This is a genomic window from Rothia sp. HMSC065D02, assembly GCF_001815285.1.
GTDB lineage: Bacteria > Actinomycetota > Actinomycetes > Actinomycetales > Micrococcaceae > Rothia > Rothia dentocariosa.
The window spans coordinates 417,264-474,934 of sequence record NZ_KV820092.1 but is presented as its reverse complement, the minus strand read 5'-3'; the positions used below and the strand labels follow the sequence as shown (position 1 = coordinate 474,934).

50 protein-coding genes and 1 pseudogene (1 of these 51 only partly in view) are annotated in these 57,671 nt (G+C 52.6%); 4 read left to right on the top strand and 47 right to left on the bottom strand.

The features are described 5' to 3' along the window. The 13 genes from HMPREF3016_RS09520 to pyrR form a co-directional block, all read right to left on the bottom strand. On the bottom strand, positions 1-720 hold the beginning of the coding sequence (locus HMPREF3016_RS09520) for a primosomal protein N' (RefSeq protein WP_239661855.1). The gene continues 1,731 nt to the left of window position 1, outside the view; 720 of the gene's 2,451 nt are visible here — the first part of the coding sequence; it begins with the start codon at positions 718-720; its stop codon lies beyond the left edge, outside the window. A 17-nt stretch (positions 721-737) separates the two neighbouring features. Beyond that, on the bottom strand, positions 738-1,943 hold the full coding sequence (gene metK, locus HMPREF3016_RS09515; protein WP_070741860.1) for a methionine adenosyltransferase: 1,206 nt from the start codon (positions 1,941-1,943) through the stop codon (positions 738-740). Between the two features lie 148 nt (positions 1,944-2,091). Then, positions 2,092-3,420 (bottom strand): bifunctional phosphopantothenoylcysteine decarboxylase/phosphopantothenate synthase, encoded by a 1,329-nt coding sequence (locus HMPREF3016_RS09510; protein WP_070741857.1) that lies wholly within the window; start codon positions 3,418-3,420, stop codon positions 2,092-2,094. 18 nt (positions 3,421-3,438) lie between these two features. Beyond that, a complete protein-coding gene (gene rpoZ, locus HMPREF3016_RS09505) occupies positions 3,439-3,891 on the bottom strand; it encodes a DNA-directed RNA polymerase subunit omega (protein ID WP_004004717.1) in 453 nt (150 codons plus the stop codon). Between the two features lie 154 nt (positions 3,892-4,045). Beyond that, the gene (gene gmk, locus HMPREF3016_RS09500) at positions 4,046-4,618 is read right to left on the bottom strand and encodes a guanylate kinase (protein ID WP_070535047.1); all 573 of its coding nucleotides are present in this window, start codon (positions 4,616-4,618) and stop codon (positions 4,046-4,048) included. A gap of 53 nt (positions 4,619-4,671) precedes the next feature. Beyond that, positions 4,672-5,019 carry an integration host factor, actinobacterial type gene (mihF, locus tag HMPREF3016_RS09495; protein WP_037230933.1) on the bottom strand — a complete coding sequence of 116 codons (348 nt, stop codon included), beginning with the start codon at positions 5,017-5,019 and terminating at the stop codon, positions 4,672-4,674. A 178-nt stretch (positions 5,020-5,197) separates the two neighbouring features. Continuing rightward, positions 5,198-6,055: an orotidine-5'-phosphate decarboxylase gene (gene pyrF, locus HMPREF3016_RS09490; RefSeq protein ID WP_070741855.1), complete on the bottom strand. Its 858-nt coding sequence runs from the start codon at positions 6,053-6,055 to the stop codon at positions 5,198-5,200. Next, positions 6,052-9,396 carry a carbamoyl-phosphate synthase large subunit gene (gene carB, locus HMPREF3016_RS09485; RefSeq protein ID WP_070741852.1) on the bottom strand — a complete coding sequence of 1,115 codons (3,345 nt, stop codon included), beginning with the start codon at positions 9,394-9,396 and terminating at the stop codon, positions 6,052-6,054. Before carB ends, pyrF begins: the two co-directional genes overlap by 4 nt. Then, entirely contained in the window at positions 9,397-10,587 is a 1,191-nt protein-coding gene (gene carA / locus HMPREF3016_RS09480) for a glutamine-hydrolyzing carbamoyl-phosphate synthase small subunit (RefSeq protein ID WP_070523968.1), read from the bottom strand. It abuts the gene before it with no gap. Positions 10,588-10,717: 130 nt separating this feature from the next. Then, the gene (locus HMPREF3016_RS09475; RefSeq protein WP_070741849.1) at positions 10,718-11,263 is read right to left on the bottom strand and encodes a PH-like domain-containing protein; all 546 of its coding nucleotides are present in this window, start codon (positions 11,261-11,263) and stop codon (positions 10,718-10,720) included. Between the two features lie 55 nt (positions 11,264-11,318). Then, positions 11,319-12,626, bottom strand: coding sequence for a dihydroorotase (locus tag HMPREF3016_RS09470; RefSeq protein ID WP_070741846.1), 1,308 nt, complete (start codon positions 12,624-12,626; stop codon positions 11,319-11,321). 24 nt (positions 12,627-12,650) lie between these two features. Further along, entirely contained in the window at positions 12,651-13,652 is a 1,002-nt protein-coding gene (locus HMPREF3016_RS09465) for an aspartate carbamoyltransferase catalytic subunit (protein WP_070741843.1), read from the bottom strand. Then, positions 13,649-14,281 (bottom strand): bifunctional pyr operon transcriptional regulator/uracil phosphoribosyltransferase PyrR, encoded by a 633-nt coding sequence (pyrR, locus tag HMPREF3016_RS09460; protein WP_070741840.1) that lies wholly within the window; start codon positions 14,279-14,281, stop codon positions 13,649-13,651. The genes HMPREF3016_RS09465 and pyrR overlap by 4 nt, the downstream gene beginning before the upstream one ends. 244 nt (positions 14,282-14,525) lie before the next feature. Between pyrR and HMPREF3016_RS09455 the strand changes: the two genes are divergently transcribed. Further along, on the top strand, positions 14,526-15,296 hold the full coding sequence (locus HMPREF3016_RS09455; RefSeq protein WP_048752107.1) for a hypothetical protein: 771 nt from the start codon (positions 14,526-14,528) through the stop codon (positions 15,294-15,296). 87 nt (positions 15,297-15,383) lie between these two features. On the opposite strand, the gene nusB is transcribed toward HMPREF3016_RS09455, so the two are convergent. The 17 genes from nusB to hisS all read right to left on the bottom strand — a co-directional run bounded on the left by nusB (position 15,384) and on the right by hisS (position 34,275). Beyond that, positions 15,384-15,794, bottom strand: coding sequence for a transcription antitermination factor NusB (nusB, locus tag HMPREF3016_RS09450; protein ID WP_004004728.1), 411 nt, complete (start codon positions 15,792-15,794; stop codon positions 15,384-15,386). Further along, on the bottom strand, positions 15,794-16,357 hold the full coding sequence (gene efp / locus HMPREF3016_RS09445; RefSeq protein WP_004004729.1) for an elongation factor P: 564 nt from the start codon (positions 16,355-16,357) through the stop codon (positions 15,794-15,796). The genes nusB and efp overlap by 1 nt, the downstream gene beginning before the upstream one ends. Positions 16,358-16,569: 212 nt before the next feature. After that, the gene (aroB, locus tag HMPREF3016_RS09440) at positions 16,570-17,727 is read right to left on the bottom strand and encodes a 3-dehydroquinate synthase (protein ID WP_070741837.1); all 1,158 of its coding nucleotides are present in this window, start codon (positions 17,725-17,727) and stop codon (positions 16,570-16,572) included. Beyond that, complete coding sequence (locus HMPREF3016_RS10850) at positions 17,720-18,988, bottom strand: shikimate kinase (RefSeq protein ID WP_246822651.1); 1,269 nt, start codon at positions 18,986-18,988, stop codon at positions 17,720-17,722. Before HMPREF3016_RS10850 ends, aroB begins: the two co-directional genes overlap by 8 nt. Before the next feature lie 3 nt (positions 18,989-18,991). Further along, a complete protein-coding gene (gene aroC / locus HMPREF3016_RS09430; RefSeq protein ID WP_070450359.1) occupies positions 18,992-20,209 on the bottom strand; it encodes a chorismate synthase in 1,218 nt (405 codons plus the stop codon). 83 nt (positions 20,210-20,292) lie between these two features. Next, positions 20,293-21,207 carry a shikimate dehydrogenase family protein gene (locus HMPREF3016_RS09425; protein WP_070742063.1) on the bottom strand — a complete coding sequence of 305 codons (915 nt, stop codon included), beginning with the start codon at positions 21,205-21,207 and terminating at the stop codon, positions 20,293-20,295. Positions 21,208-21,371: 164 nt separating this feature from the next. Further along, positions 21,372-22,583 carry an endolytic transglycosylase MltG gene (gene mltG, locus HMPREF3016_RS09420; RefSeq protein WP_004004734.1) on the bottom strand — a complete coding sequence of 404 codons (1,212 nt, stop codon included), beginning with the start codon at positions 22,581-22,583 and terminating at the stop codon, positions 21,372-21,374. Further along, positions 22,580-23,107: a Holliday junction resolvase RuvX gene (ruvX, locus tag HMPREF3016_RS09415; protein WP_219619744.1), complete on the bottom strand. Its 528-nt coding sequence runs from the start codon at positions 23,105-23,107 to the stop codon at positions 22,580-22,582. The genes mltG and ruvX overlap by 4 nt, the downstream gene beginning before the upstream one ends. Before the next feature lie 28 nt (positions 23,108-23,135). Next, positions 23,136-25,817, bottom strand: a complete 2,682-nt coding sequence (alaS, locus tag HMPREF3016_RS09410; protein ID WP_070741835.1) for an alanine--tRNA ligase — start codon at positions 25,815-25,817, stop codon at positions 23,136-23,138. Positions 25,818-25,902: 85 nt separating this feature from the next. Beyond that, positions 25,903-26,382 carry a hypothetical protein gene (locus HMPREF3016_RS09405; protein WP_048752096.1) on the bottom strand — a complete coding sequence of 160 codons (480 nt, stop codon included), beginning with the start codon at positions 26,380-26,382 and terminating at the stop codon, positions 25,903-25,905. Then, positions 26,383-26,778, bottom strand: coding sequence for a DUF948 domain-containing protein (locus HMPREF3016_RS09400; RefSeq protein WP_048754018.1), 396 nt, complete (start codon positions 26,776-26,778; stop codon positions 26,383-26,385). Between the two features lie 464 nt (positions 26,779-27,242). Next, the gene (gene rpsD, locus HMPREF3016_RS09395; protein ID WP_004004741.1) at positions 27,243-27,875 is read right to left on the bottom strand and encodes a 30S ribosomal protein S4; all 633 of its coding nucleotides are present in this window, start codon (positions 27,873-27,875) and stop codon (positions 27,243-27,245) included. Between the two features lie 483 nt (positions 27,876-28,358). Next, positions 28,359-29,804 (bottom strand): replication-associated recombination protein A, encoded by a 1,446-nt coding sequence (locus HMPREF3016_RS09390; RefSeq protein ID WP_070535038.1) that lies wholly within the window; start codon positions 29,802-29,804, stop codon positions 28,359-28,361. 31 nt (positions 29,805-29,835) lie between these two features. Continuing rightward, positions 29,836-30,270 carry a D-aminoacyl-tRNA deacylase gene (gene dtd / locus HMPREF3016_RS09385; RefSeq protein WP_070535036.1) on the bottom strand — a complete coding sequence of 145 codons (435 nt, stop codon included), beginning with the start codon at positions 30,268-30,270 and terminating at the stop codon, positions 29,836-29,838. 34 nt (positions 30,271-30,304) lie between these two features. After that, on the bottom strand, positions 30,305-30,832 hold the full coding sequence (locus HMPREF3016_RS09380) for a P-loop NTPase family protein (protein ID WP_070741832.1): 528 nt from the start codon (positions 30,830-30,832) through the stop codon (positions 30,305-30,307). Positions 30,833-30,986: 154 nt separating this feature from the next. Beyond that, complete coding sequence (gene aspS / locus HMPREF3016_RS09375; RefSeq protein ID WP_070450368.1) at positions 30,987-32,765, bottom strand: aspartate--tRNA ligase; 1,779 nt, start codon at positions 32,763-32,765, stop codon at positions 30,987-30,989. A 142-nt stretch (positions 32,766-32,907) separates the two neighbouring features. Further along, positions 32,908-34,275, bottom strand: coding sequence for a histidine--tRNA ligase (gene hisS, locus HMPREF3016_RS09370; protein ID WP_070741829.1), 1,368 nt, complete (start codon positions 34,273-34,275; stop codon positions 32,908-32,910). Positions 34,276-34,557: 282 nt separating this feature from the next. Between hisS and HMPREF3016_RS09365 the strand changes: the two genes are divergently transcribed. After that, positions 34,558-35,829: a DUF349 domain-containing protein gene (locus HMPREF3016_RS09365; RefSeq protein WP_238382381.1), complete on the top strand. Its 1,272-nt coding sequence runs from the start codon at positions 34,558-34,560 to the stop codon at positions 35,827-35,829. A 147-nt stretch (positions 35,830-35,976) separates the two neighbouring features. Here the strand turns inward: HMPREF3016_RS09365 and HMPREF3016_RS09360 are convergent, their stop codons facing one another. From HMPREF3016_RS09360 to HMPREF3016_RS09295, 14 genes are all read right to left on the bottom strand, one after another. Next, positions 35,977-38,382 carry a RelA/SpoT family protein gene (locus tag HMPREF3016_RS09360; protein ID WP_048752082.1) on the bottom strand — a complete coding sequence of 802 codons (2,406 nt, stop codon included), beginning with the start codon at positions 38,380-38,382 and terminating at the stop codon, positions 35,977-35,979. A 252-nt stretch (positions 38,383-38,634) separates the two neighbouring features. After that, positions 38,635-39,732 carry a protein translocase subunit SecF gene (gene secF, locus HMPREF3016_RS09355; protein WP_004004751.1) on the bottom strand — a complete coding sequence of 366 codons (1,098 nt, stop codon included), beginning with the start codon at positions 39,730-39,732 and terminating at the stop codon, positions 38,635-38,637. Positions 39,733-39,734: 2 nt separating this feature from the next. Continuing rightward, entirely contained in the window at positions 39,735-41,429 is a 1,695-nt protein-coding gene (secD, locus tag HMPREF3016_RS09350) for a protein translocase subunit SecD (RefSeq protein WP_070535028.1), read from the bottom strand. Between the two features lie 89 nt (positions 41,430-41,518). Further along, a complete protein-coding gene (yajC, locus tag HMPREF3016_RS09345) occupies positions 41,519-41,857 on the bottom strand; it encodes a preprotein translocase subunit YajC (protein WP_013399137.1) in 339 nt (112 codons plus the stop codon). 296 nt (positions 41,858-42,153) lie between these two features. Next, positions 42,154-43,140, bottom strand: coding sequence for a Holliday junction branch migration DNA helicase RuvB (gene ruvB / locus HMPREF3016_RS09340; RefSeq protein WP_210399798.1), 987 nt, complete (start codon positions 43,138-43,140; stop codon positions 42,154-42,156). Between the two features lie 138 nt (positions 43,141-43,278). Beyond that, positions 43,279-43,899: a Holliday junction branch migration protein RuvA gene (gene ruvA / locus HMPREF3016_RS09335; RefSeq protein WP_004004756.1), complete on the bottom strand. Its 621-nt coding sequence runs from the start codon at positions 43,897-43,899 to the stop codon at positions 43,279-43,281. Between the two features lie 123 nt (positions 43,900-44,022). Next, positions 44,023-44,688, bottom strand: a complete 666-nt coding sequence (gene ruvC / locus HMPREF3016_RS09330; protein WP_013399139.1) for a crossover junction endodeoxyribonuclease RuvC — start codon at positions 44,686-44,688, stop codon at positions 44,023-44,025. A 117-nt stretch (positions 44,689-44,805) separates the two neighbouring features. Continuing rightward, positions 44,806-45,564: a YebC/PmpR family DNA-binding transcriptional regulator gene (locus HMPREF3016_RS09325; RefSeq protein WP_041321796.1), complete on the bottom strand. Its 759-nt coding sequence runs from the start codon at positions 45,562-45,564 to the stop codon at positions 44,806-44,808. A gap of 190 nt (positions 45,565-45,754) precedes the next feature. Next, positions 45,755-46,516, bottom strand: a complete 762-nt coding sequence (locus tag HMPREF3016_RS09320; protein ID WP_013399141.1) for a type 1 glutamine amidotransferase — start codon at positions 46,514-46,516, stop codon at positions 45,755-45,757. After that, the gene (locus HMPREF3016_RS09315) at positions 46,516-47,802 is read right to left on the bottom strand and encodes a Mur ligase family protein (RefSeq protein WP_004004766.1); all 1,287 of its coding nucleotides are present in this window, start codon (positions 47,800-47,802) and stop codon (positions 46,516-46,518) included. The genes HMPREF3016_RS09320 and HMPREF3016_RS09315 overlap by 1 nt, the downstream gene beginning before the upstream one ends. A gap of 157 nt (positions 47,803-47,959) precedes the next feature. Then, complete coding sequence (locus HMPREF3016_RS09310) at positions 47,960-49,000, bottom strand: DUF2797 domain-containing protein (RefSeq protein ID WP_070741823.1); 1,041 nt, start codon at positions 48,998-49,000, stop codon at positions 47,960-47,962. A 57-nt stretch (positions 49,001-49,057) separates the two neighbouring features. Then, complete coding sequence (locus HMPREF3016_RS09305; RefSeq protein ID WP_070741820.1) at positions 49,058-49,936, bottom strand: DUF6318 family protein; 879 nt, start codon at positions 49,934-49,936, stop codon at positions 49,058-49,060. Between the two features lie 306 nt (positions 49,937-50,242). Next, a complete protein-coding gene (locus HMPREF3016_RS09300; RefSeq protein ID WP_070535017.1) occupies positions 50,243-50,812 on the bottom strand; it encodes an HIT family protein in 570 nt (189 codons plus the stop codon). 50 nt (positions 50,813-50,862) lie between these two features. Continuing rightward, positions 50,863-51,882: a potassium channel family protein gene (locus HMPREF3016_RS09295; protein ID WP_070741817.1), complete on the bottom strand. Its 1,020-nt coding sequence runs from the start codon at positions 51,880-51,882 to the stop codon at positions 50,863-50,865. 221 nt (positions 51,883-52,103) lie between these two features. Between HMPREF3016_RS09295 and HMPREF3016_RS11370 the strand changes: the two genes are divergently transcribed. After that, positions 52,104-53,033: a DNA alkylation repair protein gene (locus tag HMPREF3016_RS11370; RefSeq protein WP_246828534.1), complete on the top strand. Its 930-nt coding sequence runs from the start codon at positions 52,104-52,106 to the stop codon at positions 53,031-53,033. Then, on the top strand, positions 52,993-53,697 hold the full coding sequence (locus HMPREF3016_RS10840) for a heterodisulfide reductase-related iron-sulfur binding cluster (protein WP_246828533.1): 705 nt from the start codon (positions 52,993-52,995) through the stop codon (positions 53,695-53,697). The genes HMPREF3016_RS11370 and HMPREF3016_RS10840 overlap by 41 nt, the downstream gene beginning before the upstream one ends. A 103-nt stretch (positions 53,698-53,800) precedes the next feature. On the opposite strand, the gene HMPREF3016_RS09285 is transcribed toward HMPREF3016_RS10840, so the two are convergent. The 3 genes and pseudogenes from HMPREF3016_RS09285 to HMPREF3016_RS09275 all read right to left on the bottom strand — a co-directional run. Beyond that, positions 53,801-55,036 carry a hypothetical protein gene (locus tag HMPREF3016_RS09285; RefSeq protein ID WP_070741814.1) on the bottom strand — a complete coding sequence of 412 codons (1,236 nt, stop codon included), beginning with the start codon at positions 55,034-55,036 and terminating at the stop codon, positions 53,801-53,803. Positions 55,037-55,167: 131 nt separating this feature from the next. After that, a complete protein-coding gene (locus HMPREF3016_RS09280; RefSeq protein WP_070741811.1) occupies positions 55,168-56,553 on the bottom strand; it encodes a hypothetical protein in 1,386 nt (461 codons plus the stop codon). 271 nt (positions 56,554-56,824) lie between these two features. Further along, positions 56,825-57,064 (bottom strand): annotated as a pseudogene (locus HMPREF3016_RS09275) (His/Gly/Thr/Pro-type tRNA ligase C-terminal domain-containing protein); the annotation flags it as partial. Between the last annotated feature and the right edge of the window lie 607 nt (positions 57,065-57,671).

Here is a 57,671-nt window from a genome sequence, read left to right as displayed (position 1 = left end):
GGTCAAAGAGGGCGAATCGCCCGCCGGTAATTCTTCAGGAGCTTCTTCCTGCGGCTCGTGGTCGGTATCTGAGTCATCTTCGGCGACCGATTCAGAAACACGATCTTCCGCCTTATCGGCGGTTTCATCAGATCCTTGCGGCAGACCCATGAGCTCGGAGAACGTGGGCAAAAACTGCGCGTACTGTTTATCAAGAGATGCCACGCGCGGCGTCACCGCAAGCCGCAAAACATTCGCCACGGTTGAGGCGTAACGATCGGCAAGTGCCTCTGCAAGGTCAAAGATCTCGGCAGAAACCGCAGGAATCCTCGACAGAACCGACAAAAGCGGCTGCAGGCCCTTAGCAACATCGGTTGTTTCGGCGCGCTCCGCAATAAAACCCGTAACCCGCTGCGAGCCGAACCGCACACGCACACGGGCGCCGGGAACCGCGTCTTCGCTCAGCTCAGCGGGAACCTGATAGTCAAAGGTACGGTCAAGATGCGGCAGGGTGTTATCTAACCGAACCCGCGCCACCGGGTACGGAACCCCGCTCTGAGCAAGCTGCCGGTGCACATCAACAGGCTCAGGCTCGGGAGGAATCAAGGCATCGCGGAGAGCAGGAAATCCCTGCAACAGATCAGGCTGTTGCAGGGATTCCTGCTGAGCGGGCTCAGAAGCCGAAACGTTCATCGACGAAGTATCGGTAGGGTTCTGAGCATCCGCGTCATTGGGCTGCATACTCGCAGGTTCACGCATTAGGATGCTGAAACCGCCGAACGCAGAGCCTCAACACGGTCCAAACGCTCCCACGTGAACTCGGGTTCATTGCGGCCAAAATGACCGTGAGCCGCGGTCTTTTTATAGATGGGTCGGCGCAAATCAAGGTCATTGATAATAGCCAACGGGCGCAGGTCAAAGACCTCACGCACGGCCTTCTCAATCTTGAGGGGATCAACCTTTTCGGTTCCAAAAGTCTCGACGTACAGGCCCACAGGTGCCGCCTGCCCAATAGCGTAAGCGACCTGAACCTCGGCACGGTCAGCAAGACCAGCGCCCACAATATTCTTGGCGACCCAACGCATGGCGTATGCCGCAGAACGATCAACCTTCGAGGGATCTTTGCCCGAGAACGCGCCGCCGCCGTGACGGGCTGAACCGCCATAGGTATCAACAATAATCTTGCGACCGGTCAAACCGGCATCGCCCACGGGACCGCCCTGCACAAAACGACCGGCAGGGTTCACAATAAACTTCGTGTTCGAGCTATCAAACTCGGCGGCATCCAGCACCGGAGTAATCACGTGCTTGATAATATCCGCACGCAAATCCGCTAAATCGTAATCGGCGGTGTGCTGGCTAGAAACCACCACGGTATCAACCGAAACAGGCTTATTATCGGCATCATACCCCAAAGTAACCTGAGTTTTGCCGTCCGGGCGCAAGTTCACCAGCGTACCGTTTTTACGAACATTCGTCAGACGCTCTGAGAGACGATGCGCCAGCCAAATCGGTGCGGGCATCAATACGTTCGTCTCGTTCGAAGCGTACCCAAACATAATGCCCTGGTCGCCCGCGCCCTGGCGGTCATAATCATCAACCGCGATACCGCTGCGAGCCTCTAAAGACTCATACACACCAGCATTAATATCGGGTGACTGCTCGCCAATTGATACCGATACACCGCAGAATTCACCATCGAAACCGCGGGTCGATGAATCGTAGCCAATACCTAGAATAGTTTCACGAACAATCGATGGAATCTCAACATAGCTTGAGGTTGTCACCTCGCCAGCAACATGAACCTGGCCGGTTGTCACCATTGTTTCTACAGCAACGTTCGCGGTGGAATCCTGCGCGATAATGCCGTCAAGAATCGCATCAGAAATCTGGTCACAAATTTTATCGGGATGCCCTTCAGTCACCGACTCGCTGGTGAAAAGGCGTAGATGGTTATTACTCACGGTTTCTACTCTACTAGGTTTGGGGCACGCGGGATACAGTACCCAAGGATGTGAACTCGTGTATCAATTATGACAGAACGTTACACGGGTTCGGAGGGAGGCAGTCATAAACTTAATCGGCTGCACCTTAGGCGTATTTATGTTTTCTTCAGGGCTTTACATACTGTGCAAGAGTGCGCAATATCTGATCGGAAACGACTTGTTTAGAGCCTGAAAAAACAGGTTCCCGATCTGTGAACGAAGAGAGCAACGTAATCGTATTCTCATCGGTTCCGAAACCCTGATTTACGCCCACCGTGTTGAGAGCCAGAAAATCGCAGCCCTTACGCGCCAGCTTCTCGCGCCCAAGCTCAAGCGGGGTTCGCTCAGCTGACCCAGTCTCTGCGGCAAAACCTACAATCAAGTGCGCACCGGCACCTGTCTTCTGTCGAAGATCCACAACTTCACGCAGAATATCCGGGTTGCGTACCAGCTGAATCGTGGGAGCGTCCGAAGAATCTGCGGTCTTCTTAATCTTGAACTCGGCGTATTCGGCAGGCCGAAAATCTGCAACCGCTGCTGACATAATAAGCATATCGGCGTTGTTCTGAGCTTCCAGCACGGCATCGTGTAGTTCACGGGCGCTCACCACTCGGGTTACCTGTACTCCCTCAGTCGCGGGGACTTCAAGATTAGCGCCGATTAGATGTACCGATGCCCCCAGATTACGCGCAGCTTGTGCCAAAGCTACACCCTGTTTACCTGTTGAGCGGTTACCCAAAAAACGCACCGGATCCAAGGCCTCACGGGTGCCTCCAGCTGTAATCACGATGCGTTTCCCCGCCAAAATTCCAGACCCGGGCTCAACACCTAATGCAAATGAGCTGCTAGGCTCTTCCGCCGAGCCAGTGTGAACCGGACGTGTGGGCGTATATCCCGGAATCTGCGAAGGATGCTGCTCCCCCTCCGGGAACTCGGCAATTACGCGCTGCGCCGCCTCAAAAATATCTTCCGGCTCCGGCATACGGCCCACACCCGAATCGGGACCCGTTAGACGCCCAACCGCCGGTTCAATCACGTGATACCCAAGTTCGCGTAAAGTCTGCACATTTGTTTGCGTTGCCGGATGCTCCCACATCTGAGTATGCATAGCGGGAGCCATAATCACCGGAGCGTGAGTAGTCAGTACCGTAGCAGAGAGCAAATCATCGCAGCGCCCCGCTGCCAACCGAGACATCAAATCGGCGGTCGCCGGTGCTATAACAATCGCATCCGCTAGCTCGGCCTGGCGAACATGGTTAACCTCAGGAACACGCTCAAAAACGCTCGTGGAAACCGGGTTGCCGCTCAGGGCCTCGAAGGTAGCTTTACCCACAAACTCCAGGGCAGCTTCGGTGGGCATGGCAATAACTTCATGCCCATCTTTTGCGAAAAGACGAAGGAGCATTACCGCTTTATACGCGGCAATGCCCCCTCCAATACCAACGATAATGCGCATGGTATTTACAAACGTTCCTTACTCAGCGGAGTCGTCAATAACAACCTCTTCAAGAGCAATAACCTCTTCGGTACCGGCAGGAATGTACTCCTCCTCAATAGCGCCGAAATCGGCGTCGCCCAGACCCAAGGATGCGAATTCCTCAGGAACCAGGTAACCATCTTCGTTGAAGTGCCCATCCGGCACGTGATCGGCAACAATTTGATCTGCCATAATTTCACGCATTGCAACCGAAAGAGCCTTGTCATTAGCCTCAGACTCAACCAGAGGACCAACGTGGTCGCCCGCACTCTCCTGCAGATTCGCGTAATAAGCGTTAATCTGGCGAGCACGACGAGCACCGAAAATCACCAGCCCGTACTTAGACTCAGCCTTCTGAATCAGCGCATCCGCGCTGGGGTTCACAATCCCCTCGGGAGCTACGCCATCAACGAAGTTGTAGTCTTCGTGCTCTTTGATTTCGTTTACCACAGAAACTCCAATATGTTGTCTTTGTACACTGCTGACATTCATGTACACGAACTCAGCCAAAACTAAAGCAATATTCTACCGCTAAACTCGGTAAAAATCACGTACCCTAACGAGAAAGCACAGTAATACCCGGCACGCCGTCAAAATACGTACCCTATGCTTCAGCAGATTCAGCACCCACGATGTGCGCAATCTCCTGCGCCGCGCGCTCTACCGAATCATTGATCACGGTTACGTCGAACTCGCTTTCAGCCTCAAGCTCGATTTTGGCGGTCTCAAGACGCCGCTGCTGTTCCTGCTCTGATTCAGTACCGCGCCCCACCAGTCGAGACACAAGCTCATCCCAGCTGGGCGGTGCCAAGAAAATCAGCTGTGCCTCCGGCATAGACTCCCGAATCTGCCGAGCCCCTTGAAGATCAATCTCAAGGATTACTGGGCGACCAGCATTTAGAGCTTCCTGAACCTTAGCACGCGGAGTACCGTATTTATTCTTACCGTGCACTACCGCATACTCAAGCATCTGTCCGTCAGCGATCATCTGATCGAATTCCTCATGCGAGACAAAATAGTAGTGCACCCCCTCTTCTTCGCCGGGACGAGGGTCACGAGTAGTTGCCGAAACGGAAAACCAGACGTTCGGATAGTGCTCACGAATATACTGGCAGACGGTTCCCTTACCCACGGCAGTGGGACCAGCCAGAACGGTAAGTCTAGGTTGAGCAGTCATCGGGTTCTTCCTACGGTGTGATGTAATAATGCTATTTTATTCGGCGGCAAGAACTATCGACCACTACGGCGGCGTGTATGCCGAACATTGCGGTTAAAATACTCCACCATTTTACGGCGTTGATGCACACCAAGACCGCCCAAACGGCGGGTCGGCGCGATTTGCAACTCTTCCATAATTTTCTCGGCACGCACAGCACCAATTCCCGGAAGGGCACGGAGCATTTGATCAACAGGCATCTTTGCAAGAGCTTGGTCATCATCGACCAGATCGAGTACCTGACGTACCGACAGCTCACGGGTAGAAAGTGCCTGCTTAACTTCCTGGCGGCGAGTACGGGCAAGCAACGCCTTTTCACGTGCTGATGCACGCACCTCATCGGTTAGCGGCGTAATCGGCATGGGGTCTCCCATCAAGCGATATATGTATATAAATCAGCGTTCTTACGTTTTCTAACTTAGCATGTTGCACTGTAAAACGATGAACTGAGGTTCGTAACGTAAAGCCTTTCAAGCTCAACACAGCGCAATGGCGCACAGAGCAGATAAACTCTGTACGCCACCACGCGATCACAACGAATTACGATGTACCACGCGCACGCACTAAATCGTCACGTGCACTCTGCGCCGCCCGCGCCAGGTCAGTCGGCTGCGGACCTGCAGAGAGCACGCTACGGCTGGAATTCACCAAAACCTGAGATTCAACACCTGCAAAAATCCGGTATAGGTCCTCAGCACTAGCCCCCTGGGCACCATATCCCGGTGAAAGAATGGGACCGTTGAAAGTGCTCAGGTCTATCGCCAATTCCTTGAGGGCCTCCCCTACAGTGGCACCCACAACTAGACCGCATGAACCCATGCGTTCCCAAGTTTGCGCAGTGTTCTCTGCGGCAGCTGCGGCAATAACCTGCTTCGCTACCGCGCCGGTATCTTCTGCTTTGCCCACATGTTGCACACTCTTACCCTCAGGGTTTGAGGTCAGCGCCAGCACGAAAGTTCCACGCTGGTTCGCAGTTGCCGCATCCAGCGCTGGGCGAAGCGATTCGAACCCCAAGTACGGGCTTAACGTGACCGAATCTGTACCGAGTGGTGAAGAGGTACTGAGCCAGGCATCCGCATAGGCTTTCATAGTCGAGCCAATATCACCACGTTTTGCATCCGCCACGATCAGAACCCGGTCTTCGGCGGCGCGAGCAAAGAGCTCTTCCAACACGGCAAGACCTGCGGAACCGTTGCGCTCAAACAGGGCAACCTGGGGTTTGAGCGCTGCGGCGTAGGGGGCGCATCCTTCGTAGACATTCATAGCGAAAGTACGCAGAGATTCGGCAGAATCTTCCAAACTCCAGGCCTGCAGCAGGTTCGGATGCGGGTCAATACCCACACACAACGGACCGTATTCGTCCATCGCAGCCGCAAGACGATCACCGAAGGGGATCACGAAAGTTCCCCCTCACGCACCTGTTCGCCCTTGTCCTGCCCCTGCTCTCCGGTACTGGCGGTCCGCAAGAACTCACCATGCTCTTGCAGATTTATAATCTCCCAGCTACGCTCGCGCAGCGCAGTGATAGCCTGAACAGCAGCCGCGAACTCCGAAATCGTGGTCATCACAGGGCACCCGACACTGACCGCCGCCGCACGGATCTCGTAACCATCGCTACGAGCAGCACCACCGGCAGGCGTATTCAAAATCAGATCAATTTCGCCATTGCGCACCATATCAACGATCGAATGCTGACCGTTTGCTTCCGCAAACTTGGATGCAACCGTGGAATTCACACCATTGCGACGAAGCACATCTGCAGTGCCGCCGGTGGAGACAATCTCGAAGCCCAGCTGTTCAAGCATCTTGGCATAGATAATCACATTGCGCTTATCATGGTTAGCCACCGAAACGAAAACCTTACCCTCGGTTGGCAGCGGTGATCCCGCGCCCGCCTGGGCTTTAGCAAAGGCAGTGTCGTAGAGGGTATCAAGACCCATGACTTCGCCGGTCGAGCGCATTTCGGGGCTAAGTAGGGAATCAACCACTACACCCTCAGGAGTGCGGAAGCGGCTAAACGGGAGAACCGCTGCTTTAACTGCAATTGCAGTATTCTGCGGCAGGGATGCACCATCCATGTTCTTAGGCAAGTATCCCTCTGCCTTCAATTCAGCAATGGTTTTCCCTAAACCAATCATCACGGCAGCCTTTGCCAGCTGCACGCCGGTTGCCTTTGAGACAAACGGTACGGTGCGAGACGCACGTGGGTTTGCCTCAATCACGAACAGATTCTCGGAGACGTAAGCAAATTGAATATTAATCAGGCCCCGCACTCCGGTACCACGCGCAATAGCCTCGGTTGCTTCTTTAACCTTGGCGATCACATCGGGGCCCAAGGTAATTGGCGGCAAGGTGCAGGAGGAATCACCTGAGTGAATGCCGGCTTCCTCAATATGTTCCATGACACCGCCCAGGTAGAGCTCGGTGCCGTCAAAGAGCGCATCCACATCAATCTCAATAGCATCTTCCAGGAACTTATCGATGAGCGCTGGCTGAGAGGGAGAAACCTCGGTCGCATTTTCAAGGTAGCGTGCAAGATTTGCTTCGTCATAGACGATCTCCATACCGCGCCCGCCCAGCACATAGGAGGGACGAACCAACACCGGGTACCCAATCTCATCGGCAACGCGTTTGGCGCCCTCGAAGGTATATGCGGTACCATTCTTCGGCGAGATCAGGCCACCTTCCTCCAGCACGCGCGCAAACTCGCCGCGATCCTCAGCAAGGTCAATAGCTTCGGGAGTAGTGCCCAAAATCGGGACCCCAGCATCTTTGAGGGCTTTCGCGAGCTTTAGCGGAGTCTGTCCGCCCAACTGCACGAAAACGCCCAACAAGCCGCCCGTGCGGCGCTCTGATTCAACAATTTCGAGCACGTCTTCCAACGTCAGCGGCTCAAAATACAGACGAGTCGAAATATCGTAATCGGTTGAAACAGTCTCCGGGTTACAGTTCACCATAACCGTCTCGTACCCCAGAGAACGCAGCACCAGAGAAGCGTGCACGCAAGAATAATCAAACTCGATACCCTGGCCAATGCGGTTCGGCCCCGACCCCAAAATCATGATGGAGGGAGTCTCATGGTGAGCGACCTCATCCTCAGAATCATAACTAGAGTAGTGATAGGGGGTAAACGCCTCGAACTCAGCGGCACAAGTATCAACAGTCTTGAATACGGGGCGAATACCTAGGGCATGGCGCACACCGCGCACAACGTCCTCAGAAGATCCGATAATCTCTGCGATTTGCGGGTCAGAAAAGCCGTGGCGTTTTGCCAGCTGCAGGATTTCAGGGGTCAAGTTATCGCGATTTTCCCGCACAATCCCGGCGACTTCATTCAGCAGCACCAGCTGATCTAAGAACCATGGATCAATCTTGGTGGCTTCAAAAACCTGCGCAATAGATGCGCCCGCCAAAAGTGCCTGCTGCACCTGATAGATACGCTGCGTGGTGGGTATCTTGGTCTTCTCGATAAGCGCGTCAAGTTCTTCGGCATTCAGTTGCTGCTTCGTGAACGAGAAAGAAGCACCTTTCTGCTCTAGAGAGCGCATAGCCTTCTGGAGTGCTTCGGTGAAGTTACGGCCCAGCGCCATTGCTTCACCCACCGATTTCATGGTGGTTGTGAGAGTCGGATCAGCGGCCGGGAACTTCTCAAATGCAAAACGTGGTACCTTGACGACCACATAGTCGAGGGTCGGTTCAAAGGATGCGGGCGTCTTCTGAGTAATGTCGTTCGGAATCTCATCCAGGGTGTACCCCAGCGAAAGTTTGGTCGCAATTTTAGCGATCGGGAACCCGGTTGCTTTAGACGCAAGCGCTGAAGAGCGTGAAACGCGTGGGTTCATTTCGATAACGATGATGCGCCCGGTCTTGGGGTCTACGGCAAACTGAATATTGCATCCGCCGGTATCAACCCCAACTTCGCGGATCACGTTGATAGCGATATCGCGAAGTTTTTGGTACTCACGGTCGGTGAGGGTGAGGGCAGGCGCTACCGTGATGGAGTCGCCGGTGTGCACGCCGACCGGGTCGAAGTTTTCAATCGAGCAGACGACTACGACGTTGTCATTTTTGTCGCGCATCATTTCGAGTTCGTATTCTTTCCAACCAAGAATAGATTCTTCGAGCAGAACCTCGGAGGTAGGCGAATACTGGATACCTGCGCCGGCAATGCGGTAAAGATCTTCTTCGTTGTAGGCCATGCCGGAGCCAAGTCCGCCCATGGTGAAGGAAGGACGCACGACCATGGGGTAACCGAGCTCTTTGGCCGCTTCAAGAGCTTCCGGCATGGAGTGCACAATGATCGAACGTGCCGATTCGCCGCCCGCGCGCTCTACCACGCCTTTGAACGCTTCACGATCTTCGCCCAGGTTTATGGCTTCGATATTTGCGCCGATGAGTTCAACATCGTATTCGCGCAGAGTGCCCTGCTTATCGAGAGCGATAGCGGCGTTGAGCGCAGTCTGCCCGCCTAAGGTAGGAAGAATGGCATCTGGGCGTTCTTTTTCGATAATCTTAGCGATGACTTCGGGGGTAATCGGCTCAATATAGGTGGCATCTGCAAACTCAGGGTCGGTCATAATGGTCGCCGGATTGGAGTTTACGAGGACAACACGCACACCTTCTTCTTTGAGCACGCGTAGAGCCTGAGTGCCGGAGTAATCGAATTCGGCTGCCTGACCGATGACGATCGGACCTGAGCCGATGACAAGGACGCTGTTAAGGTCGGTACGACGTGGCATTTAGGCTTCCTTTGCAGTCTTCTTGGTGGAGGTCATGAGGTCAATAAAACGGTCGAAAAGGTATGCGGAGTCGTGCGGACCTGCGGCTGCCTCCGGGTGGTATTGAACCGAGAACGCGGGAATATCTTTGCAGGTTAGCCCCTCGACCACGTTATCATTCAGTCCCACATGGGAAACCATGACCTCGCCGAATTCGGAGTTGGGGGCGGTTACGTATTCACCGATAGGCGCATCGACGGCAAACCCGTGATTTTGGGCGGTTATTTCGACTTTGCCGGTGGTTTTATCCATGACGGGCTGGTTGATACCGCGGTGTCCAAAGGGCAGCTTGTAGGTACCGAACCCGAGCGCACGCCCGAGAAGCTGATTGCCAAAGCAGATACCGAAGAACGGGGTGCCCTGGCGCAGTACACCCTGCAGGAGTTCGACCTGTTCGTCAGCAGTCGCCGGGTCGCCGGGACCATTGGAGAAAAATACGCCGTCTGGGCGAAGCGCATTTACGGTCTCAAGGGTTGTGTTTGCGGGCAGTACATGTACGCGCACGCCGCGTTCCGCAAAACGCTGCGGGGTCATAGATTTGATGCCAAGGTCGAGCGCGGCAATGGTGGCAACCGGCGGAGCGAACCAGCCGTATTGGTGAGGTTCAACTGTGTAGGCTTCCGTCACGGAAACGGTATCGGCAAGTTTACGGCCCGCCATCGGCTCGGAAGCGCGCACCGCTTCCAAAAGTTCGGCTTCGGGGCGATTGGCGTGACGTCCCGAAAAAATGCCTGCACGCATTGAACCGCTAGAGCGTAGGCGGCGAGTCAGCGCACGAGTATCAATGCCCTGAATACCCACGATACTTTGGGTCCTGAGTTCGTCATCCAGGGTACGTTCTGCACGCCAGTTGGAGGCAACACGTGCGGCATCTCGTACCACGTACCCGGCAACCCAAATTTTGCGGGATTCTGCATCTACCTTGTTCACACCGGTGTTACCGATATGAGGCGCGGTCTGCACCACGATTTGCCCAGCGTAGGATGGGTCAGTCAGCGTTTCTTGGTAGCCGGTCATGCCGGTGGAAAATACTGCTTCGCCTAAGGATGCGCCAATTGCTCCATACCCGTAGCCTCGGTAGATGGTGCCGTCCTCAAGAACAAGTAACGCGCGGTCCGTGCCCAAAGCACCGGAACGTGTCATCTCAGTCATGCTCTTACTTTCCTTTTCTCGGTGGTCTGTTCCCCTGCTTGTGCCCGTTATAAGTGGAACACTGTGTGCAGGAAATTCTTGGTATGCCGTTCGCAATTAGCGGGCATTTTGTGGGTGAGTTGTATGTGTATTAGTGATGTGCCGTCTCTTCCCGCACCCATTTTTCGGGGCTATCGACCGCATCCGGCGAGATCTCGCGAAGCTTCTCAAGTGCGATTTTTTTCTGATCGGCATAGCGAGTGCGAAATCCGGTCTGCACGCGGTGGCCGTCAAGAGTCCAACCGATCACGATAAGTCCGTCACGTTCTACAACCTTGCCGATCATTCCCCGCCCGGTGGTAATGACCGCAAGTTTCTTCGCGGGAATCCACAGGTCTTTAGCCCCGTTGCGGGTGAAGATAATGCCGTCCGAGTAGATCAGGAGCGTGGATTTTGTTTTGAACCCCAGCTGGTCGAACCCCACACGGTTCAGTTCATCACCGAACATCGTAGTGCTCACATACTCCCCTTCAAACGCCGCTTCGGCTTCAAGCCCGTCGTAGCGTTCAGGAACGTCTTTGAGCGAACCGAACATCGTGGACTGCCTCTTGAGCCGGGATTTCCAGCCGTGCCAAATACCGAAGAAACACAGCACCACCACGGCAACGCAGATAAGGGTGGGAATTAGTTTTTCCACGGTTCTTCTTTCTCCTCGGTTTATTGCAGAGGTTTTACTCCTGTATTAGGAACGATCAAGCCTGCCGGTGAGGGCTCGCGAGCTCGCCATTCAAAACGGTTGGATGCCCCGCGTAAAAGGTTGCACGCACAACACCGGGAACCTCCATCCCGCGATACGGGTTGTTCTTGCCCTTCGTGGCCTGCTCCTCAGGCTTAATCACCCGGGTAGCCTTCGGATCAACCAACACTATATTTGCTGGTTCACCTTCGGCAAGCGGACGGCCCTGCTCAGCATCCAGGCTGCCAATTTTCGCCGGAGTTTCGCTCATAATCCGTGCGACATCAGCCCAGGTAATATGCCCTGGCTCCACAAGGGTCATCTGAATAATCGAGAGAGCCTGCTCAAGACCGGTCATGCCGTTTGCAGCACACGCCCACTCGCATTCTTTGCTTTCTGCCGGATGCGGTGCGTGGTCGGTACCAATAACATCAATAATGCCGTCGGCAACAGCTTGGCGCAGAGCAAGCACATCCTCTTCGGTGCGTAAAGGCGGGTTCACCTTAAAAATCGGGTCGTAGGTGCGCGCCTTTTCATCGGTCAGAATCAGGTGATGCGGGGTGACTTCGGCGGTTACCTGCACGCCGCGAGACTTAGCCCAGCGCACAACCTCTACCGAGCCTTTAGTCGAGAGGTGGCAAATATGCAGACGCGAGTTCAAATGCTCAGCCAGCAGAACATCGCGGGCGATAATAGCTTCTTCCGCCACAGCAGGCCAGCCGGTAAGCCCCAGATCGGCGGAAACCTTGCCCTCGTTCATCTGAGCGCCCTCAGTGAGGCGGGGCTCCTGCGCATGCTGCGCGATCACACCATCAAAAGTCTTTACGTATTCAAGGGCACGGCGCATAATCGCCGGATCGTAGACGCACATGCCGTCATCCGAGAACACTCGAACCTTCGCTTCAGAGGTCGCCATAGAACCAATGTCCGAGAGGAATTCGCCTTTCAACCCAACTGTCACCGAGCCGATGGGCTGCACACGGCACCAACCGGACTCTTTACCCAGACGGTCAACCTGCTCAACTACAGCTGCAGTATCTGCAACGGGAAGTGAGTTCGCCATCGCAAAAACAGCCGTGTAGCCGCCTAAAGCCGCCGCGCGAGTACCGGTCTCAACGGTTTCAGAAGCCTCATATCCTGGCTGGCGCAGGTGAGTATGAATATCGACCAGACCCGGAAGAGCAATCTGACCAGAAGCATCAACGACCTGAGCGTCTGCGGCTTCTATATCTTGACCGATATGCGCAATTTTGCCATCCTCAATCAGGATATCGGCAACGCGCTCACCCAGCAGGGAGGCGCCTTTAATAAGGTACGTGCTCATGTGTATTCCTTCTTTCGGATAGCGTTAAGATTCGTCGCCGGAATATAGTTTCTCGCTTGACCCGTCAGTCAGGAGCAGGTACAGCACCGCCATGCGAACCGCCACGCCGTTACTGACCTGGCGCAGCACCCAGGCGTTCTGAGAATCGGCGGCTTCGGCGCACAGCTCCAGCCCTCGGTTCATGGGACCGGGATGCAGAATTGCGATTTCTTGAGGCTGCGCCAGCAGATTCTCGAAACGTTCTTTGGTGAGTCCCCACAAGGCGGTATATTCCTCTGCTGAGGGAAAGTAAGCGGCGTTCATACGCTCTTTTTGGATGCGCAGCATCATAACCGCGTTAGGTTTTGTAGCGATTGCGTCATCGAAATCGTGGAAAACCTCAAGTCCCCAATCCTGCTTCCAACGCTCAGTATGCACAGGCAAAAGCGTAGGCGGAGCCACAAAAGCGACATCGGCCCCCAGATTTTTTAGCAACCACAGATTCGACCGCGCCACGCGAGAGTGCAGAATATCCCCCACGATCAGCACACGCATGCCGTTTAAATCGGTTCCTCGCGGTGATTCCAGACCATCACGCTGAGCCTTAAACTGGCGCAGCGAAACCGCATCTAAAAGAGCCTGCGTTGGATGCGCATGCGTGCCGTCCCCCGCATTTAGCACAGGAATATCGGTCCACCCGGCCTCGGCAAGACGCTGCGGAGCACCCGAAGCCGAATGACGAATCACGAAGGCATCCGCGCTAATCGCTTTGAGAGTCTGAGCAGTGTCTTTGAGGGATTCTCCCTTAGAAACCGATGAACCACGCGCAGCAAAATTGGTGATATCGGCGCCCAGACGTTTCTCTGCGGATTCGAAGGACAGTCTGGTACGCGTTGAGTCTTCAAAGAAAAGGTTGACTACAGTCTTGCCGGCAAGCACATTGAGCTTCCGGTTTTCTGCCTTAACCTGTGCCATATAATCAGCAACGTCGAGTATTTCAATGGCCTGAGTTCGTGTGAGATCGCGAGTGTCAAGCAGATGTTTCATGAAAGCTGTCCTTCCAGCTGAATGATATCAACGCGGTCTGTGGCGTTATCCGTTTCTTCGAGTACCACACGAACCTTCTCTAAGGCACTGGTCGGAAGGTTTTTCCCCACGTGGTCGGCGCGAATTGGGAGTTGCCGGTGCCCGCGATCAACTAACACAGCAAGACGCACCAGAGCCGGACGTCCGTATTCGTTAAGGGCGTCCAATGCGGCCCGAACAGTGCGGCCGGAGTACAGAACATCATCGACGAGAACCACATTTTTGCCGTCGAGACCACCCACCGGGATCAAGGACTCCCCCGCGCTGCGGTTTTCATATTCCTCATCGGTGAGGTCATCGCGATACGAGGTAATATCGAGAGCGCCCAGGCCATTTTTGATATCAAAATTTGAGTCATTCGTCTGGATGCGCTGTGCCAGACGCTGTGCCAACGGGTATCCACGAGACCGAATACCTAAAAGCACCAGGTTATCGGTTCCCTTATTAGACTCAAGAATTTCAAAAGCAATACGTGTAAGAGCGCGACGGATCTCATCGTCGCTAAGGATAGTGTGCCCTTCATTGGGCGTTTTTATTGGCGCGCCTATGGGATGCGCACCAGGCTCATAGGGTACAGATGTCCCCGACACAGCCGACTCCTTCCCCGCCTCACGGGACGGATTTAAAGGTCTCTTGCTTTTACCAAGACTACCATACGTACCACGCAGTTCAGGGGTATGTGTTCCTGAAGTTTTAATTTTTTTCGGAGTCAAAATCCTCTACATATCATGCAATAAACGCTCATGTTCCCTGAACAAAGACTCATAAAACGTCGAGAGTCCATTATGCTAGTAAAAGCATCACCGATAGTACAACCACACCGAGGACTGCATCATGGAAGATCTCTTTGAGGGCCTGGTAAGAATTATCTTTGGGATTCTTGCAGCCCCTATCGTTTTCGTGGCGCACCGCTACTTTAAGCGCCGCAACCGAATGCGCACCCGGCAGCTTATGGAGCTTGGCTTCGCTTCTTCCACTCAGGTGATTCGGCATACTCTTGGAGAGACTCAACGCAACTCATACTTCTCGGTTATTGGTGCAGTCCTCTTTGGACTATGTACCCTCATCATGGCATGGATTTGGATAGCTTCCTCTTTTGACACTATCGCTACTGTCCTACTGAGCGTCGTTGCTCTATGCGCTCTTATCTTCATCTGGTACTACCGCCGATCCTACGTTGAGTTCAGGCTATACGAGTTTATGAGATCCCGGCTTGGCGAGGGCGTTATCACTCTTGACTATGCTGATATTGATGCCTATACATTTACCTACAATAAGTTTGAAACCGCTCTTAAAATCACCACGGTATCCGGCATATCATTTGAGCTCGATCCCGCCATTCAAGACTGCCGTTACCTCTGTGCCATGATCGCTATGCGTATGCGTTCTAATCGCTGGCCCGATCCGTCCTCAGACCGTGATATGAGCGTTGTGCTTCATATGATGCGTACACAACACTGGCTCAAGTTCCTACTGCACGTACGTGAAGGGTCTAACCTTGCTGCTAATAATCTCGCTTCTACCCAGCATCGCAATACTCGGTACACCCATGAGGGCAGCGAACTTTTTGAAGAGGCTAAACGCCAGCTCGGGTTCTATGCATAACCCGGCTTGATCTGTATGAATGTATACTAAAAGCCGCCTCAAACCCCTAAAAAGCAGGGGTTTGAGGCGGCTTTATAACTGAGCCGTTTAAGCAAGCAGAGTCGGTTTTACCTGGCGCAGCTTATCCAAAAGACCGTTAACAAATTTCGGTGAATCGTTTGTAGAGAGCACACGCGCCAAACCGGTTGCCTCCGAGATAGCAACCGCATCTGGAACATCATCATTATAGAGAAGTTCCCACGCGCCGATCCGCAAAATTACGCGGTCGACAGCTGGCATACGCTCAAACGACCAGTCACGCGCATAGGTCTCAAGGTATTCTCGAATCTCGTCATCATGTTCACGTACGCCGCGCACGATCTCTTCGGCATAGGCCGATATCTGAGCGGCAGTATGCAGACGGCGTCGCTTCAGCACATCAATAATGTCTTCTTGACGCTGATCGGCTTCAAAAAGTACCTCGACGGCACGTAAGCGGGCTTTGGTACGAGAGTTCATTAGTCGTTAACACGGCCCAGGTAATCGCCGGTACGGGTATCAACCTTCACCTTGGTGCCTGTTTCCAGGAATAGTGGAACCTGAATTTCATAGCCGGTCTCAAGAGTTGCAGGCTTATTGCCACCAGTGGAACGGTCACCCTGCAGGCCAGGCTCGGTGTAGGTAATTTCAAGAACAACAGAGGCAGGAAGCTCAACATATAGCGGAGTACCCTCATAGAGGGCTACAGTCGCGGTCTGCGACTCCAACATGTAGTTAGCAGCATCGCCCACCACAGCTGCAGGAACATTAATCTGATCATAGGTCTTCAGGTCCATGAAGACGTAGTCTTCGCCGTCCTGGTAGAGATACTGATAGTCGGAACGATCAACAGTAGCAGTCTCAATCTTAGCGCCAGCATTGAAAGTGCGGTCGACAACCTTACCGGAGGTTACGTTACGCAACTTGGTACGCACAAACGCACCACCCTTACCGGGCTTTACATGCTGGAACTCAACAACGGACCACAGACCGCCATCAATCTTGAGGATTGCACCGTTTTTAATATCAGTGGTAGATGCCATGCGGCTCTCCTTCGTATTGTCGACGCTTACACACAACACGATGCGTGTTGCCGCAGGCGCTAAGTTATCAATGAGCAAATAATGTCGCCCTTTAGTTTACACTATGGCACCGCTACTATGACATATCTAAGTAAAATTCCCATCACGTTCTGCATGTTTGACTGCCTAGACATGGGTAAGCGCCCCTCCGTAAAAACCTAAAACGCAGACAGCTACTCGACAATTTCTTGGTATGTCATATACAGGATGGAGTCATCGGGAACCTCATAAACACGCGGTTTACCCAGTCCTTCCAAAACGATAAAACGCAAAAGCGAGCCGCGCGCTTTTTTATCCCGGCGCATAGTTTCGAGAAGTTCTTTCCAGCGATCCCCCCGGTAACCCACTGGAAGATTCAAAGATTTGAGAATGGCACGGGTGCGATCAACAATTGTTTCATTAAGATACCCAGCGGCAAGCGCGAGCTCAGCTGCATACACCATCCCCACCGCAACGGCTGCGCCGTGGCGCCACTGGTATCGCTCAGCACGTTCAATAGCGTGCCCTAAGGTATGCCCGTAATTGAGAATTTCGCGGCGACCGGATTCGCGCAGGTCTTCAGAAACAACCTCCGCTTTCACCCGAACGGCACGCTCAATCAGGTCACGCACTATTGACGACTGAGAATCCCGAATCTTTTCTGGGTTAGCCTCAATAATGTCAAGAATCTGTGGGTCAGCAATGAACCCACACTTTACGACCTCCGCCATACCTGTTAAAAGCTCATGCTCCGGCAAGGTACGCAGCGTACCAATCTCGCAGAGCACTGCAGAAGGTGGCCAAAATGCCCCCACAAGATTCTTTCCCTCGGCGGTGTTAATACCTGTTTTTCCTCCCACAGCGGCATCGACCATGCCAAGAAGAGTGGTCGGAATGTGAATCACACGTACCCCGCGCAGCCAGGTTGCCGCCACAAAACCGGCAACATCAGTAATGGCTCCACCGCCCACTGAAATAATTGCATCCGTGCGTGTAAAGTCGTTCTGACCTAAAACCTGCCAGCAAAATGCGGCCACTTGATGGTGCTTAGCTTCTTCAGCATCAGGAATTTCAGCGCTAAAAGACTCGTAGCCAACTTTACGCAGATCTTCCATAACAAGCTCGCCGGTAGCCCGTAGGGCGCGCGGGTGGATCACCAAGATTTTATGCGCTGTGTTACCTAGAATATCGGGGATTTTCTTAAGCAAATTATGCCCCACCAGAACATCGTAGTTCTCGCGTGGTGAGCTGCCTGTGACGGGTATATAGGTAATGTCTTCCTCACCGGAAGCTCCGAAAGTTGGAGCTATAGAGGTTTCGGACTCAGCGGCGTGATGTGACTGTTCAATCATGAGAGTGTTCCTTTCGGAAGGCAAGAACAAAGTTCTGAATTTCGGCGGTCATAACGCTAATATTTTTTTCTCCACGCGCATCCAAAGTATGCTGTGCAAGTTCCTCGTACCGGTGCTGCCTATGCTCAAAAATCTCAGACCAGCGCTCTACCGGGTTAGGCTCTAGAAGCGGGCGGGTTTTATTGCCGGTAATGCGCGGCTCAACCGTATCTACATCGACCAGAATGTAAACCACGCATTCGTCACGCAAAAGGTCAGCAACCGCATCAGTCATAGGGGCACCGCCGCCCAGCGAAAAAACTGTGTTGCGATAGGTTGGCGAGGTCAGCACATCTTCAATAGTCTTGCGTTCAAGTTCCCGAAAATAGGCTTCACCAAAGATTTCAAAAATCTCGGACACCTCACCATAACGTTCCACAATCAGCTGGTCGGCGTCAAGAAACTCATAGCCGTAAAACCGCGCAAAATGGGTGCCAATATAGGTTTTTCCCGCCGCCATAGGACCGATAAGAACTACCGGACGGGCACGTTCGGCAAATTCTTCCTGAAGCTCACGTACCTGCTGCGGATGTATGCGAAGGGTATTTTCCTCGCTTTTCTCCTTAGAGATGCTTTCGCGCTCTGATTCTAAACTAGCAACGCCGTGCCTCAGGTGTGCAGCCCGTGCCATACGCGCTGTAATCGCGGCAAAACTTGCGGATTCATGCGGCTGTTCAGACACAGGTGCCCGTTCCAAGTCATCATTTTTACGTGAAGCCTGTTCCGCAACGACGCGCGGGCGCGCGAAGATTGCGGGCGTCGGTATAGTGTCTGATTGCTGACCGCGTGCAGCCTTGTTCGTCTCCAATACTTCAGACTCTTCAGGAACTTGAGGACTCCCCTGTTCGTCCTGCGGTTTATGAGGTTCTACAGTAAAGCCTGCTAATTTTTCACGAAAAACGCTTGAAGCGAGAGGGGCCGGTGTGGCCGAATCAGATGAAGCATATACCCGTACCTTCGATGCAGCACGCGGGGCAGCTTTCCCAAATTTCCCAAAAACTGTGAGTGGGCTGGGAACAGCCGCTTTGCGAGCAGAATGAAGTTCTTGAGTGTGTGAGCCTACCTCATGCTGTTCAGCCGTGTTCTCCTCAGGTTCCGAAAGCTTTGACTGCGGGCGCGAGGCATTCCCCTCTCGGGCACGGCGCGCTGCTTCCGCTATGCGAGAGAAAGGGTTCGTCTCCGACGATGCGCGCCCGGAAGGCGCTGGATCCTCAGCAGCCACAGTCTAGGAATCCCATCCCGCAACATTAGATTCCCAAGCCAACGATTCGGGAATCTCTGCCAGATAAGAGTCCATATTTCGACGTGTCTCGCCGATGGAATCGCCACCGAATTTCTCCAGTGCTGCCTGTGCGACTACAAGGGCGACCATAGCCTCCGCCACCACACCGGCGGCTGGTACAGCACATACATCAGATCGCTGATGATGCGCCTTCGCGGGTTCCCCGGTTGAAGTATCAATAGTTTTGAGTGCCTTGGGAACAGTAGCGATGGGCTTCATAGCGGCACGAACACGCACAAGATCGCCTATACTCATACCACCTTCAATGCCGCCGGCTCGATTCGTATCACGAGTCACGCCATGTTCACCAACCGAAATCTCATCGTGTGCGGCGGTACCAGGACGGTCTGCAGTCGCAAAGCCATCGCCAACTTCGACACCCTTAATAGCTTGAATCCCCATCAGGGCCGCGGCAAGGCGGGCATCCAGACGACGGTCCCAATGCACATATGACCCGAGTCCTGGGGGCATACCATAAGCCAAAACCTCGACGACACCGCCAAGTGTTTCTCCATCTTTGTGCGCCTCATCAACCCGGGCGACCATAGCATCTGAAGTAGCTTTATCGAAGCACCGAAGAGGATCAGCGTCAAGAGCAGCAACATCACGGGGAGCAGGCACCGACGCTCCATCGGGCGCGTGTACTCCGCCCACTGCAACAGTATGCGATACAAGCTCAACACCAAGTGCTTTTAAAACCTGAGCTGCGACCACACCCAGAGCTACCCGAGTCGCAGTTTCGCGTGCCGATGCGCGTTCAAGAACAGGACGAGCCTCCGCAAAGTTATATTTCTGCATACCCGTAAAATCCGCGTGACCGGGGCGCGGGCGTGTCAGGGCAGCATTGCGGGCACGCCCTTCAATAAGTGCGGGATCTACCGGATCTGAGCTCATGACATCAACCCATTTAGGCCATTCAGTATTCGCGATTTCAAGTGCTACGGGGCCACCCTGCGTCAGGCCGTGCCGCACCCCGCCCAGAATACGTACTTTATCTTCTTCAAACTTCATACGAGCGCCGCGGCCGTACCCTAGACGGCGGCGAGCCAGCGCATCACGCACCATCTCGCTGGTAAGCTTCACGCCGGCGGGGACTCCTTCGATAATACCGACCAGCGCTTCACCGTGAGACTCCCCCGCGGTCAGCCAACGTAGCTCCATGTATTTCCTCATCTCCGTTTTGCCGTCTTGAGAGTTTCGGCACCGTCAAAGTTTGAATCTGTATATAAATTCTAACGTCTCTTTTAACACACAATGTCAGGAAGCTGTTCACGCGGAGCAAGATTTACAGCGGCACACATCGCATTGAGCACATCAAGCTCGTGCGGGAGACGCTGATCTATAGCATGCCCGGTAAAAACGCGCACCTGGTCGAGAGCCTGATAGAGAAGCATTTCAAGGCCTGATACGACGCACCCGCCGCACCGCTCCCAAATCTGCGCTAGCTGAGACGGCCACGGATCATAAGCTACATCCAGTAGAACAGCGTACGGGTAGACCTTGTGTATGTTTTCAGTAAAATCATCTGCAGCATGAGCGGGGAGAGTCGAGATCACCGGGTAATACGCGGCGCAGTCTTCCGGAAACCGGGTAAGAGGCTCTGCCTGGACCTCAAGACTCAGACGTTTTGCTGCGTCATATATGGCAGAGAGCTTATGCAGTGAGCGCGCGTACACCGTCACACGAGTGTACCCCAAACGGTGTAAGGCGGCTAGAGCAGAAATAGCGGTTGCGCCGCCGCCCAGGATAGCCGGTTGTGTCGTTGTTTGGTGAGTTTCAAACCCAGCATGTAGAAGTGCATTGACGATGCCGCCGACATCTGTATTATGACCACGCGGCAACGGCACTTCAGTATCTTCTGTCTTTCTCCAGAAAACGGTGTTAACCGCCCCAGTCACCTGGGCCAAAGCGGTTGTTGAGTGCAGATACCGAATAATATCGGTCTTGAGCGGCATCGTGACCGAAAACCCGCAGATTGCTTCTCCGGCCTCTGCCTCGTCCATGAGGGCCGGAAGATCCGCGGAGAGTGTGTCACGACGGGCATACGCAATGTTCTCTTTGAGTACCTGGTACGCAGCGGTATGTAAAACTGGCGAGAGCGAATGCGCTATAGGATGTCCCAGCACATAGGCTCGTCGTGCTGCCGCTGCTTCAGTCATGGTATTCCCCTCCCACACGATGCCATTTAGGTTGTCCGTCACTTTACGCACATAAGGCGGAACGGATGCTCCTTCCAGTTTAGTGGAAGGAGCATCCGTTCCGTCTTACGAAGAACCGTACAGAACCTACAAATACGGTGCCTCAGTACTGACCATGCAGTATCTTACTTACAGCGACCCGAGTGTTCCTCACACCACTGGTTGTACTCGTCAACGTACTTCTGGTGTTCCTTATAGGTGCGCGAGTACTTCGTCTCACCCGTGTCAAGGTCAACTGTTACCCAGTAGTAGTACGGGTTGTTCTCGGGATTTGCTACCGCTTTGATTGAGGATAACCCTGGCGATGCAATCGGGCCTGCCGGCAACCCTGTATTTGCATAGGTGTTGTACTTATTATTTTTATCTGCCTTTTGCTCTTCCGTGAGGTGATATGAACGTACGCCCAAGCCATAGGTCACGGTAGCATCGGACTGAATCAAACCGTTAGTCTCCCCCTTGGGGTTATTGAGGCGGTTATTGATAATGCCCGCAACGGCCACATAGTCCTTAGGCTGTGCTTCAAGCTCCACGATAGAAGCCTTAGTCAGGACCTCAAAGGTTCGTTGGTCTCCGCTAACTCCTGCTTCCTGCAAATCAGCCTTTGTTCGCGAAACCATAGCCTCAATAATTTTCTTGGCGTCGGTCCCTTCCTTCGGAATTCGGTATTCGCCCGGGTGCAGCCAGCCTTCCATAGAGGGGAAGTTCTTCGGGATACCGTATTCTTCGGGGTGAGACATAGCAGCTTCAATATCGCGACGACTTATCTTGCCTTCGGTAGCTTTAGCGATAATATCGACCGTCTCGTTCATACGCTTACCCTGCTGAACCGCGATATAGAAAATATTATTATCGCTATCTACCAGGTTCTTCACGACCGAAGAGCTGCTCATTTGCTTCTGCAACTCATAGGTACCAGCCTTAAGAGTTTTACCGTTAGCCTCTTTCTGGTACACGTCAATAAACTTGCCGGGATCGGCAATAATGTCTTTTTCTTTGAGCGCCTGCGCAATCTGCGCGGTACTCTCACCCTGCTCAATCGTAAAGCTTACCGGCTCGCCATTTCCCGACCCCGAGTAGTCACGATTTTTGAAGGGGTTAATGTCGTAACGCTGCACGAAGACCACCCCAAGCACAATAAGTACCACGGCAAAGACGCTCAAAGCTGTTGCCATGATGGTGTGGCGGCGACGCTTACGTGCGCGTAGCTCCCTAGCGGTTACCACCTCATCCTCAAGGGTGATACCGCGAATGCCAGCCTGGCTTTCGGCGAGTGTCGGACTGAGAAGCTCGCTTAAGCTACTCTCTCGCGTCCGCTGTTTTGTAGGTTCTTCGGTCACTGAAGGTTCTCCGTTTCGTTGACGGGGCCGTCTATAGTCTCTTGCAGATGGGAATCTTCGCGGGGTGATTCATACACCAGATATCCAGCGACAGCTTGCCCAGCTTTAAGAGCATCCAGACTGTACTGCAATATGTTAACAGCAGCAACCTGGTCAACCATAGTCTTGAAATTTCGGCTGGATACACCAGCCTCGTGGAGGGAACGATGCGCACTCACCGTGGTGAGACGCTCATCGACCAGCCAAATGTTGATGTGTGTATTTCCTTCTGCATCCAATTCGGAGCGCAAAGCGTGGGCGTAATCCCGTGCCATGCGGGTGGAGTCCGACTCTCCTCCCCGCATGGTTTTGGGAAGCCCCACAAAGATCTCTTTCACGTCGTTAACCTCCACAAGTTTGCGGAGAACTCGACGGTCCGAGTTCTTCTTGCTGTCACGACGGAGTGTCTTGAGCGGAGTCGCCAGAATGCCGTCTGGATCGCTCAATGACGTGCCAACGCGGGCATTACCCACGTCAACACCCATCCGTACTCCTCGTTGAAATTCAGTCAAGTTATGCCTGCGCTATCGCGTTGCGAATAGCATCCAGTGCTTCTGAAACCTTCGAAGCATCCTGTCCGCCACCTTGTGCAACATCGTCTTTACCGCCGCCACCGCCGCCGAGTACACCTGCTGCGAGTCGCACCAAGGCACCGGCTTTAATGCCAGCTTCACGGGCACCTTCATTTGTGGCGACAAGAATAACCGGGCGACCATTGGTCACGCCAGTCACCGCCACAACGGCAGCTTCAGAGCCGAAGCGTGAACGTAAATCTAACGCTAGCGAACGAACACCGTTGGCGTCCAGCTCTCCCGCATGATGTGTAAGAACTCGTACGCTGCCGATGGTTTGCGCGTTTTCTAAAAGCTTACCAGCCTCAGCCTGAAGCTTCTCGCGGCGCAGCTTTTCAAGTTCTTTCTCAGCTGACTTTAGTTTCGCCAACGTCTGGTTGATTTTCTCGGGTAGCTCGGACGAGGATTGCACCTTCATCATGCTGGTCAGCTGATTGACTAGGGTACGCTCAGCGGCAAGATGCTCGAAAGAATTCATGCCAACCAGTGCCTCAACGCGGCGGTTACCCGAGCCCACAGACTGTTCGGTGAGCAGAGTCAGAGAACCAATTTCAGATGAAGTTCCTACGTGGGTACCGCCACAAAGCTCACGCGAAAACTCTCCACCGATTTCGACCATACGCACAATGTTGCCGTACTTCTCGCCGAAGAGGCTCATAGCGCCTAGGGCTTTAGCCTCGGCAAGAGGCATCTCACGCGCAATAACTTCGTGGTTATCCCGAATAGCGAGGTTTGCTACCTCCTCGACTTCACGCTTAGCGGAGTCAGATAGGCTCTCACCCCATGCGAAGTCAAAACGCAGGTAGCCTTCCTTATTGAAGGAACCACGCTGAGTTGCCTCATTACCCAATACCTGGTGCAAAGCCGCATGAACAATATGGGTACCCGAATGTGCTTTTTCACCGTCTCGACGTCGCTGCACATCAACCTGCGCCACAACCTCAGCGCCCGGATGTGCTTCACCTTCACGAACAACGGCGCGGTGAACGCTCAAACCCTTGACAGGCTGCTGCACGTCCTGAACATCAATCACGAAACCGTTTCCAGTAATCACGCCGGTATCAGCTGCCTGTCCGCCGCCCTCCGCATAGAACGGGGTTTCGTCCAAAACAACCTCGATCTTATCGCCCGCTTTAGCTACGGGAACGGAAACCCCATCCTTCAGCAAAGCACGAAGATGAGTTTCGGTACGAAGTTCGGTGTACCCGGTAAAGATAGAACCACGTTCATCCACGAGCTTACGAAGCTCAGAGAGGTCTGCGAAAGAACCTTTTTTAGCCTTAGCATCAGCCTGAGCACGGTGACGCTGCTCAGCCATCAGTTCGCGGAACGCCTTCTCATCAACCTTTACGCCTGCTTCAGCAGCCATTTCAAGGGTCAGGTCGATTGGGAATCCGTAGGTATCGTGCAGCGCAAATGCTTCTGCCCCAGAAACAGAGTTTGACCCGTCTTTCTTAGCCGTAGCAACGGCTTCTTCCAAACGCTCGGTGCCGGTTTCAATCGTATGCAAAAATGCCTTTTCCTCGGCATAAGCGATGCGGGAAATACGCTCGAAATCATCCGCCACGTAGGGGAAAGCACCAGCCATCGCATCGCGAGAAGCGGGGAATAGGATAGGCAGGCACGGTTCAGTAACGCCCAGCAGACGCATCGCACGAATAGCGCGGCGCATCAGGCGGCGTAGAATATAGCCGCGTCCTTCGTTGGAGGGAGTCACACCATCGGCAATCAGCATGAGAGAAGAGCGAATATGGTCCGCGACCACACGCATGCGCACATCGTCTTCATACCCCGGATCTTCGGGAGATTCAGAGCCGTGGTATTTTTTCCCGGAGAGCTTCGAAGCGGCGTCAAGTACCGGGCGCACCTGATCGGTTTCGTAGAAGTTTTCAACACCCTGCAGAAGCATCGCCAAACGCTCAACGCCTAAACCGGTATCAATATTCTTCTTGGGCAATTCACCCAGAATCTCGAAATCTTCCTTACCGATCCCTTCACCACGCTGATACTGCATAAACACAAGGTTCCAGATCTCAATATAGCGATCGTCGTCTACCGCCGGACCGCCTTCTTTGCCGTATGCAGGTCCGCGGTCATAGAAAATTTCGGAATCGGGGCCTGCAGGACCAGGCTGACCTGTAGACCAGTAGTTTTCCTTCATACCCATGCGTTGGATACGTTCTTCGGGGAATCCTACGGTTTTAGTCCATACGTCGAAGGCTTCGTTGTCTCCTTCGTAAATGGTCACCCACAGACGTTCCGGGTCCAACCCATAACCGCCTTCATCCTGACTAGCGGTGAGTAGTTCATAGGCGAAAGGAATAGCTTGCTCTTTGAAATAATCGCCGAATGAAAAGTTACCCGCCATCTGGAAGAAGGTGCCATGACGGGCGGTCTTACCTACTTCTTCAATGTCGAGGGTACGAATACACTTCTGAACGCTTGTTGCACGCGAGAACGGAGGGGTCTCTCGTCCAAGAAAATAAGGGATAAATGGCACCATACCCGCAATGGTAAACATGGCACCGGGTTCGTTTGAGATGAGTGATGCAGAAGGCACCACGGTATGTCCGCGCTTCTCGAAAAATTCGATCCAACGCTTAGAAATTTCCTGTGAGAGCATCGCTTTCCTTAGACAATTCTGTGTGAAATTCTACGAAATCTATCAAGTTCGTCATGCCGTCATTACGGCTACGTTACAGTACCGGCTAGTTAAAGAAATCTTCACCCAGCTCTCGGTCACGTTGGATGCGGGCGGAGCGAAGTTCCTCCTCTGTAGCGGCAATCCGCGATTCCACGTCGAGCAGTTCCCGCTCGGCAGCAGCCCGATTCGTGGAAGCAATTTCTTGCTCACTCATCTGACGGTCCCAGGTATCTATAGAACCAGGACGTATATCCTGTTTCTGTCGCTCAACTTTAGCATGAAGTTCAGCTTCTTTTTCCTGCATGCCTTCACGAACACGCGCAGCAAATTCGACAGCTTTAAGCGCATAGGGTTGAAGAGGCTTACCAACGGGTGAATCGAAAAACTTTCCCACCTGTGACTCCGGGTTAAGAGCGAGTGTACCCTGTTGGTACTGAACAAGAGCGCCTGTTTTCTTTTCGGGCGATGCGCTGACACGTTTTGACGCGAAATAGCCTACCGCCGCGCCCGCTCCCACAAGAAGAACTGACCGAAATAAACCCAATTACTGTTTACCTCCCTGTGAAGTACCAGCTGCACGATCGTCGTCACCAGGCTTCTTACCGCGGAATGCCTGACGGACACCGTATGAGAACGAAGCAACTTTAATAAGGGGCTGCCCCACAGTTGAGGTCACCAAAGAAGACAGGGCAGAAACATTCGCGGAAGCATCGGATACGTTAGAGGTGATACCGTCTACCTTCTCAAGCTGCTCATTCGTGGTAACGACTGTTTTAGTAACTTCGTCGATCAAAGGTGATGTGCTCTGGTTGAGCGAACGAATGGTCACGATAAGTTCATCGAAAACTTTAGTCAGGCGAATAATAGGTAAAGCAAGTAACGCCACAAGAATTGCGAAAACACCAGCAGCTATCAGACCTGCAATGTCTCCACCACTCATCACGACCTCTTTCCTATATCAACCAGTAAAACACAGTGAGCGCCCGCGAGAAACAAGTTTTGAAGCGAGCACACAGAAAAACCGTACCCACGGCTTACTCCATCATAAATGAAAAACCTTGTGCATGCCCATTTTGAACGCCGCTTGTCGTCAAAATATACAGCTCTACCAGGGGTTTTATAAAAAATTTACACTTACTGCGGTATCTCGTTACAGTTCAGATTCCACGTTTATTACCCTCATCAAACTCTATAAGACATGCATAAGATGCAACATCAAGGAATAATCCTCAGGTTTAGTCATACACCACCGACCTGAATTTTGGGTTCCGAAGCAAGTAAACACCTTCAATAAATGTTGTACCGTCTATTAAACCGGTAATAGCTCACAAGACATCATGCAATAAAAATAACCCCTCCTACAGCCGAACCGTAGGTAGGGGTTACCTTCTCGAAAATTCGAGATTATGCTAGGCGTGAGTAGTACTCAACAACCAGCTGCTCATCGCAGACCACAGGGATCTCTTCGCGCTTGGGGGCTCGTTCGAGCTTAGCGTGCAGCTTCTCGATTTCGACGTTCAGGTATGCCGGAACCTCAGGCAGAACTGCCTGGTTCTCGCCCGCAGCTGCGACCTGGAAAGGAGTGGTCTTCTCAGACTTCGGGTGAACGTGAATCAGCTGACCGGGCTTGACGCGGAACGAAGGACGATCCACGCGCACACCGTCAACCATAATGTGACGGTGTACAACCATCTGACGAGCCTGTGCAATGGTGCGAGCAAAGCCCGAACGCAGAACCAGAGCGTCAAGACGGGTCTCAAGGTGCTCAACCAGGTTCTTACCGGTCTGACCCTCGACACGCTTTGCTTCAAGGTATGCGCGGCGCATCTGTGCCTCACGAATGTTGTACTGAGCGCGCAGACGCTGCTTTTCCTTCAGCTGGGTAGCGTAGTTAGAATCAGCCTTCTTGCGGGCACGACCATGCTGACCGGGGCCATAAGGACGGCGCTCAAGGTACTTTTCTGCCTTCGGGGTCAGTGCGATGCCCAAAGCACGGGACTGACGCACGGTACGGCGGGTGCGGTTATTTTTAGCCACAATTACCTTTCATAGTGCAGAACCCTCATGTATTCACGCTAAGGGCTCTTATCTTTTTGGAGCTGGCCTCCTCGGTTTACCCGCACCGGGTGGTGGGGCGGAGAGTTTGGGGCAGAGTACCCCAGCACTACGTCAGCGTTATTCCTAAACCAAAACACAATATACTGCGCTATATAGTAGATATAACGAGACTGCCAGACCCATCAAGTCTACCGTGGTTCGCATTCAGAATCTAGCTGAGTACCGCACAAATTTTGTGTTCTCAACCATGCGCAAGAACACATTATGACACTCCCTCAAAACTTTATGACAGAAGTTCCTTTACCGAATCTTTACCATGTCATAGAATAAAGGCAGTACACCGGATGTGCGACCGACTTCCGGGCTCATAAGGGTCTGGTGCGCATTCGGAGTTTATCTATCACATCTCACTCTAGCGGTATACACCACGGCCGAGGTGGTGCATACCGCTTTTCTGTTCGGTTAGCTATCGGCTCGATTCAGAATTTCTCGGATACGCTCGCGCCGTTCAGCCAGGGTTCGTTCAAATCCGTATGGCGTCGGCTCGTAGTAGACCTTATCCCGCAAGGTATCCGGCAAATACTGTTGAGCCGCTACATGCCCCGGCTCATCGTGCGCATAAATATATCCGTCGCCGTGTCCCAAATTGGCGGCGGCCGCATAGTGGGCGTCTCGAAGATGAGCTGGAACCTGCCCCGAAAGCCCAGATCGTACATCCGCTATTGCCTTATTAATAGCCACATATGCCGCATTTGATTTGGGCGCTAAGGCACAGTAGATCACCGCCTGCGACAGAATAATACGCGCCTCTGGCATGCCGACCAACGCCACCGACTGGGCGGCGGCGGTCGCTACTTGAAGCGCCTGCGGATCGGCAAGACCGATATCTTCACTCGCCGCAATCATAATGCGCCGCGCCACAAAGCGTGGGTCTTCGCCGCCTTCGAGCATGCGCGCTAGATAGTGGACGGCGGCATCAGCATCGGAACCGCGTATGGATTTGATGAAGGCGCTAATCACGTCGTAGTGCTGATCGCCGCCTTTATCGTAGCGAACGGCAGCACGGTCAACGGCTTCCTGGGCATGGGCCAGAGTAATGCGCACGGGTTCTCTAGGGTTTACCTCTCCCCCAGATTCCGCGTTCTCGTCCGGGGATTCGACCTGTTCATGCTCGCTGAAGGCTATGGCGGCGGCCGCTTCTAAAGAAGTCAGCGAGCGGCGTGCATCGCCACCGGAGACTGCGGCAAGGTGGGCACGAGCATCTTCATCAATCACAGCAGCACCCTTGAACCCGCGGGGGTCTTCGAGCGCTCGGTTAATTAAAGACTCAATATCGGCTGGCTCCAAAGAATGCACTCGAAGCAAAAGTGAACGTGAAAGAAGAGGCGAAATCACGCTGAACGAGGGGTTTTCCGTCGTTGCCGCCACAAGAATAACCCAGCGGTTTTCGACTCCGGGCAGCAGCGCATCTTGTTGAGCCTTTGTAAACCGGTGAATCTCGTCAAGAAAAAGCACTGTTGTGGTGCCGTACATGTCACGGTCTAAAAGTGCTTGGTCCATAACGGCGCGAACGTCTTTAACTCCGGCGGTGATAGCGGAAAGTTCGACGAATTTACGCCCCGGCGCACGTGCGATGACATGCGCCAATGTGGTTTTCCCGGTGCCGGGAGGGCCGTACAAAATAACAGACGAAGGTCCTGCTGGTCCAGACTTATCGGCACCGGCAAGCACACGAAGTGGAGACCCTGGGGTCAGCAGATGGGCTTGTCCAAAAACTTCATCGACGTGACGCGGGCGCATACGTACTGCCAAGGGCGCTTGGGATGCGGTACGTGAAGACGGTGCGGACGTAAATTTTACGCGATCTTCGTCGTCTGGAAGGTCAAGGTCAAAAAGCGAATCTGCCATGTTTCAACTCTACCGTGCGTACATGCGGTATCTAGAGGGTTTCGCTATCGAGAATGAGGGTTACCGGCCCGTCATTAACGAGTTCAACCTGCATATCGGCGCCGAAAACTCCTGTTTCAACACGGAGCCCGATAGCGCGGAGCTTCTGGACAAAAGCCTCAAAAATCGGCTCGCTGACAGCGCCCGGAGCCGCTTTCGACCACGACGGGCGCCTGCCTTTTTTCGCATCTCCGTAGAGCGTGAATTGACTAACGGCGAGAACGGGCGCATCAACCTCAAGCGCGGATTTTTCGCCATCAAAAAGGCGCAGGTTAGCGGTCTTATCCGCCATTTTCGCCAGTTGGGCCTCGCCGTCCTCATGGGTAATACCGACGAGTACAAGATACCCGGTTTCTTCAATCGCCCCAACGATTTTATTCTCCACACGCACGGATGCGCGGCTTACACGCTGCAAAATAACTCGCATGGGTATGCTCTGCCTTTCGATGTTTATAAGACGTTCAGATACTTCCGCGAAGCTGTACCGCTTGCAGAAATTTCTCTGCTTCACGGGGTGTCCGGAATTCGATATATCGTTTGTCAGGGTGTTTCCTACGTGCTTCGGCTATAAGAGGCGCATATTTAGGGTAGCTGCTCCAGGTGTAGCGAATCATATTTTCGGGGTCGGTAAAAACGCTCCACAGAGGCGGCTCAGTATTTCCGGCCCAAAGTTCTTCACGAGTCACTGCTCGGTGCAGGGTTCTTCGAATAACCCGCTGCTCAACAAACCATCTCGGATAATGCAGGTAAATGACGGTATCAGCACGCTCTAGAAGACGCTCACGTACCTGAGAGTACTGCCATTCTGTAATCCACGAATCCTGCGCCGCGAGCTCATCCACCTCTGCTTCAAAACTGGGGCGGGGCGTCCAGTTCTCGCCCCAGTGCAAAGAATCCATTTCGGTATGCGGCATGCCTAAAATCGCACCAAGTCTTCCGGCAAATGTGGTTTTGCCGCTGCCACTGGCGCCTGTCATGAGGATGCGCATAGGTTCATGCCTTTCGTACGGGGACTCTTTCCAGAATAGCTAACCCATACACGAATGCGCGCCGAAACGACGAAAGCGGGCTGCATATACACCTTGGTGTATCTACAGCCCGCTTTCCTCTCAGCGCTCACACGCAGGAATTTTCAAGTAAGAACTACTTCTCGTCTTCATCCTTCTTCTTCGGCTTGAAATCAACGCCTGCTTCCTTGCGCTGCTGCGGCGTGATCGGCGCGGGTGCGGCAGTCAGCGGGTCATAGCCGTTACCGGTCTTCGGGAAGGCAATAACCTCGCGAATTGAATCTACCCTCGCAAGAAGCGAGATAATGCGATCCCATCCGAATGCGATACCGCCCATCGGAGGTGCGCCGTACTTGAAGGCGTCCAGCAAGAAGCCGAACTTCTCCTGTGCTTCTTCCTCGCCAATTCCCATGACCGCAAAAACACGTTCCTGCACGTCACGGCGGTGGATACGGATAGAACCGCCACCGATCTCGTTACCATTGCAGACAATATCGTAGGCGTATGCCAGCGCCGAACCGGGGTCCTTGTCGAAGGTATCCAAAAACTCGGGTTTTGGCGCCGTAAAGGCGTGGTGCACGGCAGTCCATGCTGAGTGCCCCAGCGCGACATCTCCTGACTCGGTGGCCTCTGCGGCAGACTCGAAGAGAGGCGCATCTACTACCCACAGGAACGACCACTCGCCGTCCTTGATAAGGCCGGTACGGTGGCCGATCTCAACACGGGCAGCGCCTAGCAGAGCACGCGCCTGTTTAGCTTCACCGGCGGCGAAGAAGATGCAGTCCCCGGGGTTGGCACCGGTTGCTGCAGCAAGACCTGCACGTTCCTCATCGGTGATGTTCTTCGCAACAGGACCAGTCAGTTCGCCGTCTTCCTGCACGAGTACATAGGCCAGACCTTTCGCACCGCGCTGCTTTGCCCATTCCTGCCATGCATCCAGGGTGCGGCGCGGCTGAGAAGCACCGCCAGGCATCACCACGGCACCCACGTAGGGAGCCTTAAACACACGGAAAGTGGTGTTGGCAAAGTAATCGGTAAGTTCGGTCAACTCAAGACCAAAACGCAGATCTGGCTTGTCGGTACCGTATTTCTCCATCGCTTCGGTATAGGTCATACGGCGAATAGGACGGGGAATATGCACATCAATCAGGTTCCAGACAGCCTCGACAATGCGTTCGCCTAGGTCAATAATGTCATCCTGATCTACGAAGGATGCCTCAATATCGAGCTGAGTGAACTCAGGCTGACGGTCCGCGCGGAAGTCCTCATCGCGGTAGCATCGGGCAATCTGGTAGTACTTTTCAATGCCGCCCACCTGCAGGAGCTGTTTAAACAGCTGAGGTGACTGCGGCAACGCATACCAAGAACCAGGTGCCAAACGCGCAGGAACCAGGAAGTCACGGGCACCTTCGGGCGTTGATCGGGTAAGAGTGGGGGTTTCAATCTCTAGATAACCGTCATCAGCAAGCAGGTTGCGTGCCGCGCGGTTAGCGTCGGAACGCAGGCGCATGATGCGAGCGGGTTCGGGGCGGCGAAGATCGAGGTACCGGTAGCGCAGACGCGCCTCTTCACCGACCTCAACATGCTCGTCAATCTGGAATGGAAGCGGTGCTGCAGTATTGAGAACCTCGACCGCAGAAACTTCAACCTCAATTTCGCCGGTTGCAAGATTCGGGTTTTCATTTCCCTCAGGGCGCTTGGTCACCTGACCGGTTACACGCAGAACGTATTCATTGCGTAGGTGTTCAAAATCATCTTCGTTATGGAACACGCACTGGGTAACGCCCGCGCGATCACGCAAATCGACGAAAGCTACGCCGCCGTGGTCACGACGACGAGCTACCCAGCCGGTGAGGGTTACGGTTTCTCCGATGTTGGCGGCGGTGAGCTCGCCATTGGTATGGGTGCGAAGCACTGCATTCCTTTCATTGCAGGCACCTCACGACTATAGACAGTAGCCGGGTGCATGCGCTTGATTTTTAAGATACGCACACTGCGTGCGCATTGTCCCATTGTAATGCCGCCACGCACTATAGCGTGGCGACACCCGCAATATTTTATGAGTCGATGCTCTCGGCAGGCACTACACGCACGTTCAGGTCTTCTTCTGGAGGCATCCAGCTCGCGGGATCCGCAGCAACTTGTTCCCCCGAACGGATATCCTTGACCTCGTGCGCCAGCTTGCCGTCATCCTCCGTCGAAATAAACCAGACGAAGGGAATACCGCGTTTTTCAGCATATTTGATTTGCTTACCGAATTTGGCTGCATTCGCCGAAACTTCACAGGCGATACCACGCGACCGGAGTGCATCAGCAACATCGTTAGCGGCAGACCAGCCTTCATCATTAGTGAGGGCGATAAATACCGCAGAGGGAACCTTACGGGTAGCCTGCGCAAACCCCTGCGAGAGGATGCGCGCCACCAGGCGGGTTACCCCAATTGACAGCCCGACTCCGGGATAGGTTTTCTTCCCGTTCGAGGCCAGCGACTCGTACCGACCGCCCGAGCAAATCGACCCTAACGATTCATGCCCCACAAGCACAGTCTCGTATACGGTACCGGTGTAATAATCCAGCCCGCGTGCGATAGATAGATCGGCAAGAACTTTTCCGGGAGCGCGGCGGGCAGCCTCATCGATAACTTCGGCAAGCTCTGTAACACCTCGATCAAGAAGTTCATGCCCAACCTTGTACCGCTCAGCGAGTTCACGGACCTGAGCCGCAAAAGATGAATCCTCGGTACGAATCTGCGCAAGCTCTAGGGCTGCCTGAGCCTGCTCTTCAGAGGCGCCAACCTCACGCTGAAGTTCCTGCGCCACCGCATCCGCGCCAATTTTTTCAAGTTTGTCAATGGAACGCAGCACCGCGGCTGTATCGGTGAGTCCCAGCCCAAAATAAAAACCCTCCGCAAGTTTGCGGTTGTTCACCCGAAGTTTGAAATCGGGAATAGGGAGTTTTGAGAGCGCATCCACAACAACGAGGGCGAGGGTCACGTCATAACGGAAAGGCAGTTCCCCATCACCCACAACATCAATATCAGCCTGGGTAAACTCGCGTGCACGCCCCTCCTGCGGGCGCTCGCCGCGCCACACTTTCTGAATCTGGTAGCGGGAGAACGGGAAATTCAGGTACCCGGCGTTCTCAACCACGTACCGCGCGAAAGGCACAGTCAGATCGAAATGCAGAGCAAGCTTTTCTTTAGCTTTAGTGGCGTTGTCATCCAACAGGCGAGAGATCGAGTAAACTTCCTTATCAATATCGCCCTTGCGAAGAAGCTGCTCAATAGTCTCAACCGAACGGGTCTCAATCGAAGAAAAACCGTGAAGCTCGAAGGTCTTACGCAGAGTGTCAAGAACATGGTTCTCAACAAGTCGTTCAGCCGGTAAATACTCCGGAAAACCAGACAGCGATGCCTTGCGAGCCATATGCTTCTCTCCTTGAAATCGTGGTATCAGATGTGCGCCATATTGTGTGATGCGCACAGCCTTTTAATCATAGCAAGGATGCGCCCACAGCGAACCGCAAAACTTCGCGCCTATTCTGGCGCGTCACATGCCGCTATAGGATGTATAAACTGTATACACCCGCTATGCTGTATAGATGCGCTATATGTTTCGACCTATAGCCATGAGACGTTTCCCCGGCATGACATAGAGCCTATTCTTCCGATTGGTTTTTCATGCCCCTAGTGAATGAGAGTTATAGCGGTGACTATTAAATCCGACGACACCCAGGTAAACCTTGAGCAGGCACGTAAGTTTGGTCGTGTATCCGATGACGGTCATGTTTTTGTGATTGTTGAGGGTGAAGAGTACGCCGTAGGGCAGTTGCCCGGTGCCTCCGAAGAAGAAGCCCTGGCATATTTCGCCCGCAAGTTCGAGAACGTTGAGGCACAGGTCTCTCTGCTCGAATCGCGTGTCGAGAATAATTCCCCGGCGGCAGATCTGCAAAAGGGTATCACCTCCATCGGTGCGCAAATTGGTGTGCGCAATATGGTGGGCGATTACGCAAGCTTGCAGGAGCGCCTGTCCGCATTGAACGAACGCATTATTAAGCTGGGCGAGGCTCAGCAGCAGGAACGTGCCGAGAACCGTGAACGTGCTCTGGCGGCGCGCGAAGAGATCGTTGCTGAGGCTGAGCAGATTGCGGCTCAGGATGTTGAGAAAATCCATTGGAAGAATTCTCACGCCCGTATGAACGAACTCTTCGATGCGTGGAAACAAGCCCAGCGTGAAATTCATTTGGCGAAATCAGTTGAAGACGAGCTGTGGAAACGATTCCGCGCCGCCCGCACCACCTTCGACCGCAACCGTCGGGCGCATTTCTCGCAGCTTGACGACCGTAACGCCCGCATCAAACGCGCGAAGGAAGAGCTGATCGCTCGCGCTGAACAGCTGTCTTCTTCAACCGATTGGTCTGAGACCTCACGTGAATACGGCAAGTTGATGCGTGCTTGGAAGGAAGTTCCGCGCGGTTCTCGCCGTGAGGACGATAAACTGTGGGCGCGTTTCCGTGCCGCTCAGGATGTCTTCTTTGATGCCCGCAACGCCGCCGAAGCACAACAGGACGAAGCATATGCCGAGAATCTCAAGGTTAAAGAGGCTCTGCTAGTTGAAGCTCGCGCCCTGTTGCCGGTAACCGACATTTCTGCCGCTAAAAAGGCTTTTGAGAAGATCCTTGACCGTTGGGATGCAGCCGGTCGAGTTCCGCGTGCAGATTTGCGCCGTATAGATTCTGAGCTTCGTAAGATTCAGGATGAAATCAACGGTGCAGAAGCCGCTAAATGGAAGAAGAACGATCCCGCTAAGGCAGCCCGCGCAAACTCGCTGCTCACCCAGATCCAGGATTCGCTCGCCGAGCTTGAGTCTGAGCTACAGGCAGCACAGGCTTCCGGCGATGCTAAGAAGATCGCTAAGGCGCAGGAGGCTTTGGAGGCGCGCCGCGCCTGGGCGGCAACCCTTGAAGGTTTCAACGCCTAAAGCTTGTTCCTCCTTTCTTACGAAGGTACAAAAATTCCGGGGTGTTCCCTATTGGGAGACCCCGGAATTTTTGTGTTTATCTGCCAAGCTATGCCCTGCTTACACGCTTTACACACCCTGCGCAGATTTTCACGCACCTACTGTAGACTATGCAGCCGCTGGCTTGGCACCGGTGAGACGATACGCCTTATAGACGCCCGCAACGTTACGCACAACGTTCAAGACATGCTCAAGCATAAACCTGTCCCCTAGTTCAACCGCAAACCGGTCGATGACAGTACGATCCTCAGAGGTGTGCACGCGCGCATCCAGAATACTTACTCCAGCCTCTGAAATAGCTCGGATGAGGTCGCTGAGCAGACCCTTACGGTCCAGGCCCTCCACCTGAATCTGCACGCGGTACATGACATCAGGTGATGAAGCCCACTCCACCGTGGTAATACGGGGCTCCTCATCGGCATTACGCATATTGGGGCAGTCGCGCCTATGTACCGAAATACCGTTGTACCGAGTCACCATGCCAATAATGTCATCGGGCGGAACCGGTGTGCAGCATCGTGCAATCTTCGTCAGCACGCCCTCGGCACCTGGAACGACCACGCCGTTATCACTGACGGCACGATGAGTCTGCTTAAGCAGGGTCTCATCAAAGTCGCTAACCTCAACCTCAGATTCTTCAATCTGGTCGCCGTTATAGAGCTCGACAAGAGAATTAATCACCTGCTTTGGCGATATTTCGTTCTCACCAATTGCCCGGTATAGTGTTGCAACGTCATTCTTGTGCAGCTGTTGAGCTACCTGCGTCATGAGCTCCGGGCTCATCATCTTCTGCAGCGGCAGCTCATTATTGCGCATGCTCTTAGTGAGAGCTTCACGCCCGCGATCCAGAGCCTCAAGACGGCGTTCTTTTGCGAAATGCTGACGAATCTTTGTTCGCGCTCGCGATGAACGCACGAATTTGAGCCAGTCCTCGCTGGGACCAGCATCCTCATTTTTGGTGGTCGTAATTTCGACTGTTGAACCCGTGGGCAGTACTGTATGAAGTGGCACTAGACGCCCATTCACCTTAGCGCCAACGGTACGATCCCCCACTTCAGAGTGAATAGCATAAGCGAAATCCACAGGGGTTGAACCGGCGGGAAGAGCGATTGCTTCACCGTCGGGGGTGAGCACCACGATCTCATCAGTATCGAGAGTTTCCGCCAAAGACTCATAGAATTTATCTGACTCAGGGTTGGAATTAGAGATTTCGGCAATAGACTGCAAAATCCCCACATTCATGGCGGAGGTATGCGCCCCCGGCTCGTGTTTCTGCTGGGTTATTTTCTCCCCCCGCGAAGCCGCTTTATATCGCCAGTGTGCGGCAACACCGTATTCCGCTTCCTCATGCATCTTATAGGTGCGGATTTGAATTTCCAACGGTAAATTACCCGGCCCATAAACCGTCAAATGTAATGATTGATAATTGTTATTTTTAGGATTCTTAATATAATCTTTGAAACGCCCCGGCATGGCGGGCCAGAGTGAAAGTATATGCCCTAAAACGGTGTAACATTGTTCATCCGTTTCGACCATAATGCGCACCGCGAGAATATCGTTAATCTCGTCAAAACTACGCCCTTTGGTTTTCATTTTTTGATGAATGGAATAGTAATGCTTCGGGCGGCCCGTCACCGTAGCTTCAAGCCCCACCGAGTCTAAACGCTCTGTAATTTTGCTGCGTGATTCATCAAGAAATTTTTCAAGTTTAGGGGTACGCTCCCCCACCATACGCACGATTTCGGCATATATTTCGGGGCTCATCGCGGCGAAGGATAGATCCTCAAGCTCCCACTTGATGGTGTTGAGTCCCAGGCGATGGGCCAGCGGAGCATAAATTTTAAGAGTTTCTTCGGCTTTTCGCGCCGCCGACCCTGCGGCTACAAAACGCCAAGTACGTGCATTGTGCAGACGGTCGGCAAGTTTGATAAGAAGCACACGAATATCTTTACTCATCGATAGCACGAGTTTGCGAATAGTCTCGATGGATGCGTGCTCTCCATAAGCCATTTTGTCAAGCTTTGTCACACCATCAACAAGGTAAGCAACCTCTTCGCCGAACTCTTCTGTGAGCTCTTCCATAGTGTATTCGGTATCTTCGACGGTGTCATGCAGAAGCCCCGCTGCCAAGACAGGACCGGTCGCGCCCATTTCAGCAAGAATCGCGGTCACGGCAACGGGGTGGGTAATATACGGATCGCCACTTTTACGCTTTTGACCTTCGTGATATTTATTCGCTATGTCAAAAGCACGCTGCAGAACTTGAATATCTTCATCGGGGTGATATTTCCGCACGGCGCGTACAACAGGCGCCAAAAGCGGTGAGAAACGTACAGACGCACTTTCGTTGGCTCCCCCAGATGTTGAAAGCATGCGGCGACCAAAAACCAAACGGTTAGGCACACGTCCGGATGCCGCCATCACACGGTGAGAGCCACGCACAATTTTCTTAGGCGGCTGCGTCTGCATGCCACCTTCGTTATCGGGGATTACGGGAGATCCTGCTGCGCTCATCTTTCTGCCTTCTTCCTCGTGCCCTCCACGTATTGAGAATCATCGTCGACCCACGCATCACCATAAAACCTGCGATATCACGATATCTTGAGTGAGACTCTCATGTGTTTATTTATCCTACTCACTGTTGTGCAAATGCGGCAAACTCATGTAGTGAAACTTTCAAGATTTATTGTAGGTGTTACATAAACCATAGGGGGCGCTCCTGTGAGAACGCCCCCTATGATTATTCACTTATACGCCCCAGTCAAGTTATTGGTCTGCGTTTATAACGTTGACTTCAAAACTCGGTTTACGGCGTTTACGCGGTTTATCATCGTCATCCTCAGATGCGGCATCCGCCTCTGCCTGACCACTCGCGCGGTATTCCTCAACCTTACGTGTGTGGGCGAGGATCTTCCGCTCGCCCAAACGTAGGGTTCCATAAAGCGGCGCCGATACGAAGAGCGTACCGACCATGCCGACCAGAATACCGACGAACAATGACAGCGAGAGATCTTGCAGAGTACCGGCGCCCAACATAAACGCGCCGATAAAGAGGATCGAACCCACCGGAAGAACACCAACAATAGCGGTGTTAATTGAACGCACTAGCGTCTGGTTCACCGCAAGGTTAATGTCTTCCGCAAATGTCCTGTCTTTACGGGAGAAAGCATCCTCGGTGTTCTCACGGATCTTATCGAAAACCACCACCGAGTCGTACAGTGAGTAGCTCAAGATCGTCAAAAAACCGATGATCGCACTCGGGGTAATCTCGAATCCGAGAGCCGCGTAAATTCCTACCGTAACAACTACGGTAAAAAGCAACCCGGCTATAGAGGCCAGCGACATCTTCCACGTGCGGAAATAGAACGCCATGCCGATCAGTGCAAGGATCACGAACACTATCAACCCGAAGAATGCCTGGCGAGTTACATCTTCGCCCCAGGTAGGACCAACGTAAGAAGAGGTTACGTCGTTCTCGCTCACACCATAAGCATCTTGCAGAGCTTTCTTAACACTGAGGGTTTCGTTATCAGAGAGCTTGCTCATTTGAGCTCGGATAGTTCCGGGGGCAATATTTGTAACACGCACATCCGATGCCGAGGGTGCATGCTCTTTCACGGCGTTTTCGCCCTCAGATACCTCAGTGTGGGTGGTTCGAGATACCACAAATTCCGAGCCGCCACGGAAATCAATACCCAGGTTAAATCCACCGCTTACAAGCGGTATGGCAACAGATACCGCCATCAGTAGAACCGCAAGTAAGAGCCAGAGGCGGCGCTTGCCGATGAAAGGATAAGACCGAGCACCCGAGTGCAAGTCATTACCGAAGCGCGCAAAAACATTAGGCTTAACTTCAGCAGCCATGATTACGCCTCCTTCTCATCATTTGTTGCTTCTTCAGCAGTGGCGGCGCGCTCAGCACGTCGACGCTCCGCAATACTTAGGGTAGGTTCCTTTGACGAGCGGAAACGACCGGCGCCTCGGTATAGGGGTGCTGCCCCCAAGGATTCCGGTGAAAGCCCGGAATGGCGGTGCCCCTCGCCAAAGTATCGTGTATTTGCAAGCAGAGTAAGCGCGGGGTGGGTGAAGAGATACACCACAATCAGGTCTGCGATCGCGGTAAGACCCAAGGTAAATGCGAAGCCCTTCACCGAACCAACCGACACCACGTACAGCACTACTGCCGCCAGAAGGTTCACAGCCTTAGAAGCCAGGATAGTTCGGGACGCGCGCTTCCACCCGTGACTGACAGCCGCCGGTATTGTACGTCCGGCACGAATTTCATCACGAATACGCTCGAAGTACACAATGAAGGAGTCTGCCGTCGCACCAATTGCCACAATCAAACCGGCAACACCCGCCAGGGAGAGGCGATAGTTTAGGGCCCATCCCAAAAGCACAATGGCTTCATACGAGATAATGCCCGCGACCACCAAAGAAGCCATTGTCACAAACCCGAGCAGACGGTACTGGAACAGTGAGTACACAAAGACTAAAAGCAGACCAATCAGACCGGTCAGAATACCCACTTTAAGCTGTTCTGCGCCCAAAGTTGCAGAGATCTGCTGCTCTGATTGAATAGAGAAGCTAATCGGGAGAGCACCGTACTTCAGCTGATCGGCAAGATTCTTAGCTTCCTGCTCTGAGAAGTTACCGGTAATCTGCGGCTTGCCGTCTGCAATAACCGCCTGCGAGACTGGCGATGACAAAACCTTACCGTCGAGCATAATAGCAAAGCGGCTGCGGGGATCGTTCGGGCTCTGACCGCGAATAGCGTTCAGACGAGTCGTCACTTTCTTAAAAGTTTCACGGGCCGAGTCGTTGAACTCAATATTCACGGTCCAGCGACCGGTGTTAATGCCCTGCCCGCTAGTTTCTTGCGAGTGACTTGCCGTCGAAATATCGTTACCGTTGAGTTCTACCGGGCCCAAAATGAATTTCTCGTTGCCATCGGTAGAGCACGCCACGATAGCTTTCTTGGGGTCTGCCGCTTCCGCATCTTCATTATTGCCCGCGGAGCAATCTTTAGCCTCAAACTCTTTATAAAGCTCGGGAGTAATCCAGTTGGTATCTGAACCGTTATCCTCCTGTGGCTCTGCGGTAGGCTTTGGGAGTTTATCGTCAGGAGTGCGTGATTCCTCAGGTACTGCTGTACCGGGCGATGAGGACTGCAGCACCGCGCGGAAGGTCATGTTGGCGGATGCCTGAATAAGCTCACGGGTTTCTGGGCTGATATTTCCAGGAACCGAAACCACAACGTTGTTTCCGGAGCCGAAAGACGTTGTAACTTCTGCCTCCGAAACGCCTGCACCGTCAACGCGCTGACGAATAATTTCAACGGCCTGTTTCAGCTGCTCCTGGCTAACGTTGGTGTCGTTCGACCCGTTCACTTTGGGTGAGAGGATCATCTGGGTACCACCAGATAAATCAAGTGCTAGTTTTGCTCCCCACGACCCACCGGCTTGCGTGGTACCGAAAATACCAGCGGCCATAAGGATCATGAGCAAAACCATCGAGACGAGGGCGCCTCGCGCGGCTGCAAGCGGTGAACGCCTAGCCATATGTGCCCCTTACTAGTTCTATGTTCTAGATATTCTTATGTGCATGAGATAAGGAGCTCCCCCTTTTAGCGGCGAAACTCCTTGACCAGTTATTCTTTGGTCTCTGAAACGTCAGAGCTTGTTTCTTCGGATGCGCCAGCACCTTCGACAGAATCTTCAGCAGCCGTAATAACCTGCGCAATCGAGTGTGGGTTAATGGTGATGACGGTGCCTTGAGCAATCTCAAGTTTGGCTTTCTGCGCCTCAGCATCAACGGAGACAATTTTGCCGTACAGACCCCCACGTGTCATGACTTCATCCCCGGGTTTAAGCGAAGCGATCATATCCCGCAGCGCTTGGAACTGACGCTTCTGCCGCCTAAAACTGCTGTAAATCAAAAACCCAGCAAAGACGACGACAAGAATCATCATAAGCGAATTGACGTCCATGTGTTTCCTCTCCGTAGGCGCAAGCCCACCGCCGCAGGTTGGTAATTCCTACGGATATTTTGACGTTTTATCTGTGCACTACCTATCCATCCTACGCGAGAGGGCTGTGTTTCCCTACTCGTTTCATGATATGCGTGTAGGTTTTCTCAAGCATTATTCGCCGTTTTGGCGATACTCAGGCATCTTTTATGCGGATAGCTAACGCGCCATTTTTAGCTTATAACCCACACAAAGGTGTATCGCAACGAAGACGGTGTCTGTACCTGGTCTCCGATCTCGCTGAGCAACAGCGAGTACTAGAGGTTAACTTCAGGTGCCTCAAGCCCCATGTGTTCCCAAGCCGCAGGCAGTGCTACGCGCCCGCGCGGAGTGCGACCGATCAAACCCTCACGCACCAGATAAGGTTCAGCGACAGTTTCTACAGTTTCGGTTTCTTCCCCCACCGCAATAGCAAGAGTTGAAAGACCCACTGGTCCCCCACCAAATTTGTAGATAAGAGACTCTAAAACAGCGCGATCTAGACGGTCGAGGCCGCGCGCATCCACCTCATACATATCAAGGGCGGTCGCGGCATCATGAGAGTTGATATCGTGAACATCATTGACGAGTGCCCAGTCTCGCACACGGCGCAGCAAACGGTTTGCGATACGCGGGGTTCCGCGCGAACGACCGGCGATCTCGGCATATCCTTCACTTGTGATACGCATATCCATCAAACCAGCGCTTCGGCGAAGTACAAGTTCTAACTCAGGCACAGAATAGAACTCAAGGTGCCCGGTAAAACCAAAACGGTCACGCAGCGGACCGGGAAGCAGACCTGCTCGCGTTGTGGCACCTACCAACGTAAATTGAGGAAGCTCAAGCGGAATCGAAGTTGCTCCGGCGCCTTTGCCAACCACAATATCCACACGGAAATCTTCCATCGCCATATAGAGCATTTCTTCTGCTGGGCGGCTCATACGGTGTATTTCGTCAAGAAAAAGTACCTCGCCCGGTGTGAGCGAAGACAGAATCGCAGCCAAATCTCCCGAATGTTGAATTGCTGGCCCGGAGGTAATACGAAGCGGTGCCTCCATCTCAGCGGCAATAATCATTGCCAGGGTAGTTTTGCCCAGCCCGGGAGGGCCGGAAAGCAACACATGGTCGGCACTGCGCCCACGCATTTTTGAGGCTTCGAGCACAAGGGAAAGCTGCTGACGCACGCGCTTTTGCCCCACGAAGTCGTCAAGCGACTTAGGGCGCAGCGCCGCCTCAATCATTTTCTCTTCAGGTTCTTCTTCCATTGCAACCAGACGTTGCCCAGGAACCTGCCCTGGCGCATACCCACCGGATGTAGCGTTATCGTATGGATTCTGAGTCACAATATCGTCCTTTATGGAAGAGAACACCAAGTCTTCTTAGCCTACGGTACTGGCGTACCGCTAATGCCGCCCCACCGTATTCTGTGCCCCCAGAGAGGCAAGTACCCCTCGCAGGGCAACGCCCACGGCTTCCTTTTCTGCATCTGGGTTATGCTGCACGTAAGCGTCGATTGCGGCATCTGCGTCTTTTTCGCTCCACCCTAAAGAGGTGAGCGCATCCATAACCTGGGGCTTCCACGCGATGCCCTGGGCGGGGGCGTTTTCTTCGGCCTGACCTTCACTCAAAATGAGTTTACCAGCCAGTTCTAGCACAATGCGCCGCGCACTTTTCGGCCCGATCCCCGGCACTTTGGTAAAGGCTTTATCGTCGCCGGTTGCAACGGCTCGCTCAACCTCGGTGGCAGTATGCACGCTCAAGACGGCAAGGGCAATACGCGGACCAATCCCCGAAACCGAGAGCATCATCTCAAAGACCTCTCGCTCTGCAGGTTCTGCAAACCCGTAGAGAGTCATAGAGTCTTCGCGCACGATCATAGAGGTCAACAAGGTTGCAGTGGATCCCGTGCGCAGATTTGAGAGGGTACGTGCTGTAGCCCGAACGAGCATACCAAACCCATTGACGTCAAGAATTGCACTCTCTAGCCCTACATGGGTTACATGCCCCGTTAACGACGCAATCATCTTTTCCCTCTCTTGTTACCTTGCGGACCCTACCAACGTGGGTGCCATCATCCAGTATATTAGAATATTTTTCTGAATGTACAGTTTATAGCAATCTTTATCGAAAATATTTCCGATATAAGTTTAGCGTCGTGTCTTTGCCTCAGCTTCAAGCCAGATTCGTTGTGCCGGTGTCAGCTTCGCATGCTGTGCACGCACTGGGCGTGATCCCTGGTGAGTCTGCGTATTCGCTGACATATTAATGCCAGAACCAATGCCGCCACCGCGCCAGCCATGACAGATTGCAATCGCTAGGGCGTCTGCCGCATCGGCGGGTTTAGGAATTTTTTCCAGCCCCAAAATCTTGGTAACCATACGACCAACCGAGGCTTTATCTGCACGCCCCGAGCCGGTAACGGCGGCTTTTACTTCAGAAGGCGTATGAAAGAAGACCGGAATGCCGCGTACTGCTGCGGCAGAAATAACCGCCCCAGAGGCATGGGCTGTACCAATCACCGTATTGACCTGCTCCTGCGCAAAAATGCGTTCAATAGCAAGAGCATCAGGTTGATAGGTATCAAGCCAGGTTTGCGTCACGGTAAAAATCCGCAGAATACGCTCATCAAGAGGCTCAGCGGCGGCGGTTCCCGCGATCCCCACATTGATGAAGCTGGCTTTGCGGTTGGCGGTCATGTCAATCATGCTAAGCCCACAGCGGGTAAGCCCCGGATCTACACCCATAATGCGGGTGGCGCCAGCAGAGCGCGGCTCATTGCGAAGAGGATGGTTTTCTTGCGTAGATGCGTTCATGGTCCTCTTTCGTTGTTGCGCTGGCTGCGCTGTGTATATAGTTCATGCCCGAGTGGCTGCGATGCCGGTGTCTGGCACCGCATTGTAACCGTGCTCGGGCATGAGGTTAAAAGGCTTTTACTCTGCCTCTAGCTGTTCCATGACGTCAGCAGAGACGTTGGCGTTAGAGTATACGTTCTGCACGTCGTCGAGTTCTTCGATGGCGTCTGCAAGTTTGAGGAATTTCTTAGCGCCTTCGAGGTCGAGGTCTACCTGCATGGTGGGGCGGAATACGGGGTCGTCGTTGTTGTAATCAAGTTCCGCTTCATCCAGCGCTTTGCGGATTTCAGGCAGGTCAGTGGGAGCGGATACAACCGTGAAGACATCGCCTTCGTCGAGTACTTCTTCGGCGCCTGCGTCAAGCACAGCCATAAGAACATCGTCTTCGGTCAGACCGTCGGTCTTGGTAACTTCGGCAACGCCCTTGCGTTCAAAGAGGAAGGCGACCGAACCTTGATCTGCCATGGTGCCGCCGTTACGGGTGACTGCCAGGCGAACATCTGACGCCGCACGGTTACGGTTGTCGGTAAGGCACTCGATGTAGAGCGCGGTGCCCTGGGGCCCGCGAGCTTCGTATAGGATCTCGGTGTAGTCGATGGTTTCACCGGTGAGCCCAGCGCCACGCTTAATAGCGCGATCAATGTTGTCGTTGGGTACAGAGTTTTTCTTTGCTTTGGAGACGGCTAGGTCGAGTGCGGGGTTACCAGAAATATCTGCGCCGCCCATACGAGCCGCAACTTCAATAGCTTTAATGAATTTTGCGAAAGCCTTCGCGCGCTTAGCGTCAATTGCGGCTTTCTTATGCTTTGTAGTGGCCCATTTAGAGTGACCCGACATTCGTATCTCCCTTGTCTCTTCTTCGCCCGTGGCGGCGTACTTGCCCTGTTGCCACGTCACAATACTTTTACACTATACCGGTTTCGCGCGGTTCTCGGATAGTTTCATACCTGCGTTTCGCGGGGTGCATACCGTCAAAGTTTTGGTGTGCACCCCGCGGTTTGTTTGGATGTTGTGGCGAGTATCTGCCCTAGCGGGGGCGTTTCATAGCGGATGCGCGCGCTTTTTCGACCATCGAGTCATCAATTTTTTCAGGGGTGAACTCCCCATATTTGCGTTGTGCTGCCGCCTCAATCAGATAGTCCGAAATCTTCGGGTTCTTCGGCAGAAGCGAACCGTGCAGGTAAGTACCCACCACGTTGTGCACGCGAGCGCCTTCATGATGATCTGTCGAGTTGTTCCCTACGCCTTTGGTCACGGTTGCCAAGGGCTCGCATCCTGCGCCGAGGTAGGTTAGTCCCGAGTGGTTTTCAAATCCCACGATGGTGCCGAATTCTTGTGAGTCTTCAACGATGTTGCCAATCAGACGTTCGTTGCCGCCGACCGTGTAGGCATCAAAGATGTTAATACCTTTGAGGGTTTCGCCTTCGTGGGTGCGGAATTCTTTGCCGAAGAGCTGGTAGAGCCCGCAGATCACGAGCATGGGCATGCCGTCTTCTGCATTCTTTTTGAGCTTAGCTCCTATGGCGTGCAGGTCTTCTTGAATTACGGTTTGTCCGGAGTCTTGGCCGCCGCCTCCGATAATAATATCGACGTCGTCGGGGAAGGTATCTCCGGGGTTGTAGTCGAGAATTTCAACGTCGAACCCGTGGGCGTGTGCGCGGCGTGCCAGCGCTAGGGTGTTTCCCCAGTCCCCGTAGATGTTCATATCTTTGGGGTATAGCTGAAGAATGCGCAGGGTTTTGCCGTTATTAGGGCTTGAAACCGGTTCTCCTGCAATGGTATGGGTCATTACGAAACCCTTTCGACGTCGGTGAATTTGGTGAGCTCTTCGCGTAGGGCGAGCATTGCGGTGTAGGTGCAGAAGATTCGCATGGGTGCGTCGCCGCTGGTGGTGATGAATTTCCTGAGGGCTTCGCTGAGGTTTTCGTTGACGTCATCCACTCGTACACCGTCGTGTTCGAGGCGCAGCGCCATGTCCCAGGCGCGTACCCCTGAGACCATGTCTACACCGGTGTCGCTCAGTGAGTCGAAGTCTACGTCCCATAGCCAGGAGACATCACGGCCGTCTGCGTATTGGTCGTTGATGGTGATCATGGTGGCGTAGTCGTCTGCGCTGGCGCTGGCGAGTGAGAGGCGGAATCCGCTGGGATTCTTAACAAGCAGAAGCTGCAGCGGGCGGCCATTGATGTTGAGGGTTTCGCCGCGACCGAATGCCGGGGTGATTTTAGCGAGTTCGTCAATAAGGGCTTGTTTGTTGAGTTTTTCGCCCAGAACCGCACGGGTGAGGGCAATGGCACCGGCGGCATTGTAGATATTGTAAATACCGTAGAGGTTGATGTTTCCTTCGCAGGTTTCACCAGCGAGATCGAAGGTTGCACTGGTACCTGAGAACGCGGTGAGGGTAACGTCTGCGGAGGGCAGTTCGCCGCGATTGTTATTGATTCCGGCGCGCATTTCGTCGTCCGAGGGGAAGAAGGAACGCAGCGTTTCGTTGAGCCCAAAGTAGCTGATGTTTGTTCCGGTTTTTACGGATTGCGCAAGCGAGAGGATGCGCGGGTCTTCCCGGTTGAGCACCACAGTATCGGTGGTGGCTTCAGCTACAGTGGAGAGCATGCGGCGGGTTGTGTCAATTTCGCCGAATCGGTCGAGCTGGTCTCGCAGCACGTTCAGTAGCAATGCGTAGTTTGGTTTGACGGCTTTGACGAAGTGCACGGCGTGGGCTTCGTCAAGTTCCAGTACGGCAATGTCTGCGTCGAGTTTGCCACTAAGGTCCATCGCTCCGAGCAGTGCCGCCGCCACACCGCGCACGAAGTTTGATCCAGTGCGGTTGGTGAAGACTTTGAGCCCCTGTGCTTCGAGGAGCTGCACAGCCATTTTGGTGGTGGTTGTTTTGCCGTTGGTTCCCGAAACAACGACGACGCCATAGGGCAGTTTGGCGAGTTCTTCGGCAACAAATCGTGGGTGTAGTTTTTCCATCACGAGACCGGGGAATGCTGATCCGCCGCCACGTAGCGTGCTGGCGTAGCGAATGCCCTGTCCGAGAAGGCGAATTAGGGGTTTTGACATGTTCACCATTCTATACCGTTTGTCGTGTATTCCTGTGCGAGGGTTCTTCGCAACGCAGCACCGGCTATACACCGGGCTGGATACCGCTCCCCTGCTATAAGCACTAATAAGCATGCGACGAGATTTCCCTGTACGAGATCCCTCAGAAAGTTTTGAACACGACAACCTAGAAAAGCGAGGTCTGTACTGTGACGGCGCTGAGAGTATCCGTCGGTTCCACCACATAGTTAGCGAGTTCTGCGGTGTTGATCAGCACGGCGGCATCCGGGTCTCCAACGTGAGCAGTCACGAATTTTCCTGCGGCTCCGGTGCAGAAGAAACCTGCTTCACGGGTTTTGAGGATGCTGGGGAATGCGTCGAGTGGTTCCGGGTTTTGCGCACGCAACGCCGCGTAAGGGCGGTTCATTGCCACGGAGGGAACCCAGGATTCATCTAGGGCGGTAAGCTGCGTTAATAGCTCGGATTCGGTAAGTGCTTTATGTGCGCGCTCCACGGTGTTTTGATGCGCCGCCCGCAGTTGGGCCCCGGGCAGCGGTTCAGTCCAGGCTCGGTATTTACTCGCTACCTGTTTGACCTGCGGAATATTGGCGATGCGAGTTACCGCATCCTCAGCTTCACGAATCAGCAACCCATCGGGCGCCTGGGCTATATAGGTTGCGGTGGCGACGGCCTGCTCATCCAGACGACGCGGTGTTGAGTGTTGCGAGCTGGTACCAACTTTAGAGCTTCCGTCAGGAAAAGTGGCGATATAAAGCCTGTGGGGTTGCTGCGCGTAGGCGCGCATTCCGGGGGTCAGCGTTCCCGCGTAAAGATGCGCGGTATGCAGAGCCGTGAACTCGTCATGCGCGGCGCAATATTCGCATTGTTTCCCGCTCTCTAGGCGGTTCCCCTGTGGGCACGCTACACGCTGTATCTGCCCGGTTTCTGTATCGCCACGGGTGTATCCGGCGCAGAACTTTTGGAGGTTCCCAGCACCGTCCAGCGCGAGCCGGAGTCCAAGAAACGCACCCGGAGTCACGGGAACGCTCATAACATCGCCGCTGGGTTTTATGCTTGTGCCGCCTGAGGCATCCGCCAACACCACGGGTTCAAGACGCAGAAAAGGCTGCCTTTCACGCCACTGCACATCACGCCAGATAAGGGCACGTGCGTGGTCAGCTGCTGTGGAAACATCAAAAATTGAGTCCAGCAGGTTGGGGTACCTCATACGTTCAGTGTAACCCTGCCTTTCACACGCGAATAGAGCTGTCGTTTTCCTCTGAGGCTAGTACTCCTCATTCTTGAAGAATTCGTCGCTGCTGAGTGAGACGGAGAGCTTTTTCAAAACTTCGAGTTCTTTGATTTTCCAGCCTTCGCCCTTCACATAGACGAACGTGGCTTTCATTTCTCGGTTCATACCGCGGTTGCGGTAGATTTTGTTGTTTTGCAGGCTTTCCTCGTTATACCAGGCGTAGCGGTTGCGTTTGTAGGAATACGTCACTACCCATTCAGCAGAGTCCCCAGAACCGACTTTTTCCGAGCTTAGAATCTCTACCTTATAGAGTGGGTTCACAGGCCAATACCCTGCCGAGGTCATATCGTCAAACTTCATGGACTCTTCGGGCGTATCCCCGCGGTCTTCGGGGGTGCGGGTGTCAAACGTCGAAGGACGCTCGGTAAATTTATAGTCTTTGGTGAAGAATTGCAGCGACTCTTCATCAGTCATTTCGTGGTTCGTAAGAATCTCATACTCATGGAATTTTGCGAGACGTTTAAGCAACGTTTCTGGCCCTTCAATACCCTGTTCTTTGACCTTAGGGTCGAATTCAGGCTCGTGAACGTTATACGCGGGGTGCTCTTCGGTAGCCGCGACAAATTCCCCGTTGTCATAACGGCTCTGTTCACTGGGTGTCAGGGGAGCTTGAGCGCCGCTGGGCAAGAGTGCAGGCCCACTGGGCTTGATCTTGGCAGGGGAAGGTTCCGCTGTCGGCGTCGGGTTGCCGCTGGCGTCGTCATAGGAGTTTCGGTTGTCCTCAGATGCCGTGGAATTTCCGCCGCTGTGGCTCATGGGAGAGGATGCCACGCATCCAGGCGTAGCTAAAATACAGCCCGTGAGAGCGAGAGATAAAAGGGTACGCTTGTACCCAGCGGCGGATGTTGTCATCAACAAACCAGCTTTCGAGAGTGGTTGGTATGCGGTTAATTGTTGAAGCCGGAAGAGCGCTTCAAGCGGTGATGTTGCTATTTCTATCCTGCCACATGCACACGCTAAAAGCATTAATGTACCAGATGATGGTTTAGTGTGGAGGATTTCAAGAGCAATTTTGCGGTTAAAGAGCAGGTCACGAGCGTATTTTTACGTCGCGTTAAGACTTCGGAACACTCATGAAGTATACCTGCATACGCGGCTTAACGTGAATGTTTCATAGCCCCTCAAAGTAACATAACTGTCGGAAACGTTCAGGCGGGGCTATGCGGGCATGCGAGCGAACCCGTCCGCGATAATCTGGCGCATGTCATCAAGGGTTCGAGACATAGTTTTTGTATGGGCAATAATGGGTAGAAAATTGGTGTCACCGCTCCAGCGGGGCAGAATATGCTGATGCAGGTGATCGGCTATACCCGCTCCCCCGACTTTGCCCTGATTCATGCCGATATTGAACCCGTCATTATGGGAAACTTCGCGCAAAACACGCATTGCGCGCTGAGTCAGGCGTGCCATTTCGAGAGTTTCTTCCTCACTCGCCTGATCGTACAGAGGAATATGGCGGTACGGGCAGATGAGCAAATGCCCCGGATTATAGGGGTATAGGTTGAGCAGAGCGAAGGCGTGCTCTCCACGATAAACAATGAGCGATTCCTCATCACTGCGCGAAGGGGCCGTGCAGAATGGGCAGGTTTTCTCAGTATGGTCCTGCTGCCCACCGCTCACATAAGCGGTACGATGCGGTGTCCAGAGCCGCTGGAACGCATCGGGCACGCCGGGCAGCTCGAAGTCATCGGTGACGTTCGTGTTCTGGGCATTCTGGTTTTCGCTCATACCCCTATTAAACCGTATATTTATAACTCCGCGAGCGGCTCACATGTGCTCTAATCTGAATCACGCCCAAGGCGCACCGCAATCTTCTGACGAATCACCGTGAGCGTCTGCTTAGTCTCTTCCAGCAGTTCCATTGGTTGTTCGGGCTCGTGATCGTCTTCTTCGGTGTCAGTCGCAAGATTGCGGTGAGAGGCAAGAAACTCTTGTGTAAGTTCTTCGGGTGGATGGTGTACCGTGCCGTCTCCCATACGGATGGCGAGCATCGCCTTAAGCTCGGCGATTTCGGCGTGAAGTGTCTCAATATCGGCCTTCGTTGCGGCGTGGTCTTCTTCGGTGACTCCGCTAATTTTTTCGATCACCCAGGTAGCAAGCGCACCGGTAATCACACCGAACAGACCAACCCCATAAATCATGACAACCACGGCAATAACCCTGCCGGGTACGGTCACGGGGTATACGTCACCATAGCCTACGGTCGCCAGTGTTGCGAGAGTCCACCAGTACGCCGTCCAGATATCTTTGATGAGGGCACCTGGGGCACCTTGCTCAATGGAAAAGATAGCGAGAGCCGCCATGATCACAAAGATCAGTGTGTACCCGAAGAGTTTAACGGCCAGTTCTGAGAGCAGTTTGTACTGGCGGTTGGCGGTCATGTGGAGCATCGCCAAGAAACTCACGATACGCCATGCTGGCAGAAGCACAATGGCGAGGTTCATCAGGTTGTGCGTGAAGAAGTAGATGCGCCGAGGCGCTAGGTAGAGACGCACACAATAATCGACCGCGAAAAGCGCCCACAGTATCATTTGAAAAATATTGAGGATGCCGTCAAGCGGTGCGCTAATACGCGTGCTTACAATGGGCGCGGCGTAAGCAACAAGATACAGGAGCGAGGCAATAAAAAGCGGTTTATCGGTGCGGCGCTCCCATTCGTTGAGCCCTTCTTCGCCGCGAGTAATCTTAGGTCGGCGCTCATTGCGTGGGTGGTCAGCTGCGGTATCGGCGAAAACGGTGTTTTCAGGCTCGGGTACGGTACGGGTGTGTGGTGTTTCTGTACCGTTTGCCTTTGCCATACTGCTCAGTCCTTACATGCTCTTCATTGAAGCGGGTCTGCCGCGAATTCCAGTTCACGCAAACCTTTCTACAGCCATCATATCGGTTTTCTGTAAGTGTCTGTGGATGCCGCTTACCTCACGTGGGGAGACTCGCCGTGCGGGAGAGCATTGGTTTGTTTCGGGTGTTTGGCTTAGACCAATACGTTACAGAGAAGAACCGTATCTGAGAAACTAGGGCTATGAGTTCTTCAATTTCGCAGACAGTCCGTGAACTTGCCGAACCAAAACTGGCGGAGTTCACGGCGAAGCTGATTCCTACGGTTGATCCGGCGCGGATTTTGGGTGTACGCATGCCCGCGCTGCGCAAGCTCGCTAAGAAGCTGCTGCGTGAACATCCGCAGGAAGTCACGGAGTTTAAAGCGGCAGTTCCGCATGATTTTCAGGAAGAAGACCTGCTGCATGTGCTGCTTCTCAACGAGGAACGTGACTTTGCCACCTGGCATGCGGAAATTACTAATTTCTTGCCATATATGACGAACTGGACTCTTACGGGTGCCGTCTCCCCGACCTGCGTGAAGGACCGCAATGCAGCCAACCTGCCGAAGCTGGAGCGGGCCTGCCTCAACTGGATGCTTGATGATCGCGTGTATGTGCAACGTCTAGGCGTGGTAGTGCTCATGTCACTGTTGGGCACCGAGTATTTCTCACCGGAGCATCTGCGTAAGGAGTACGAGTACAACGGCATCGACACCTGCGCCGTGGACGGCATGTGCCAGACCCGCTGCCCCGTGAACATTAACACTGGTGACCTGATTCGCCACCTGCGTTCTGAGAACCAGGACAAGCTGGCTGCTACCGGCTGGAAGGTTGCCGCGCAGCAGTGGGGCGTCATGGATAAGGTCGCCGGCAAGGCCCTGACCGTGGCTCAGAAGCTGCCGTTCCCCGTGGTGCACGGCACCACCAACATTGCCCGCAAGGTCATGGGCGACGACACGGTCCCCTCCTACAAGAAGGGCCTGCCGGTCGGTGGCCCGGCACGTAAGCCGCACAAGGACGCAACCGCTGAGATTGTGTTCTTCCCCGCCTGCGTGAACTCCATGTTCGGCGGCGTGGACGGCGACGGCAAGCATGACCCGGTACGCAACCCAGGCGTTCATCCGCCTGTGTGAGCGTGCGGGCGTGAAGTACCGCATCCCGGACAATATTGGTGAGATGTGCTGCTCCACCCCGTGGAAGTCGAAGGGCTTCACCGACGGCTACTCGATCATGAGCGACCGTGTGCTGAAGTCCCTGTGGGAGGCCACTGACGGTGGCCGCCTGCCGGTCGTGTGTGACGCTTCGTCCTGCACTGAGGGTCTTGAGGTGATGCGCAAGAAGGTTATTAAGGCGCTTGAGCACAAGATTGTGAACGGTCTGAAGCCGGGCGAGCCGGACTTCTCGCGTCTGCGCATGCACGACGCGGTGCAGTTCGCCGCCGACAATATGCTGGATAAGCTGACCGTGTCTGCTCCCCTGCCGTCGATTGCACTGCACCCGACCTGCTCCATGACTCATCTGGGTACTCAGCCTGCGTTTGAGAAGATTGCGAACGCGATGAGTGACGACGTGTACGTGCCGAAGAACTGGGGCTGCTGCGGTTATGCGGGTGACCGCGGTATGCTGCACCCCGAGCTGACGGCGAGCGCTACGGAGGCGGAGGCTGCGGAGCTGAGCGAGCAGAAGCAGTTCGCCGCATACATTTCGGCGAACCGCACCTGCGAGCAGGGCATGACGGAGGCGACCGGCCACACCTACCAGAACGTGCTGCAGCTGCTGGAACGCACCACCCGCTAAAAGGCTGAGCGCGTAGCAACGGTATAAAGAAGGGACCCGGCGGGCTATCTGATGGATAGACCGCCGGGTCCTCTATTAATAGACAGACATATACCTATATAATTTAGTCTTCTAGCTTTCTTATATATCGCAAAAGTGAATTACGAAAATTAGACAACAATTCTTTTGCAAGAGATCTTTCAACAGGACTACCTTTTAATAAATCTTTAACACGCATATTAAGTTTATTAATATCAAGCGCTTGGAATCCTTCCTTTCCCACTCTCTCATCATTGACATGCAAAGAAGCTTTAAAACTTCCAGAGTCTTCATCCTCAATATAGTCCCTGAATAGGAAATACCTCAAAATAAGGGGATCCATCTTTCTAGATTCAACCCCATTTTGAGAGTAAAAATTTATTAACTCTTCAGACGGTGCAACATAGAAATTTTGAGCAGCATGAATAGCACATACATTCATCATGTAAATTTTTTTGCACGACTCAGAAATATTCACATATTCAATATTTCTTGCACCTATTTCCTGATCTTCAGGGCTTTTCGGAATGAGCGCAACAACAATTTTTGAGGATAGGGGGACGCAGTAACCCACTCCATATTCTGCTTTAGGATTAGTTATATATAAACTATAAACAACGTTTACATCACCACCCGCTGGAAGTTCTCCTCGACTCATGGGCATGAACCAGGGAGAGATTCCCAAGTCGGATAGAACAAACCTTCTTTTATCGTCCACTAAAATTCTAAATTTATACCTTTCTAGGTAGCTACTTTCATACATCTTATATAAGCGCTCCCTATTCAATTGAATGGAGTTTCTAATTATATTCTCTTTATCCTTTTGCATTAAACCCTCAACCGTTTCGAGCGTATCTGTGCGCAGGGAACCTCTAATAAACTCTCCAGCAAATGGCGACCGCACAAACATTTGCGCAATATATGATACGAGGACACCGAATCTTCCCTCATCCAGCTCTTCATGCATTTCAAGCAAATTAATGATATCACCTATAGAACCCTCGGTCTTATGAAAAATATTTTTATCCAAGTCAATGGGATCTATCTTATACCCCTTATAATATCCATTATCCATAATTTTTTGATCTTTATAATATTTAGAAATTTCATCAAATTCTTTGGATGTAAAATTAGCATCATGCTCCCCCACAGAGTATCCAATGTCCTCTGCCGTTACACATTCTGTCTTACTCTCACGGATATCCCTCTTAAGGACCTCTTGTCTCCTCCAATTAATTTTACTCTCTTTGCATTCTCCTTCAGGGAGGTACCTAAACCTACCAATTATGCTTGCAGGAACTATATGATCTTTCCTAAGCAAAACTTACTCCTTCAAAATAGTTAACACAAAAATTACCTAGCAATATTAACAATAAAACTGTGACAAATAGCAAGAATCGACTGATAGATTCCTTACTTCCACCTCCCCTATTTAGCGTAATTAAGTAACCCTTAATCTCGAGATTTTTTCCAAACCTTAATTACATATGAGATTAAAGGAATAATAATAATAAAAAACGCAATAAGAATACTCCACCCCAAGGCCATCAATTTCTCATCACCTGATTTATCGCTGCTTAGCAATAAGGGCATAACTGTAGGAATAATCATAATAAATGCAATATATAGCGCATACCTTGCGAGCCTTTCTTGACTCTTTGCAAGTTTTTCTTGGCTAATAGAAAGATCTTCCTGACGTTGCGCAGAATTAATCCCCTCAATTTTTTCGACAGAATCTTTTAAGACATTCAAATTCTGCTCAAAATGAAGAGCTGACTCCACCTTTTCCATAGCAATAACATGCTTCCCGCCTCTCGGATTCGTGCGACCCATATCATACATAATATACATTCTATTGATAGCGTTATTAATATTCTTAATTTCTTTTTTATCCTCCGCAGAAACGAACTTCTGAATCTGACCTGTGTAATAATTTACAAGAATATATTTCAAAATCGATAGCATGATTGCATCCAAATGGAATGACTCAGCATACCCCTGATAACAAATCGGCAAGTCGCTACCATTTATTTTTGAATCTGGAAAATAATAGACAATGCCATTTGAACAAGCATAAAAACACCATTTATACCCACTACCACCTTCCATTTTTAGCCGCTTAGGATCCTCTTTAGTCCACTTTTCCCTGGCAGCATCAGATGGTTCTCTACGATCCGCAATTTCATGCAATTTCTTAATAAACTCCAACCTATCTGGATTATCTTTTTCGAGATTCCTGAAATTTTTGAGAAAGCTTGAATCACTGGGCTTAAGCGAATTAATTATATTCACTACATACATAAATGGTTTAATATTCTTTTTCCACATAGATTTCTGCAGCTTACGGCTTTCGAATTCGTCCTTATATTCTTCCGCTTCTTTATCACCAATTCTAGCTCCTGGAATCAAATGATATTTAGCAAAATATTCGTATACATCGTCTATCTTGATTTTAAATTTTTTACCTATTTCTTCCCTAGGTATCTCGACCTCAAGTACAGCCAATCCTGGAATTTCATCTGAAAGACAGATTTCTTTTTCAGCTAAAAGTACTTGAACGCGATTAATAGTATAATCAACTATGGTATTGTCTTTTAGTTCTTCTGAGTAATACCTGTGATTACCTTTGTATAGGAGGTTCCAAATAGTCTCAGGGAAATTATCCCATCTGTCTTTATCTTTAGAGATACGTTCTATAATTCGGTTTTCTTCTTCTATCCAATATTTCACACCAGGTACACCTGCATTCCAGCCTACACCTTGATTTCCGCCATTATTTTTGAATTCTTCTAAACTTTTTTTATCAGTAAAAATTGAAGCCAAAATATATGTCTTCATTGTCTCGCTCCTTAAATTATTCTTAGGCGTACAAATTTTTTGAATCAAATTCTCTAAATTTTACATACGTGACTACGCATCTTCTCCTTGATTTTGCAGATAGAATACCTGGCGATTAAACACACGAGGTGCTTAGATCGCGCCCAGACGTCCTTATCCGAATCGTACAATTACCGGCATTTCCGAACGGCAACGAACGTTAGTACCATCACTTACATTAGCACGAAAACACACCGCTGGACTAGGGAAAACTTCACCGCAACATAACTTTCTACACACTGTTGCGGATATGCTCCACAATACGTGCCACAGCCTCATCCACGGGCACACCGTTCTCCTGCTTGTTACCGCGGAAACGGAACGAAACAGCGCCGTGCTCCGCATCCTCACCGCCAGCAATCAGAATGAACGGAACCTTCTCAGTAGACGCAGTACGAATCTTCTTAGTGAAACGATCCGAACCGTAATCCACCTCAACACGCACGCCGTGCGCACGCAGCTTATCCGCAATCGCAATCACATCAACCATCTTTGGAATGTTTTCAAAATAAATTATTGTGTATTAGCAATATAAGGTAATATTTGCGATTACCCCATCAATAATACAAGTGTAAATTGCCTCTAGCGGTCATTATGTTATGTTTCATGCCGGCCAGTTCTTCACTAGGAAGAATACTGGAAATAGTATAGCTTCCCCATCCATTTTCTGTACGGTAAGTACTACGAGTACCTAATTATTCCTAGTTACAGTAGACTGGTAGGTTACAATGAGCCACAATGCGAATTTATTCTTTTATTACGTCAGAACCTGCCACCCAATAAACTGTATTCAAATTCTGCAGGATAATAAGAAAAACGCCCCCCTGTAGCTTATAGCTACACTAGAGAAGCGGTTTCCTTAGTGAACTTTAAAATTGTTCCGAATTGATTTCAGAGGTAAGTAAAACAACCGTGATGAAATTTGGATTTTTCATTCTCAAATCAATACATTGTCAGCTTTGCCTGTAGGAGTTTTTATTTCTCCTTCGGGAAGGGTTTCTTCGAAAAGAATTCCCCCAGAAAGCTCAAAATTTTTACCGTCAACGGTGGCACCCGTGAAGTCAGCACCCTTAGTAAAG

Excerpts from the sequence above, each read along its gene's own strand:
- HMPREF3016_RS09510 (WP_070741857.1), bottom strand. The coding sequence starts at position 3,420 with ATGCGCATTATCGTTGGTATTGGAGGGGGCATTGCCGCGTATAAAGCG.
- gmk (WP_070535047.1), bottom strand. The coding sequence starts at position 4,618 with ATGACTGCTCAACCTAGACTTACCGTTCTGGCTGGTCCCACTGCCGTG.
- mihF (WP_037230933.1), bottom strand. The coding sequence starts at position 5,019 with ATGCCGATTACGCCGCTAACCGATGAGGTGCGTGCATCAGCACGTGAA.
- carB (WP_070741852.1), bottom strand. The coding sequence starts at position 9,396 with ATGCCACGTCGTACCGACCTTAACAGCGTCCTTGTCATCGGCTCAGGT.
- carA (WP_070523968.1), bottom strand. The coding sequence starts at position 10,587 with ATGACTGAGATGACACGTTCCGGTGCTTTGGGCACGGACCGCGCGTTA.
- HMPREF3016_RS09470 (WP_070741846.1), bottom strand. The coding sequence starts at position 12,626 with ATGAGCACGTACCTTATTAAAGGCGCCTCCCTGCTGGGTGAGCGCGTT.
- HMPREF3016_RS09465 (WP_070741843.1), bottom strand. The coding sequence starts at position 13,652 with ATGAAACATCTGCTTGACACTCGCGATCTCACACGAACTCAGGCCATT.
- HMPREF3016_RS09455 (WP_048752107.1), top strand. The coding sequence starts at position 14,526 with ATGGAAGATCTCTTTGAGGGCCTGGTAAGAATTATCTTTGGGATTCTT.
- nusB (WP_004004728.1), bottom strand. The coding sequence starts at position 15,794 with ATGAACTCTCGTACCAAAGCCCGCTTACGTGCCGTCGAGGTACTTTTT.
- efp (WP_004004729.1), bottom strand. The coding sequence starts at position 16,357 with ATGGCATCTACCACTGATATTAAAAACGGTGCAATCCTCAAGATTGAT.
- aroB (WP_070741837.1), bottom strand. The coding sequence starts at position 17,727 with ATGATTGAACAGTCACATCACGCCGCTGAGTCCGAAACCTCTATAGCT.
- aroC (WP_070450359.1), bottom strand. The coding sequence starts at position 20,209 with ATGGAGCTACGTTGGCTGACCGCGGGGGAGTCTCACGGTGAAGCGCTG.
- HMPREF3016_RS09425 (WP_070742063.1), bottom strand. The coding sequence starts at position 21,207 with ATGACTGAAGCAGCGGCAGCACGACGAGCCTATGTGCTGGGACATCCT.
- ruvX (WP_219619744.1), bottom strand. The coding sequence starts at position 23,107 with ATGGGTGTTGACGTGGGTAATGCCCGCGTTGGCACGTCATTGAGCGAT.
- alaS (WP_070741835.1), bottom strand. The coding sequence starts at position 25,817 with ATGCTCTCACAGGAAATTTCTAAGCGTTGGATCGAATTTTTCGAGAAG.
- HMPREF3016_RS09400 (WP_048754018.1), bottom strand. The coding sequence starts at position 26,778 with ATGAGTGGTGGAGACATTGCAGGTCTGATAGCTGCTGGTGTTTTCGCA.
- HMPREF3016_RS09390 (WP_070535038.1), bottom strand. The coding sequence starts at position 29,804 with ATGGCAGATTCGCTTTTTGACCTTGACCTTCCAGACGACGAAGATCGC.
- dtd (WP_070535036.1), bottom strand. The coding sequence starts at position 30,270 with ATGCGAGTTATTTTGCAGCGTGTAAGCCGCGCATCCGTGCGTGTGGAG.
- HMPREF3016_RS09380 (WP_070741832.1), bottom strand. The coding sequence starts at position 30,832 with ATGCGCATCCTCATGACAGGCGCCAGTGGCAGCGGCAAAACCACATTT.
- hisS (WP_070741829.1), bottom strand. The coding sequence starts at position 34,275 with ATGGCTCGCAAGGCATCGCTGTCTGGTTTTCCGGAGTATTTACCGGCT.
- HMPREF3016_RS09360 (WP_048752082.1), bottom strand. The coding sequence starts at position 38,382 with ATGAGCGCAGCAGGATCTCCCGTAATCCCCGATAACGAAGGTGGCATG.
- secF (WP_004004751.1), bottom strand. The coding sequence starts at position 39,732 with ATGGCTGCTGAAGTTAAGCCTAATGTTTTTGCGCGCTTCGGTAATGAC.
- secD (WP_070535028.1), bottom strand. The coding sequence starts at position 41,429 with ATGGCTAGGCGTTCACCGCTTGCAGCCGCGCGAGGCGCCCTCGTCTCG.
- yajC (WP_013399137.1), bottom strand. The coding sequence starts at position 41,857 with ATGGACGTCAATTCGCTTATGATGATTCTTGTCGTCGTCTTTGCTGGG.
- ruvB (WP_210399798.1), bottom strand. The coding sequence starts at position 43,140 with ATGGAAGAAGAACCTGAAGAGAAAATGATTGAGGCGGCGCTGCGCCCT.
- ruvA (WP_004004756.1), bottom strand. The coding sequence starts at position 43,899 with ATGATTGCGTCGTTAACGGGGCATGTAACCCATGTAGGGCTAGAGAGT.
- ruvC (WP_013399139.1), bottom strand. The coding sequence starts at position 44,688 with ATGAACGCATCTACGCAAGAAAACCATCCTCTTCGCAATGAGCCGCGC.
- HMPREF3016_RS09325 (WP_041321796.1), bottom strand. The coding sequence starts at position 45,564 with ATGTCGGGTCACTCTAAATGGGCCACTACAAAGCATAAGAAAGCCGCA.
- HMPREF3016_RS09320 (WP_013399141.1), bottom strand. The coding sequence starts at position 46,516 with ATGACCCATACCATTGCAGGAGAACCGGTTTCAAGCCCTAATAACGGC.
- HMPREF3016_RS09315 (WP_004004766.1), bottom strand. The coding sequence starts at position 47,802 with ATGGTGAACATGTCAAAACCCCTAATTCGCCTTCTCGGACAGGGCATT.
- HMPREF3016_RS09310 (WP_070741823.1), bottom strand. The coding sequence starts at position 49,000 with ATGAGGTACCCCAACCTGCTGGACTCAATTTTTGATGTTTCCACAGCA.
- HMPREF3016_RS09305 (WP_070741820.1), bottom strand. The coding sequence starts at position 49,936 with ATGACAACATCCGCCGCTGGGTACAAGCGTACCCTTTTATCTCTCGCT.
- HMPREF3016_RS09300 (WP_070535017.1), bottom strand. The coding sequence starts at position 50,812 with ATGAGCGAAAACCAGAATGCCCAGAACACGAACGTCACCGATGACTTC.
- HMPREF3016_RS09295 (WP_070741817.1), bottom strand. The coding sequence starts at position 51,882 with ATGGCAAAGGCAAACGGTACAGAAACACCACACACCCGTACCGTACCC.
- HMPREF3016_RS11370 (WP_246828534.1), top strand. The coding sequence starts at position 52,104 with ATGAGTTCTTCAATTTCGCAGACAGTCCGTGAACTTGCCGAACCAAAA.
- HMPREF3016_RS10840 (WP_246828533.1), top strand. The coding sequence starts at position 52,993 with ATGACCCGGTACGCAACCCAGGCGTTCATCCGCCTGTGTGAGCGTGCG.
- HMPREF3016_RS09280 (WP_070741811.1), bottom strand. The coding sequence starts at position 56,553 with ATGAAGACATATATTTTGGCTTCAATTTTTACTGATAAAAAAAGTTTA.